Here is a 57,671-nt window from a genome sequence, read left to right on the forward strand (position 1 = left end):
TTAATATAGGTATGCATAAAGGTGCGGTTCCTAAAATCGGTAATAACGTTTATATAGGGCCTGGAGCCAAAATATTCGGAGGAATAACAATAGGGAATAATGTATCTATAGGAGCTAATTCTGTTGTCACTAAGGATGTTCCGGACAATGTAACTGTTGTCGGCATTCCGGCTAAAATTATAGCTGAAAATACAAAATCTCAATCTAGAAGAGGCTATGACAACGTTAAAAAGAGACGTGCTGAGACAGCACAAGAGCCAAAAGGGTAATCGTGTAATAACAGATAATAGACATAAAAGCTGCTTTGTTAGTGCTAAAGAAAGTATAAATTTGCCCATCTAGGGGACTTTCATAAATGTACTGAAAGGAACTGATTCCTAATAATCCGCATTACAGGTGGAGTGTTAGGAATTAGTCTTTTTTACACCTTACGTATAAATTTTCAGCTTCGACGTAGTAGGACATTTTAAGAATAAAGTGTCAGTGCAACTACGCCTCTGTCTTCGTCCAAGGGCAGGCTCGCCAGTCGGCGAGTTTTCTTTATAATCGTGTCAGTTGCTCTGAGAAGGAATTTTTTAGAATATCAAACCAAATTTTATATCCAATATCATTAGGGTGTACCCCATCTGCAATGAGGGTCTGTTCTAGCGGCAGTTTTTTTGTATGTATTGCTTTTTCATACGCAGTATGGATATCGATATAATACCATCCTTTACTTGTAACATATGTTTTGGTGCTATCTAAATAGTCCTTGTATGTCAAACCAAGTTTATTTGCCTTAACCCTTGTAGTACTAGGGTTTGGTGATTGCAGTACAATTAGTGTCTCAGGAAATTGCTTATGGATTGTATTTACAATAGTCTTTATATCAGCATTTGTTTGTTCAAGTGATACAGATTTGCGTTGATTGTTGAGGAGACAAACTTCAAATATTACTATATCGGGCTGCTCTGCTATAACTTCATTAATCCGATTTTCTTTCAGTAGCTGGGACGTTGTGTGACCTGGGAATCCCTTATTCACAATCTTTACATGGCGGATACCCTTTACATTAGATCCAACATAATTTTGGAGCAATCCAACCCATGAGTGATTGAGATGATCATTCCCTTCAGGTGAAGCACCTACCCCGTAAGTAACACTATCCCCTAATGCGACTATTTTTGCACTTCCATTTTTATAGGATGTATATCGTAAGAAATCAATCATGCTTTTATGTGAACTTTGTTTCATTTCTGTAAGCATGTCTTGATAAATCTCTTCTGGGCTCTTCTTAGGCTCCTCGATATAGCGAGTAACAGTTTTTTCATCTTTCTTTTCAAAGAACAAATATAAGTTACAGGTAATGGATAAGATAAGCAAAGCAGTAACAGTAAAAATCCAGACTCTTTTCATTTGTTGAAACTCCTTACTTTTGTGAACTAACGAATCTATTATATACAACTTATCAATAGAGGGATAGGTGTAAAACTAGCAAAGTCTTTTCTTATGTATGTAGGGGCTTCTTTGTTAAACAATCAGAGTACATGCCCTCACTTGTAGCAGTTTGTTTATTTAAAAGGGATTATTTTTGTCTAATGTACAGGGAAAAGCATGATGAGCAATGTAAAGTGTATAGAGGATAATCAACCAATCCCCTAACATTCTTTTATTTAGATGTTTTTATTTAAGGGAAATTAATGTAATATTAAGTGAGCATATTGAGTAACGGGAAATAGACAATACTCTCTCGCTACTACCTTAGACTCATTAAGAGAACGCGGTTCCATATTTTCTGAAGCATTCTTTGAGAAGGTGAGTAACTGAAGTAAATACAAGAGTTAGGGAGGGTATTTCATAGAGAACATATTTTCTTGGATTTATTGGTCTGGATACTTATATTCTACAAGAAACGTGTTCTTTTTGTTGCGGTTTTTATGATGGTCTTCTCTGGTCAGTCAGCACGCCTGATCAATCGTATGAATGAATTTTAAGAAGTGAGGGTTGTGATTTGGGCGTTTGCGGGTGTATGTAGAAATTAACTGTAAACTTATGAATGGATATTGTAAACGGTATTATATGCGTTATAATATTTATTTGTGAACATATTTTACCAGGTTTATCGTGTGTATCCAATAGGATGACGGGAGAAACTGCTGTTATACATAGTATTTATAGTATATAAAACCCTTGTCATGCAAGGGAATAACAAGATATAAGTAAAGGTTTATTATTGATCTTACTTTGGATATTAAAAAGGAAAAGAAATGAAGAGGTGAGAAAATGCAAAAAAATATAGGAAAGAAACTAGCGTTCGATCGTATAATATGGGACGGGACAAGCTTACAGCTCACTTTTTCCAAAAACTTTTCCTATAGTGAAGATTTATGTAAGCTATTAATTCAGAATCGGAACGGAAATAAAAGAAAGTTATTGGAATATAAGTGCAAGGAATACCCAGAATCTTATAAGTTCATTATTCCTACAAAGCAAATGGAAGAGCTAGAAAAAGGAAGATGGGATTTCTTTGTGGAGCTAGCAAGTGGAAAGACGGCTAGCCAGAAGCGAATCGGTTTATATGATGTGCCCGTAACGTCAGAACCACTACGTTACCTTAATCCAATTAATAACAACGGTAAATATTCCTTTATCCCGTACCTTACAGAAAAAAATGGTCTGTCTATTCATTGTGGGAACCTGCTGCAATTGGAGGATAAAAGCTATGATGTGGTACAATTTCCGCGAAAAGTGAAGCGTATAGAAGAAACTGCAACAAAAGTAATGTTTTCTTTTAAAGAACCACTGTCTGGTGATGCAAAAGATATGCAACTGATTATGAAAAGCGGAGATGATGTTTGCCTAGTCCCGATGCGCCTTGACAGCAAACGAGAAGGTCTTGTCGTCGATAAAAAAGAGCTAAAGCCGCTTCATAAGAAACAGAAGTGGAACGTGTACTTGCAAGTGATAAAAGGCAATATATTAGAGCGTTACGAGTTAAATATTCAAGCAAAGACAAAGAATCAGATTGCCTTTGCTATTAAGAAACAAAATGAGGAGCCACAAAAAATTTCCCGCCAAACTATCAAAGGAAAAATGCTTGCGGAGAACTTGCGAATTCAGAATGGATATATCGTGTTTGATGTAGCGCCGAAGGAACTAAAATATGCTCATAAAATAGAATTTTACCTAAGGAAAAGAAAAGCAAAGGATAAAATAATATTGGATGTAAAACGATCCTTGCATAAAGGGAAGGAACAAATCAAGATGCCTCTTTCCCAATTACAAAACGAGATTGTTGCCACAGGAAGATGGGATTTGTCTGTCGAACTCCATCACGAGCATGTGAAAGAAGTAAGAAGAATCGGGCATTATAATGTTACATATAAAGCTGAAGCGGATAAGCATGTGGGTTATGTGAAGCTGCATGAAGAAATCGGTGTTGCACCTTACCTAACAGCAGATAATGAATTCTCCTTCTATTTCTGTACAGAAGAGCAATATGTGAACGCAAAGTATCCGGCTAACGCGGGGATCCTTGATTTGTCTATGAACAAAGCAGGCCTATTGCAGTTTACGGCTGGTGTGACAGTTAAGGAAACAAATGACTTTGCTGTAGATCACGTTGTTTTGCGACTTCGAAATGATAAGAGCAAAGTATTCCATATTCCTTGTACTGAAGAGAGTTTAAAGGATGGATACAGCAGAAAAATTAAGGCTGAATTCAATCTAAGTGAAGTAGAGCTAGAGCAATTCTATTGGGACTTCTTTATTTGTGTTACATTAAGAAATAAAGAGAAACGATTGATTCGACTTCGAAATGATAAGTATTCCATCAGATTGAAGCTAAAGCATCAAATGCTGAAGTATAGCATAACCAATCAAGATGGTTATATGGCATACCCATATACTACTGCAAATGATTGTCTTAGTATCACGTATCGTCAAACAGGAGAGTTTGAGTCTCTTAAGTATAAGGTCAATGAATATACTGCATATTTTTTATATAATCTGCTATTTTGGTATTTTAATTGGAAGCCGATTTGGCTGATTCATGAGAAGTATTCAGAAACAGCACAAGATAATAGTTTTTATTTCTTTAAGCACTGTTACGAAAACTATTATGGTAAAAAGGTTTATTATGTAATCAAGAAAGGTTCCGCGGATGAACAAAACTTGATTCCATATAAGAACCGAGTCGTTTATTTCATGAGTATCAAGCATCTTTTGTTGTTGCTTGCTTCTAGATTAATTGTTGCTTCAGAAACAAAAGGGCACGGATATGCATGGCGGGTTTCTAATGGCGTCATCCGTGATTTTGTAGATCAGAAAAAGTATGTTTTCCTACAGCATGGTGTATTAGGCCTAAAGCGGGTAGACAACACATTTAAGGTGAATTCATCAAATGGTGCAGAATTATTTGTAGTTTCCTCTGATTTTGAGAAGAAAATTGTAGAAGATTATTTCGGGTATAAGAAAGAGAATATTATTGTTACAGGCTTATCTAGATGGGATGTAGTGCAAGATCGCTCACAGGAGATGCCTAGGAAGGAAATTTTCCTAATGCCAACATGGAGAAACTGGCTTGAGGAGGTAGAAGAGGAGCAGTTTGTTCAGTCCGATTACTACCGCGAGTATAATGGTGTTCTTCAATCAGAAAAATTCCTTCGTGTACTCAAGGAAAATAATGTTGTGCTTAACTTCTATGTACACCCGAAATTTATGCCATATGTTTCAAACTTTACTAGTTCAAATGAGCACATCAATGTTATTCAATTTGGAGAAGAAAAAATCAATGACTTACTCATGCGTTCAAGCCTATTAATAACGGATTATTCTAGTGTAGCTTGGGAAATGTATTATCAGAAGAAGCCGATTCTGTTTTTCCACTTTGATTTAGAGCAATATGTAGAAAATCAAGGAAGCTATATGGATTTAAAACAGGAGCTATTCGGTGATGTATCATATAGTGCTTCTGAGTTAGTGGATAAGCTCAGCATGTATATAGAAAACGGATTCCAAGAAAAAGAAGAATTCAGCGCAATACGACATGACTACTTCAAATACGTCGATCATAACAATAGTGCTAGAATTTATCGTGAGATTATAAAGAGGGAAGATGAACTTACTCAGCCGGATTCTCTTCTCGTTCGCATGAAAAAGAATTATCTGATTAGATCTCTATGGAGAAAATCCAAAGAAATCCCCCTTGTTCATCGGATTAGCAGACGAATTTTGATGGTATTAGAATAAGAGAACTATATAAAAGTGAAGTTTCACGGCGAACGTATCTTACTGTATTACTAATATCATTTATCAAATAAAGGATATCCCAAAAGGCGATGCACAGTGCTAATGCTAACCTTTTAGGATATCCTTGTTTTTTACACCCTAAGTATAAATTTCTAACTAGAAGCCGATTCGACGTAATAGGAAGCTTTAGAAGCACAGTGCTTACTTAAAGGCTTGCCGATCAGCGAGTTTTTTTCTTATTTATATTTTTTGTCTGTCTCAATAAACACATTGCTTTCTACTTTAAATTGGGAAGTAATAAATTTGCCATTAGTTATATGGTGCTTGCCATCAACAGTATAATAAGAGCCGAATTTATCTATTCGAACTCCCATGGCACAATCGATGAAACGATTCCCCTTAACAAGAGTGTTTTCCCAGTTATGTCCTCGTACAGCAGCATAGGTCATTCCTTCGAAGGTATTATTTAAAATTTGTATGTTGGAGTAAGGATTAGCAAGAGCGGTAGAATGGCTCCCAACCCCTACTCCCCAAGGCTTCATGCCTTTTACATGGGAGTTTCCAAAGTAGTTATCTTCTATTCTTATATTTTTAGTAACAGTGAAATCAACCGTCCCAAATCTTCGAAAGGCCTTCTCTGAAATCATGCCATCAATTTGAATCGCTTCTATGTAAGAGTTATCTCCTGCCCCGTAAAAGCCAAGGAATTTGTTATTTTTAATGATAACATCCTTGTTTCCAGCAGAGTCAATCGCGTGTCCTCCTACTATATTTTTGATCACAGTATTTTGAATCAGAATATTCTGGCCGTGGGCGAATCCGAAAACAGAAGGTGTCCATACCTTATCTTTTCCTGCGGCATCCCAAATTCCCCCATCTACAATGATATTTGAATTTCCATCATAGCCCTTATATGAGACCTTAAAATCTCCATTTAGTAGCATAATTTCTTTATGTGTATTGGCTTTGCGGAAAACTGTGTTAGGAGAGGTGTAGAGCCATGTATTACTATAAATGTGCAATGCCTTCTTTAATGTATATGAGCCTTCTGGAATTATAACTTTAATAGGTATTTTTGAGTTCTTAGCAAGATTTAATGCCTTTTGGATTTGCTTGCTTGGATCACTTTTCTTTGGAAATGACACAGTGATGATTTTATAATCTTGTTCTAGCAGCTGTGATATTTCTTCAAAAGGTTTTTCAGCAGGTCCTTCTTTTTCTTGAACTTTTTCTGCAAGAGGTTTCCATTGTTGGAGCAGTACTACGAAGCATGCTGTGATAAGAAGGACAAATAATATTTTTTTCATGGATGCTCCTCCTTTATTCTCTAATGTTAATGGTGTAAAGATGTCCTTGTCCTGCCTTGTTTCCTCTAAGAGATAGCACCACAATTTTCTTATTCTACACCGTAAGAGCTATAAAGTACACGGATTGTATTATAAAACATACCCTTATACAAAAAATGTACATGGAAGTTTCACTTGCTTACTGGAACTGTTTACGGTTTAGCCGTTTGTAAATGTTTATTAATTGACTTAACGTCAGTATGTAGACAATCAAAAAAGGTGAGGAGATATCTCCCCGCCTTTTTTAGTTTTGGCTGCCCTTTTTCGTACTGGCATTCATATATAAAACAGAGTCAGTTTACTCCGTTCAACCACAGATTAATTTCATGTAGAAGAATTTGTTCAGTTTCTTCATGCTTCTCCCTAATGAAGGGACAGTTCCATGCATCCTCGGATGTATAAGTATTTTGAATGCGCAATTCTGCTCCTACATTATAGAGAACTGCATTGAGGATGACCAAGTCTTCTAAATCTGAAAAATCGTTATTGTCATTCCAACCTTGTATTCTATTTTCAAAATATGGAAGTCCCTCCGGAGTAATACCTGTTGTTAGGGTACTATTCCTTGTATATGACCAAGTTTTCATATAGGTTGCCTCCTTATTCTATATTGAAAATCAGGTATTATTGACATCCCATTTCAAAGACAAGTAGTCACAAAAGCTGCCTTGTTCTTGGCGATTAGGGGGCTGCATAGATGCTTTGTATTTCGAAATATCCCGATTGCCGTTTTCTCACTTTTTAATTGCAAACTACCCCTTATTACATTTGCTAATAGGTACTAGGAATACTATTATATTTTTTGTTAAATATAGGAATTTATTTTATGCATGTTCTATGCTGTATTGTTAGTATTTGAATTATAACAAACTTAAATCCCTGTTGGAAGCGTTTTCTTTTTGTGGTCGGGATAGCTATATTTGGGAAAGAGACAATATTTATACTGCTTTCTATCTCTTTAGGCGTATTGTACCTTATAAAAAATATATGATATAATTTTTTTGTTATTTTTTTGTAAATATATTATGAAGGATTTGTTTTTAATTTTATCTCAAGTACAGACAACCATTGACTTGATTAAGTACTCAATAAAAGCATGTAATAGTTTTTGGGGAGGAAAATAATGAAAAAGGTAATTACCTATGGTACGTTTGATTTACTGCATTGGGGACATATCAACTTACTGAAAAGAGCAAAAGATTTGGGAGATTATCTTATTGTAGCTGTTTCTACAGATGAGTTTAATAGCTTAAAGAACAAGAAGGCCTACCATAGCTATGAACATCGAAAGATGATTTTAGAAGCGATTCGTTATGTAGATGAGGTTATTCCGGAGGAAGATTGGGAGCAAAAGGTACAAGATGTCATAGAGCATGAAATAGATATTTTTGTTATGGGAGATGACTGGAAAGGGAAGTTTGACTATTTAAAGCAACACTGCAATGTCGTATACTTACCGCGTACAGTTGATATTTCTACTACAAAGATTAAGAAAGATTTAGTTGTAATTGCTAGATGATACACATTATGCACATTCTTCGGGAAGTTATCATTATCTCCTATTTATTTTTATTCCAATTGCTGTTCATGACATTCCGGATATTCCCGTTAAGAAATAAAGCCTCATTTATTATGTCTTATGGTGAAAATCATTTCTATATATATGAAGAAATGAAAAAACAGAATGTGGATTGTGAAGTAGTATTTTTGTATAAATCCACATTTAAATATGAGCTGGATCATTACCATAATGTTAAGGCTTATAAGTTTGAAACATTAAATATATTACATATGATTAAGTCTGTATATCACATAGCGACATCTAGATATGTCATGATCGATAACTATTTTGGGTTTTTATCAACTGTTAATTTCAGGGCAGGGGTTACATGTGTTCAGCTTTGGCACGCAGCAGGGGCAATTAAGCAATTTGGGTTATTAACTCCATCCTCCCAGAAGAGAAGCAGACGTGCCCAACAAAGGTTTGTAAGGGTATACAAAAATTTCCATAAGGTCGTTATCGGATCTGATGCTTTGGCAAATGTCTATATAGGAGCTTTTGGAATAGCTCCTGAACAAATGTTAAGAACAGGAATTCCGCGTACTGATTTGTTTTTTAATCAAACTCAAATAGAAGAAATTTCTTCTGGGATTTTGAAAGATAATCCGGGCATTATCGGTAAGAAAGTGATTCTATATACTCCTACCTTTAGAGATAAGGAACTTGCGGAATTTTCCTTACAGTTAGACATAGAGAAGATGTACCAAGAGCTAAAGGATGAATATGTGCTCTTTATTAAATTGCATCCAGCTATACGAAATCAAATTGATTTAAAGGATATGTATGCTGAATTTGTATATGACTACTCTTTTTACCCCAATGTAAATGACTTATTTTTAGTGACGGACATTTTAGTGACAGATTACTCTTCCACCTCTTTTGAATTTAGTCTTTTAAAGAAGCCGATGATATTTTTCCCTTATGACCTAGAAAGATACCGAGAAAAACGTGGAATTATAGAAGATTATCACTCTCTCGTTCCAGGACCGGTAGTGTATACTACAAAGGATTTAATTCAAATGATTCAAAAAGGTTCGTTTGATCCAGAACGAATTGAAGCATTTTGTGAGAAATGGAACCAATATTCTAGAGGGGCTTCAAGTAAAAATATTGTGGAGGCTCTATTTCATACAAGAAACAGCTAAATGCCTTTTGGGTAATCTGTGTTCATGTATGTAAATAATGAATGAACAAAAGGCCAAGTAAGAGCATTCACTTTTGTGGTACATAGCATCAAACCTTTCAAACAGAGGATACTGCGATTGCGTTCATGAAAGGAACTATGCTCAAATTTTTTTGCGGTTTCTACAAAATTTATCTAAAGGTGTATAATGTTATGAATGTTGTCAAAAGGATTAAAAGTCTCTACATTATTCAAATTTTATTCAAATGTTTGTTTAAAGCTTGCACTTGGCTTCCTCGTAAAAATAATCTCGTTATGTTTGAAAGTTATTTAGGGAAGCAATATAGCTGTAATCCAAGGGCGCTCTATGAGTATTTGCAGGAAAATCATTTTGGCTTCGAGCTTATTTGGAGTGTGGATAAACGGTATACAAAGCAATTTGAACAGCAGAACATTCCATATGTACAGCGTTTTTCTCTTCGTTGGTTTTGTTTAATGGCGCGTGCGTCTTACTGGATTACCAATAGCAGGATGCCTTTGTGGATTCCAAAGCCTAAACATACTATATATGTTCAAACGTGGCATGGAACCCCTCTAAAGAAACTTGCTGCAGATATGGAAGAGGTGCATATGCCTGGAACAACTACGGAAAAGTATAAAGAGAATTTCTATAAGGAATCAAGAAGTTGGGATTATCTTCTCTCCCCTAACTCATACTCTACCGCTATTTTCAAGAGAGCTTTTCAATTTGAAAAGGAAATGATTGAGTCTGGATATCCTCGAAATGATGTGTTGTATCAAAAAAATCATTCCCAGTATATCGACTCTTTAAAGGAGCAATATGGACTCCCTAAGGATAAAAAGGTGATCTTATATGCTCCTACATGGAGAGATGATCAGTTTTATGGAAAAGGGCAATATAAATTTGATTTGCAGCTTGATTTAGCTCTTCTGCAGAAAGAATTAGGGGATCAGTATATCATTTTACTGCGCATGCACTATTTGGTTGTCGAGCAAATGGATATTACAGGCTTTAAAGGGTTTGCTTTTGATTTCTCCCATGTTGCGGATATCAATGAAATTTACTTATTGTCGGATTTACTCATAACAGATTATTCTTCTGTTTTCTTTGATTATGCAAACCTAAAGAGACCTATTATCTTTTACGCATATGATATCGAATCCTACCGAGATAAACTGCGCGGATTCTACTTTGATTTAGAGAAGGAGGCACCTGGTCCTGTTATAGAAACAACAGAACAAGTATTAGAAGCAATAAGAGAGTATGAAAAGAACGGGCTGTGTGAATTTGAAGAAAAATACAAGCGCTTCTATAATGGTTATTGTTATTTAGAGGATGGTAACTCCTCCAAACGGGCTGCAGAGCAAATCTTTTTTAGAAAGGCATAAGATAGATGAATGCAACAATTACAGTACTCCGGGAACAAGTGAAGAGTTTTTATTTGATTCAGCGATTATCCTTGTACCAACTTAAAATTACAAATAACAATAATTATTTGGGAATGCTTTGGGAGATTATTAATCCCTTGATCCAATTGAGTATTTACTGGTTTGTTTTCGGATTTGGAATCCGAGGCGGAAAAGGTGTTGACGGTGTTCCGTTTGTATACTGGCTATCAGCAGGATTATTGGTATGGTTTTTCTTAAACGCTGCGATTCCACAATCATCGAAATCTATCTATACAAGACTAGGTATCATCTCAAAAATGAACTTTCCGATGAGCGTCATACCGAGCCATGTTATTTTGTCCCTTCTGTATCAACATCTTGCCCTGCTTGCTGTTATTACAATTGGGTTTTTGCTTACGGGTCAGGGAATTTCTCTTCATTATCTCCAACTGCCATATTATATATTTGCAGCAGTGATGTTTGTTTTCTCACTGTCATTAATCACTTCAACATTAACGACCGTTGTAAGGGATATACAGATGATTGTTCAATCTGTTATGAGAATGATGCTATACTTAACGCCTATTTTATGGACGCCTGAAAAATTCTCGCCGAAGCTGCAAATGCTCATGAAGCTTAACCCTATGTATTACATAGTGGAAGGGTATCGATATGCTTTGTTAGGGACAGGGTGGTTTTTTGAAGAAGGCACGTACACACTATATTTCTGGGCAGTTGTGCTAGTCATGTTGTGCATTGGCTCTGCGCTGCATATAAAGTTTAGAAGATACTTTGTAGACTATCTGTAATGAGGTTATAAATTATGGACTATTCAGTCAAACTCCAAGATGTAACAAAAAAGTTTAAAATGCATAGTACAAGTTCTGATAAACTAAAGGATCTCCTATATCCAGGAGGATACGGTGAGGATTTCTATGCTCTTCGGAACATCAATTTTGAAACAAAGCCGGGGGATGTAGTAGGGCTTATCGGTGTGAATGGTTCTGGAAAGTCAACCATATCTAATTTAATTTCCGGCATTACTATGCCGACATCGGGTACAATTGAAACTCAGGGCCAGGTCTCGCTTATTGCTATTGCAGCAGGTATGAATAATCAGCTCACAGGGCGTGAAAATATCGAACTGAAATGCTTAATGATGGGATTAAGCAAGGAACAAATTGATAAGATTAAACCTGATATTATTGAATTTGCGGATATCGGTAAATTTATTGATATGCCTGTTAAGAAGTACTCAAGCGGTATGAAATCCCGCTTAGGCTTTGCTATTTCAGTTAATATTAATCCAGATATTCTCGTCGTTGATGAAGCTCTCTCCGTCGGTGACCAAACCTTTGCGGATAAATGTTTAAAGAAAATGAACGAATTCAAGGAGCAGGGAAAGACAATCTTTTTTGTTAGCCATTCTCTAGCTCAGATAAAAAAGTTTTGTACAAAAGTATTATGGCTTGAATATGGAGAAGTGAGAGCATACGATACTGTGCAAGAAGTTCTTCCAAAATACGAGGCATTCCTCAAAGAGTACCGTGCCATGAGCAAGAAAGAGCAGCGAAAGTTTAAGGAAGAAGCAATGCGCAAGCAAGCGGGAGAGGCGATGCAGCTTGAGGAGCCGAAACAAACGATAAGACGGAAAAGAATAAAGTACATTATTCCGCTTTTGTTTATTACAGTTGCTCTTACCGCAGGTATGATCGTGTATGCGAAGAAGGACAATCTTGTAGCTCCCAAACAGGTGAATAAATCCCCACAAGAAAATGTTATGAATGGGGCTGAGAAAGAAGTTGTGAGGGATATCCCAATTCGATATGTCAATGTCCCGGTAGCTCGTGTACGAGAGACTCCAAATACGGAAGGCGAGCAAATAGACACACTACAGTTTGGACAATCATTTGTAGTAAGAGAGACAAAAAAAGATAAACAGAATGGTGTTTGGTACAAAATCCAATATGACGATGGTACAGAAGGATGGATTAGCGAAACCATAACCGAGACTATTCCTGCTGAGAATGTATTATCATATGAGGATACAGTAAAGGAATTAGGTGAAGCTACAGGTAAGGAGACAATCATCAATCAGGCAGCATCCATATTAGGGAACAACCGGAAAGATGTTGAGAAGCTGCTAGAGGAACCACTGAAGGTGGAGGAGCTCCCGGCAGGAACCCTCGTTCAGTATCCAAATCTATCCGTTCTATACAATAAGCAAGAAAAGGCAATTAGAAGTAATATCGAGGAATCCTCTCTTTCGGTGGACATGTTAAAGGAATGGAAGCCAGCGCAGTTGCAGAGTGATATCTTCCTAGCTTGGGTTGCTCGTTCGGATCAGTATAACCTTGTTGTTTCTGCCACAAAGGATTCTACCATGGAGCAAATCTCCATCAGTTTAATAGAGTAAAATGCAACCCCCTTATCTCAGTCTCAGGAGAAAGGGGCTTTGCTTTTTTATAGTAAAGAAAACTCGCCGATTGGCGAAGATGGAAGCGTAGTTACACTTAAACTTTATCCTTAAAGCGCAAAAAATAATTGAGTATGGGACTTCTTTACAAAAAACTCATAATAAGTTCAATTTCTCTTTACAAAATAAAACATCCACTTAACAAAAAAGAGGTAAGATTGTATTGGAGAAAAAGCCATAATCCATGTTTTAAATCTAAAGAGCGGCTGACCTTTGAGATAGGCAGAGGATGAGGAGGCAAATTGTATGAGAACCTGGAACTATACAAAAAATGGTGAACTTACAGCCGGTATTAATGAAGAAGGTTTTCCCTATTTTCAGTTTAAAATCCAAGGTTGGAATGATAACCATCACTTTTCAGATGTAGAGGATGTTGTTACTCTGAAGGCGGTTATCCAAAATGGAGGAGCTGAGCTGCTGCTTCAAAGTATTTATGCGTCTGAAGATGCACTAGCTTGTCCGTTTATACAAGAACGATGTGAAGAAACGGAGCAAATTCTCCTCCATGAAGCTCAGCTATGGTTACATGCAGCACAATAATTACGGATATACAACACAATATATGTGTCTAAATAAAAACAAGTAGCTCTCTTTACAAATTGCTGCTTGTTTTCTTTGCTTTAATTTCTCTCCACTCACGAAAGACATCTTTTACAAAGTCTATAAGAACGAGTTGGCGATGAAAACGTGATGGTTCCATACATAAACGATAGAACCATTCTAGATTAATGCGGCGAATCCATTTTGGAGCACGCTGTACTTCCCCAGCCCATACATCGAAGCTTCCCCCAACCCCCACAGCAACCTTCACCTGTAGTTGATCCTTATATGTCTGGATAAAAAACTCCTGCCTGGGAAAGCCAAGTGCAACAAGAAGAATATCAGGCTTAGCCTTTTGGATTTGCTCAACAATCTGAGCTGTGTCTTCCTTCTTGAAATAGCCATGATGGCAGCCAGCTAGTGTTATATTCGGGTGTTTAGAAGTGATTGTTCGGCCTGCTTTCTCTGCTACATGCTGTCTAGCACCAAGTAGAAAAACAGAAACAGTAGTTTCTTGCTCTGAAAGATGGGTGAACCAATTATTCATCATATCAAACCCTGTCACTCGTTCTGCGATGGGCTTTCCTAATAGTTTGCTAGCTTTAATTAATCCAACTCCATCCGGTGTAATTAAATCTGCTTTCTTCACTGCCGTCTTAAAGCGCAGATCTCTCTTTGTGTACATCACAATCTCAGGATTTGCTGTCACGATATGAAAGACATCCTGACGATCGTGTAGCTGCTTTGTTATGTATATGATAGTCTCTTCCATCGTCATAGAAGAAAACGGGATATCAAATATAGTAGTGGTCTGTAGCCTCATATTGATAAATCTCCTTTTGTTTAACGTAACAGGCAGGGCTATAGAATTGTTCTCTATATCCTTATAACAGAATTTTATCATAGTATGAACTATATATGGATAGTGAATCGAAGCATATAACTATTTAATTCTGGTAAATTTAGTAGAATATTGATAGAATTGAAGGGCGTCTGTATATGTTACATTGTTTAATCATACTTCCTCTGTAGCAGAAATACAAATGCCTCTTTATGTTGAAAACTAATTTTAGTGTAAACTCCTATTGTAGCTGCGATATAATTTGTTTTTGACTTGGTTGTAAAAGCCAGGTTGTCGCAATTAGAATGGAAAGTTATTGTTGCAATTGGGAATCATAAGGTTATGAACTTATTGGGTTAATTGGGGAGAGTATATGGGTAAAAGAATTAAAGTTATGACAATTTTTGGGACGAGACCAGAAGCTATTAAACTGGCACCCCTTCTTCTTGAACTGCAGAAGAATTCAAATAAAATTGAGTCGATTGTGGCAGTCACAGCCCAACATCGCCAAATGCTTGATCAGGTTTTGGATACCTTTCATATTATTCCCGACTATGATCTTAACATTATGAAGGCTCGACAAACCTTACTTGATGTAACAACAAGAGGATTAGAAGGTTTAGATCAAGTAATGAAAGAAGCGAAGCCGGATCTTGTTCTTGTTCACGGTGACACAACCACAACCTTTACTGCCAGCCTTGCTGCATTCTATAATCAAATTCCTGTGGGGCATGTGGAAGCCGGTTTACGTACATGGAACAAGCAATCCCCCCATCCGGAAGAAATGAATCGGCAGCTTACAGGTGTACTTGCAGATTTGCACTTTGCTCCAACCTCTAAATCTGCAGCAAACTTGCTGCATGAAGGAAAGCGAGAAGACTGTATTTATATTACCGGAAATACGGCAATTGATGCTTTACGAACCACTGTGAAAGAAGGGTATTCCCATCCCATTCTTAATAGGGTAGGGAATAATCGCTTTATTTTAATGACGGTACACCGCCGGGAAAACTTAGGTGAGCCGATGAAAAATATATTCCGTGCTGTTAAGCGCTTACTAGATACACACGAGGATGTCCAAGTGATTTATCCCGTACATATGAATCCTGTTATTAGAGAGATTGCAAATGAGGTTCTTAGTGATCATCAAAGAATTCATTTAATTGAACCATTGGATGTGATCGATTTCCATAACTTTGCTGCCCGTTCTCACCTCATCTTAACTGATTCTGGCGGCGTGCAGGAAGAGGCCCCTTCTTTAGGTATACCTGTATTAGTTCTTCGTGATACGACGGAGCGCCCAGAAGGAATTGAATCGGGGACTTTAAAACTTGCAGGAACAGACGAAGAAAATATAGTCTATTTAGTCAATGAACTACTTACCAATATAGATGAGTACAACAGGATGGCAAAAGCATCAAATCCATATGGAGACGGTTATGCTGCCAAGCGTATCGTTCGAGCCATAATTTCGTACTTTTATGAGAAAAACAAAAAAGAATGTATAGCTCATTTTTTACAATATGAGAAGGTATGAATTTCCAGATGGAAGTAGTTTCAATGTAGTAGGAAACTTTAGAAATACAGTATAGGTTCAACTACGCCCCTGTTTTCGTCCAGGAGCAGGGCTGGCCAATCGGCGAGTTTTCTTTACTAATAGATACTTGTGATAAAGAAATGCTGTATAAAAGTTATATGGATAATATTGGGTTTTATGAAAATGAAAAGTTCTAGTATTTTATTTTAGTTAAGAAAACATAAATTTATATAAGGAGATTTTACGATGAGAGTAAAAAAAGCCATTATTCCCGCAGCTGGTTTGGGAACAAGATTTCTACCGGCAACAAAGGCGATGCCGAAAGAAATGCTACCAATCGTAGATAAACCAACTATTCAGTATATTGTAGAAGAGGCAATCGAATCAGGGATTGAAGATATCATCATTGTAACAGGCAAGGGGAAACGTTCTATCGAGGATCATTTTGACCATGCATTTGAGCTGGAGCAAAATCTATTAGAAAAGCAAAAGCTCGAACTACTAGAAAAGGTACAAGCCTCAGCTAAATTGGTAGACATCCACTATATCCGTCAGAAGGAACCGCAAGGATTAGGTCATGCAGTATGGTGTGCCCGGAAATTTATTGGCAACGAGCCATTTGCAGTACTTTTGGGAGACGACATTGTACAAGCTGAAACACCTTGCCTTCGCCAGCTAATCGATCAATATGAAGCAACACGCTCATCTGTTATTGGCGTCCAAACAGTACCAGATAATGAAGCTCATCGCTATGGGATTATTGACCCGTTGGACAGCAATGGCAGACGTTATCAAGTACGCAATTTTGTAGAAAAACCGAATCCAGGAACTGCACCATCTAATCTGGCAATCATGGGTCGCTACATCTTGACCCCAGAAATCTTCATGTTCCTCGAGCAACAGCAAATAGGAGCAGGCGGAGAAATCCAGTTGACAGATGCCATTCAGAAGCTCAATGAAATTCAAAAAGTATTTGCTTATGACTTTGAAGGAAAGCGCTACGATGTAGGAGAAAAGCTTGGTTTTATTGAAACAACAATTGAGTTTGCACTGCAACAAGAGGACTTAAAGGGCTCTCTTTTGAAATTTATGGAAGAAATAGTGAAAAGGGAATCTGTTGTACAAGAATAATATAGAAAACTTGCTGATTGGTGAGCCTTTAGGTGAAGACAAAGGCGTAGTTACACTTACACTTAAAAAAGAGGATGTCCAAAAGGTAGCGCATAGCGTTATCTTTTGAAGACATCCTCTTTTGTACATAAAAATAAGAAAATCCTTTATTTCTGAATATAATTTGGTCACCACAAGCAACACTCACAGAAAAGAAAGGATTCTCTTATAATTGTTGAGTATAACACAGAACAATTGGACTACTAATGGGGATATTGGCATCTTAATTCCAACGAAGCATTTGTGCCGCATCGTTGATATGGCGGTAGAAAATAGGACACTCACACTTTTGAATTCCCTTTATCCTGAAGGAGGTCATCCTCCTTATCATCCTAAAATGTCGTTTTAATGACCTTTTGGGACGACTTGATTTTTTAGAGAAATCAATTTTCTATCCTAATAAGTAAGACGGGAGGATTACGCAAGCAGCTTTTATTTCATGGTAGTTTTTTGACATACGCTGGATCTGAGAACTGAGTGGAAATTTAATTTTTTTATTGTTATTGTATAATTAGGTAAAAGAAAAATCTTTTGAGGGAAATAAATTTAAGAGGAGTGTAATAAATGAAACTTAACATTGAGCAAATCAAAGAGATTATTCCGCATCGCTATCCTTTTTTGCTTATAGATTCGATTGAGGAATTGGAGCCGGGAAAACGAGCTGTCGGGAAGAAGAATATTACAGCTAATGAAGAAGTTTTTAATGGTCATTTTCCTAATTATGCTGTATTCCCTGGCGTGCTAACTTTGGAAGCTTGCGCACAGACAGGGGCGGTTGCCCTTCTATCGATGCCGGAGTATGCCGGTAAAATCGCGTTCTTCGCTGGAGTTGAAAAATGTAGATGGAAGCGCCAAGTTCGACCTGGCGATACACTTATTATGGAAGTGGAATTAGTATCTATCCGCAGGGGTATTGGTAAAGGGAAGGTGCTTGCTACTGTAGACGGAGAAACCGCTATGGAAGCTGAGATTACGTTTGCTGTAGGACAATAAAAATCACCGGTAAGGAACGTCTAAGACGTTCCTTAGTCTTTCTATAAAGAGAAATTGTATGCGTTTTCTTCTATTATATAGTGCACAGGAATGAAAGTAGGATTAGTATCTATTTGCGGGGGATTAGAAAAGAGAAGGCGGTTGCTAGTGGAGATGGGAGATCGAAATAGAAGCTAAAGTTTATTTTCTTTAGGATAATAAAAATCACCGGTAAGGAACGTCTAAGACGTTCCTTAGTCTTTCTTTAAAAAGAAGTTTGTATGCGTTTTCTTCTATTATATAGTATAAAAAATAATTAAGAATGACTTCTCTGCGTTAATAAAATGTCAAGCTGAAACAGAAACACTTCGAATCATCAGAGCACAGATTATGTCCTAGTCCGATTTAACACAATCTGTGAACACATTGTCCGTTTGTATTCAAAACAATATGATGATTGATAAGCTTGGCTTTGCTGACTTCTTCCTCCGGCCACATTAAAGTAAGCCTTGAAACTTCTTGAAACAAGTTGACTTACAAGCATATAATCACGAAACAGACGGCATATGCTGTCTGTTTCGTTCATGTTGTTAAAAAATCCGATCTTAACTGATAAGTGGCTGATCCTACAAGTGAATGGTAATCTATTTCGTGATCAATTTATGATAAAAGCGTACTCATTACGGGCTGTTGTTACTTTGTCATGGGTGGTCTTCTGGTTTGAGGATTAGTGAATGTAAAATAGCGGAAATTTAATGTTTTAGGTTGTAGAAAAATTAGATAGGTTGTATTATTTTGTAGGTAAGCTTACAGCGAGAGCTTTTTTTTGTTTGAATACCCTGATGGAATAATTATATAAAGATTTATATAGTTTTTATTTCATTCATTTAGGTTTATTTCTATAATGTCTATAGAATTAGATACCATACTTATTCTCTTTATGGAACAAGAGAGTACAAAAGGTTACAAAAATGTGAAAAGTTTTACATTTTTCTCCTTGTAAGAAGTAGGGAATCTATGTATTATATTCTATGTGAGTAAGGTGGTACAAGTTCACTGTGATGCTGTAATAAGAAAATACTATATTTCACAGTAAATATTATTTAATTCACAAAACGTTCATAAAGTTTTGACAATATATTACAAGGAAACGGGAGGCCACCCATGGAAGAAACTATTAGCTTAAAAGAGTTATTTCAGATTTTGCGAAAACGATTGTTAATGATTCTAGCTGTTACCTTTACAGCAGTTTTAGCAAGCGCCATTGTAAGTTTTTATTTTATTACCCCTATCTACCAATCTTCTACACAGATTCTTGTAAATCAGAAGAAGGCAGATAACTCTATTGTTCAATATAATGAGGTTCAGACGAACCTTCAATTAGTTAATACGTACAGTGTTATTATTAAGAGTCCTGCTATTTTGGATCAAGTGAAAAAGCAATTGAATCTAGATATGTCTGTTCAGGAGCTTACTAACAAAATTAATGTAGCAAGTGCAACGGATTCTCAAGTGTTTTCTGTTACGGTGCAGGATGCAAAGCCTGAACTAGCGAGAGATATTGCCAACACAACAGCAGCAGTATTTAAAGAAGAGGTTGCAAAAATTATGAGTGTTGACAATGTTTCGGTTTTGTCAACGGCAGAAGTAACGAAAGACCAATCTCCTATTAAGCCTCAACCAATGTTAAATATTGTGATTGCGTTTGTAATAGGGTTAATGGTGTCTATAGGTTTGGCATTCTTATTGGAATACTTCGATAACACTATCAAACGAGAGCAAGATATAGAAAAAATTCTTGAATTACCAGTTCTTGGAGTTGTTACAAAAATGGAAGAAAAGAAGGCCGCTGCGGCAGCTATAGCGAAAGTGAGGGAGCAGACAATTGGGTCTTAAGAAAAAAATTCAACAAACAATCCGTCAATTAATTGCCCATAGCGAACCGAAATCCCCGATTTCTGAGCAATATAGAAACATTCGAACAAATATTCAGTTTGCATCAGTGGACACAGATGTACGTTCCTTCATCGTGACATCATCCAATCCGTCAGAAGGGAAAACAACAACAACAGCCAATCTTGCTGTAGTGTTTGCGCAGCAGGGAAAAAAAGTATTGCTAATTGATGCGGATATGCGTAAGCCATCTATGCACACGATGTTCCGTACAGAAAACACCCTTGGTTTAACAAGTGTATTATCTAAACAGAGTAAGCTTGAATCATGTGTACGTGAAACAGATGTAGAAAACCTAGACTTTTTGCCAGCTGGTGCTGTTCCACCGAATCCTGCGGAATTGTTAGGATCTATCAGGATGGAAGAATTAATTGAACAAGCATATGAGTCCTATGACCTAATTATCATTGATACACCGCCTGTATTAGCAGTTACGGATGCACAGGTGCTTGCAAATAAATGTGATGGAATTGTGCTTGTTGTGCGCAGCAATCATACAGAAAAAGAAGATGCACTAAAGGCAAAAGGGTTGCTAGCAAATGCAAAAGGAAAATTACTTGGTGTTGTCCTAAATGCAAAGCAACAAGAAGATAGTAACTATTATTACTATTACGGTACGAAATAAATTGAGAAAAAGGAGTGAGCTGCGATGATTGATTTGCACTGTCATATCTTGCCTGGAATTGATGATGGTCCAGAAACAATGGAAGAGAGCTTGCAGATGGCAAAGGAAGCTGCCCTTCAGGGGATTCATACAATCGTCGCAACTCCTCACCATCAAAATGGGAAATATTATAATGAGAGAAAAATTATTCTTCAGAAGGTAAATGAACTAAATGCAGTACTAAAAGAACAAGACATCTCCATCAAAATTTTACCCGGACAAGAAATTCGTTTATACGGTGAATTTATACAAGACTATGACTCTGGTACAATTCTCACAAAAAACGAAACTGGAAAGTATGTCCTAGTAGAATTTCCATCTAATCATGTACCACGATATGCAGAAGCTTTATTGTACGATATACAGCTTAAGGGTCTCGTCCCCATCATCGCACATCCAGAACGGAACTCAGAAATCATCGAACGACCACATCTTCTATATGATTTAATTAACAAGGGCGCACTGTCACAAGTAACGGCGGCCAGTCTAATAGGAGGATTTGGGAAGAAAATTAAAAAATTTTCCATGCAGCTGATTGAGCACAACCTTACTCATATGATTGCATCCGATGCCCATAATACGACGAATCGCTCTTTTAAGTTAAGAGAAGCGTACGATGTGTTGCAAAAGGAATTTGGAACAGATGTGCATTACCTATTTCAGGAAACAGTCTATTCCATTATTAGCGGAAAATCTATTTACAAGCTAGATCCTGAGCGTGTTCGTAGAAAGAAGCTGTTTGGAATTTTCTGATTGTAGCGAATGGTGATGTCTCTTTACCGCTATCAATGGAGGCACTTGGTCATACTGTGGGGAGCTTTTTGTAGATAAGCGGGCTTTAAGGGTAGGGTGTTATATTTTAAATGATTAGCTAAAAATTATGATACCTTATTAACTGTATTGATTAATTAGCAGAAATAGAAAAAGAGCACCCTTCTTGTAGAAAGTAAATGAGCAAACTAACAAATGCAAGGATGGGGCTTTGTGTGAGATAACCTAAAATATTCTTATATTTTTTAACATATACTATTTTACTATCTTTTTATAATTAACAAAAACTAGTACATTTTGGTAACTGCAAGCTAATTGTTTAATTTCTATTATTTATATAAAAATGTGCAATTTATCAAAAAATATTTCAAATTAATGAGCGATAAAAAGAAGGTAATTTTACTTATATAAAAATACATTAGAAGAGGTGAATTAAAATGAAAGTCACAGTAGTTGGTACTGGCTATGTTGGTTTAGTTACAGGTACATGTTTATCTGAGATTGGACATACAGTAACTTGTATTGATATTGATCAAAGTAAAGTAAATAAAATGCGTGCTGGTGTGTCTCCTATATATGAACCGGGTCTTGATGAGTTAATGAAAAGAAATATTGAGGAAAACCGTTTATTTTTTACAACTGATTATAAAGAAGGATTTGCTGGTTCAGATGTTATCTATATAGCTGTTGGTACACCAGAAAAAGAAGATGGTTCAGCCAATCTTTCATTTATCGAGCAAGTAGCGAAGGATATTGCTACTCATATTGAAAGAGATGTGGTTGTAGTCACTAAAAGTACTGTTCCTGTAGGAACGAACGACTGGATTAAAGGAGTCATTCAAAATAATCTTGTTAACAAAGTGGATGTTGACATTGTATCAAACCCTGAGTTTTTACGTGAGGGCGCTGCAATATATGATACTTTTCATGGAGACAGAATAGTAGTTGGAGCAGATAATGAACATGCGGCTAATATAATAGAAGAAATCAATAAACCGTTTGGTCTCCCTGTATTTAAAACAGATATTCGTAGTGCTGAAATGATTAAATACGCTGCAAATGCATTTCTTGCAACTAAAATTAGTTTCATTAATGAAATTTCAAATATTTGTGAAAAAGTTGGAGCGAATGTAGAAGATGTTGCAAATGGTATGGGACAAGATAGTAGAATTGGTTCACGATTCTTAAATGCCGGGATTGGTTATGGTGGTTCTTGTTTCCCTAAAGATACAAAGGCACTTGTACAAATTGCAGGTAACGTAGAATATGATTTTGAATTATTAAAAGGCGTTATTCGTGTTAATCAAAAGCAACAAGAAATGCTACTAAATAAATTAGATGAACGATTTGAAGGTTTAGCAGGGAAGAAGGTTGCTATTTTAGGATTAGCATTTAAGCCGAATACAGATGACATGAGAGAAGCAGCTTCAATTGTGATTACAAAGCATTTAGTTAACAATGGAGCAAACGTGGTTGCGTATGATCCAGTTGCAATGGAAAATGCTAAAAAAATAATAGATTCACAAGTTAATTATGCATCGAATGCAATTGATGCTTTAAAAGATGCGGACGTTGCATTGATTTTAACAGAATGGGATGAATTTAAAGAGTTAGACCTACAATCTTTTGAAGACAATATGAAACAACCAGTCATATTCGATGGTCGGAATTGTTACGATATTAAAACGGTCGAAAATTATAATTTAGAATATCATTCTATGGGAAGACCATCAGTTAAAAATATTAAATTACTTAATGTTAAATAAATTGGGGGACTTAAATTGAAAAAGGTAAAAAAAGCCATTATTCCGGCGGCAGGATTAGGAACACGTTTTTTACCAGCAACAAAAGCAATGCCAAAAGAAATGCTACCAATTGTGGATAAACCAACGATTCAATATATTATTGAAGAAGCAATTCAATCGGGAATTGAAGATATTATTATCGTAACAGGTAAAGGTAAACGTGCGATAGAGGATCACTTTGATCATAACTTTGAACTTGAACAGAACTTGATTGAAAAAGGGAAGTATGATCTTTTAGAAAAAGTAAAACAGTCATCAAAAATTAATCTTCATTACATTCGTCAGAAGGAACCAAAAGGACTTGGTCATGCAATTTGGTGTGCGAGAAAGTTCATTGGAGATGAGCCTTTTGCGGTATTACTTGGTGATGATATTGTAGAAGCTGAAACACCTTGTTTAAAACAGCTTACTAATGAGTATGAGAAAACAGGAGTGTCAGTTATTGGTGTACAAACCGTTGCAGATGATCAGACACACCGATATGGAATAATAGAACCTTTGGAGAAAGATGGGAATCTATATAAAGTAAATCGTTTTGTAGAAAAGCCCGCTAAAGGAACTGCGCCATCTAATCTAGCAATTATGGGGAGATATGTATTAACTCCAGAAATCTTTGAAATTTTGGAAAATCAAGAAACAGGTGCTGGTGGAGAAATTCAGTTAACTGATGCGATTCAGCATTTAAATAAAAAACAATCAGTATATGCCTATGATTTTGAGGGAACTCGCTATGATGTAGGTGAGAAGTTCGGATTTATTCAGACTACGATTGAATTTGCATTAAGGCATGAAGATCTGAAGGAACCACTATTTGAGCTAATGGAAAAATTAATAGAACATAAGAAAATTAGCTTATAGAGGAGAGGAGCGTACTTGGAATGTCTGACTTCGCAAAATCTAATGCAATAACTGCTCCTACAGAAGAAATAGCAATTACAGTTGAAAAGAGGGCACTATATAGTATTTCAAAGAGAACTTTAGATATTTTAGGTGTCTTAGTTGGTTTAGTTGCCTTAAGCATCCTATTTTTCATTGTAGCGCTTTTAATCAAACTTGAGGATCCTAAAGGACCGGTCTTTTTTTCACAAAAAAGGGTTGGGAAAAATGGAAAAGAATTTAAAATGTATAAGTTTCGTTCTATGGTGACTGATGCTGAGGCAAAGCTCGAAGAACTACTAAAGTATAATGAAGTAGACGGTGCCATGTTTAAAATGAAGGATGATCCACGAATTACAAAGGTTGGAAAGTTTATTCGGAAGACAAGCATCGATGAACTTCCGCAGTTATTCAATGTGCTAAAAGGAGATATGAGTTTAGTTGGACCAAGACCACCTCTACCACGCGAGGTTAAAGAATATACAAACTATCATATGCAAAGGTTATTGGTTACTCCTGGATGTACAGGTATTTGGCAAGCAAGTGCGAGGAATAGTGTTGGTTTTGAAGAAATGGTTGAAATGGACTTAGAATATATTCGGAAACGAAGTTTCTCGTTTGATTTAAAAATCATCTTCAAAACTTTTACAGTGTTACTTGGCTCAAAAAATGCTTTTTAGGATAGAAGTAATGAGACAGGATTAGTGTTTAGGTTTATTGGGCTTATATTTACACATCATAGGGATTTGGTAGAGTGTTAGATTAATAAAATGCTTGAAGAGAAAGACTTAATAATATTTATTTACGAATCCATAAAAAACTATATAAGTCCAACTTAAAAATTTGATATACCTAATCCTGCAACCTAATGAATACCTGAATTAATCTGCTTTAAACATGTGGGGAAATTAAAATATACTTATATAGATATACTTGATCATGACAAAGATTTAACAAATTAATTCTTTAAGATTGAAAAAACAGGGAGTATCTATTTCCAACTACAGCAAGAGATGAAGAGATTTTTGTGAATAATGAATATATCACATGTTTTGCTCTAGATACTCTATCAACTCAAAGAAAGCTTTATTCATCATAAAATTTAAAGAGAGTGGTTAAAATCTAATATGAAAAATATTTTTATAATAGGGAGCAAGGGAATACCTTCTAAGTATGGTGGATTTGAAACATTTGTAGAAAAGTTAACAGAATATAAAGTAAGCGATAGTATCAAATATCATGTTTCCTGTTTATCAGAACACGATAATAAGGAATATGAACATAATAATGCAAGATGCTTTACTGTGAAAGTACCTAATGTTGGTCCAGCAAAAGCAGTAATTTATGACCTTATGTCATTGCAACGGGTTTACGAATACATTAAAGAAAATCGTATTGAAAATGCGATTGTATATATTTTAGCTTGTAGAATCGGACCATTCATGAAGTTCTATAAGAATAGATTTGAACAGCTAAACGTGCCTGTGTATGTAAATCCAGATGGTCATGAGTGGAAAAGAGCTAAATGGAGCTGGGCAATTCGTCGGTATTGGAAGTTATCAGAAAGACTGATGATTAAAAATATAGACTTAGCAATTTGTGATTCAGTTGCAATCGAAAAATATATTAAAGAAGAATATAGTTCATATCGCCCTAAAACAACTTTTATCGCTTATGGAGCTACAGTAAATAAACCAGAAAATCTTAATGAAGATAAATATAACCAATGGTTAAAGCAGTGGGATTTAAAAGGAAAAGACTATTATCTAATTGTAGGACGTTTTGTAGCGGAAAATAATTATGAGCTTATTATTCGTGAGTTTATGAACTCGAAATCGGAAAAGTCTCTTGTCATTGTTACTAATGTTGAGAAGAATAAGTTTTATAATGAGTTAAAGAATCGAACAAAATTTGATAATGATAAAAGAATAAAGTTTGTTGGAACAATCTACGAACAAGATCTATTATATCAAGTTAGAAACGGTGCTTTTGGATATTTTCATGGTCACGAAGTTGGAGGGACAAATCCGTCACTACTTGAGGCAATGGCAACTACTTCATTAAATTTACTTTTAGATGTGAATTTTAATAGAGAAGTTGGACAAGATGCCGCACTTTATTTTAATAAAAAAGTAGGAAATTTAGCTGAGCTTATTGAATCTGCTGATTTATTGTCGGATACGGAAATAAAAATCAATGAAGAAAAGGCTAAGAGGCGCATTCAAGACTCGTATTCATGGGAGTTGATTGTAAATCAGTATGAGAATTGTTTTCTCAAGGAAAAGGTTTAAGAGAAGAAATAGTTTTTGAAATAGCAAAATGTCAACCAATGAGGATCTTAGATTAATTTCTTAGAAGAAGGAATTTGTATGAAAAAAATATTGTTTTTACATTCTAGTTCAGAGTTATATGGATCAGATAGATCATTATTAAATCTAATCAAAAATATAGATAGAAATCGTTTTGGAATTACTGTTATTTTGCCAGAGTATGGACCTCTAGTTGATGAATTGAAAAAAATTGATAATATTGAGGTTCTTATTAAAGATATTGCGACACTAAGACGGAAGCATTTATCTGTCAAAGGGCTTATAGAGTATACCACTAACTTTCTAAATTCTTTATTTTATTTAATAAATATTATAAGAAAGAAAAAAATAGATGTGGTATATACAAATACTTCTGTTGTTTTTCCAGGGGGAATAGCAGCTAAGCTGTTAGGACGAAAAAGTATTTGGCATATAAGAGAAATTGTAGCGAATAAATTTGAAGCAACAGTTGTATCTAGAATTGTTAATTTATTTTCAGATATTATAATAGCTAACAGTAAAGCGACAGCATCAGCAATTAGCCAAAATGAAGATAAGCTTAAAGTAGTGTACAATGCTATTGAAAGTACACAAAAGAAAATTGTAAACAATAGGCTAACTGCTAAAGATGAAATAGTGATTGGAATGGCCGGAAGAATTAATAGATGGAAAGGTCAAAAACTTTTTGTAGATATGGCTGAAAAAGTATTAAGGGAGAATAAAACAGTCCAATTTGTTATTGCTGGAGATGTCTATAAAGGGGAAGATCACATATTAGATGATCTAAAGACCTATATTAAAAACAAAAACTTAGAGTCAAAGATAAAATTGTTAGGTCAAGTTCAGGATATGGATTCATTCTATAATAATATAGATATTTTTATACTACCTTCCATTCAGCCTGAACCATTTGGTTTAGTAGTGTTAGAGGCTATGGAAAGAGGGATACCCGTTATTGCTACAAATCACGGAGGACCGGTTGAGATCATTGAGAATAATGTAGATGGCTTCTTAGTGGATTATGTTGAGGCTTCGGAAATGAGTAACGTTGCTTTAAGGTTAACTTCTGATAGTGATTTAAGAAAGAATGTTGGTCAAAAGGGAAAAGAGAAAAGAAATAATGTTTTTAACTTGGAGAATTATGTTAAAAATATTTCAGAAATTATAACTGAATTATAGGGGAAGATCAATGCATATATCATTTGTTATATTACATTATCTAACAGAACAGGATACTATAGAGTGTATTGAGTCTATTTTAAATAATGTAGATTATAAAGATTATTCTATTTTAGTTGTAGATAATGGTTCTCCGAATAATTCAGGAGAGAGCCTGAAACTACGATATCAATATAATAGCAAGGTAGATATTATATTATCTGATAAAAACCTAGGTTTTGCTAAAGGAAATAATGTAGGTTTTTTAAAGGCTAAATATGAGTATCAGGCTGATTTTATTATTTTAATGAATAATGATACGATTATAGAGCAACAAGATTTTTTAGATCAAGTAGTTAGTAAATACAATTCTACTAAATATGCTGTTATGGGACCAAATATTATATCAACCGTAGACAATAATCATCAGAATCCGCAGCCTTTTAAGATTATAACTAAAAAAGATACATGGTATCAGTTAATAAGACATTTAGCGTTGCTTCTATTAAACTATTTAAATCTAGAACCTGCAATGAAAAATATTCTTAAAAAGTTTAAACCAGAAAAAGTACTTGTTACTAGACATAAAGAAGAATTGACTGATGTTCAATTACATGGTAGCTGTTTAATCTTTTCACCAATGTATATCCAAAAGTTTGATGGACTATACGACAAAACCTTTATGTATTTTGAAGAAGCTATATTATTTCATTTGTGCAGAACAAATAGTTTGAAAACATTTTATAGCCCGGATTTGGTAATCTTCCATAAAGAAGATTCTGCAACAGATGCGTATTTAAAGAATAGCCTACAAAAAAATAGATTTGTATATAAGCATTCTGTAAGATCAATTCTCCATTTATTAAAATTAATGAACTAATATTATTAAAGTAGTAATCTACTGAAAAAATTTGAAGCAGAAGAAGTAGGTATTAAAATAAAATTAGTTTCAACGCCAGAGTAACTAATTAGGATAAAGAGTCATTAAATGCTTGATTATCGAAAATGGTGCTCGATAAAATTTGTTTAATGATTACTTAGGTGGAGAGATGTTTTGACCAGGAAATTAAAAGAGAAAAAGTTTTTATTCCAAGGACTACAATTCAGTATGATGTGGTAATGACGAGGGATGAGTATTGAATACTAAGGCAATTACGTTTATTAAGAATTTTTCATATTCGCTAACCTCACAGTTAATATCAATGATTATATCAACAATAGTGATATTGATTGTGCCGAAGTTGATAGGTGTGGAGGAATATGGATATTGGCAGTTATACTTGTTTTATGCTTCTTATGTAGGATTTCTGCATCTAGGTTGGAATGATGGGGTATATCTGAGGTACGGGGGGAAAGAATACAAGGAACTAGATAAGGATTTATTTTTTTCTCAGTTCTGGATGTTGGTTATTTTCCAGATAATAGTAGGTATGGGTATCTTAGTTGCTTCAACAGCCTTTACCTCAGATATCAATAAGTTATTTATATTCAAAATGATTGCACTATGTACATTGATAGTAAATGTTAGATACATGTTAATTTATGTTTTACAGGCAACTAATAAAATTAAAGAGTATGCACAAATAACGATGATGGAAAAAGTGCTTTATTGTTGCTTAATTCTATTATTGCTATTTAGGACTAGGGAGTATAATTTATTGATAGCTGCAGACATAATAGGAAAAGTTGTGTCTTTAGTCTACGCTGCATACTGCTGTAGAGATATTGTTTTTAAAAAAATATCCGTATTTTATTTTGATATGAGAGAAACGCTTGAAAATATCAGTGCTGGGATAAAATTGATGTTTTCTAACATAGCTAGCATTTTGATTATAGGAATTGTTCGGTTTGGTATTGAGCGAGCCTGGAGTGTTTCAACTTTTGGAAAAGTATCACTAGTAATCAGTATTTCTAATCTTATAATGATATTTATCAATGCTATAGGGATAATAATGTTCCCTTTTCTAAGAAGAACAAATGAAGAAGACTTGCCAAGGATTTATACAGTTTCGAGAACTTTTTTAATGGTTCCTTTGCTCGGTATACTCATAGCATTTTATCCGTTAAAGTTTATTTTATCAGTATGGTTACCGCAATACGCAGAGAGTCTCATGTTTATGGCGCTAATTTTTCCGATGTGTGTCTATGAAGGGAAAATGGCCTTATTGATAAATACTTATTTAAAGACTTTGCGTAAAGAAAAGTTGATGCTGTTTATAAACTTGGTGTCGGTCGTCTTGAGCATTATATTTACAATTTTGTTTACTATAGTGTTTAAGAATCTAACATTAGCGATTGTATCGATTGTTGTGCTTTTAGCCTTCAGATGTGCTTTTGCGGAGATACTTTTATCAAAAATACTCAACATATCTGTGTATAAAGATATATTACTTGAGATTGTAATGTCGCTTATATTTATACTGATAGGTTGGTTTGTTACTTCATTAAACGGAGCATTAATCTATTTAGCTGCATATGGATTGTATGTGTTAATTAAGAAAAGAGACATTACAATCACATTAAAAGAAGTAAAACAACTTGTTAAGAAATAGAAGTATGTGGAAGTTATGGCTCTCTGGGTTTGATGAGCACTTCGTCCTAACCTTTGTGTGGGATAACTCGTATCAGGATGACAGCTTTGATAAGAAGTACCAAATGCTGAAATATATACGTCCCAAGGAGTAAGAGACTTGTCTATTTGCTCATGACTCTCCCTACCAAAAAGGTTTATAAAACCAAAAGTAAGAACATATATTTGATAACGTGATTCCTTGGGTCACGGAAGTGAGCCGAATCAATCGATAAATGAACAAAAGAAATCGAACTACTTAATATTTTTAAAAGATTTGATCGGAAATTTTATCAGTGCAACTTAAGAAAAGAAGTAATTATGAAATTGATTTAATTATTAAAAGATGTATTAGTATATAAAGAACAGAATTTATTAAAATTAAAAGTTTTTTCAAAAGGAGAGGAATGTAAAATGAAAGGTATCATTTTAGCAGGGGGTTCCGGAACTAGATTATACCCATTAACAATGGTGACAAGTAAACAATTACTTCCTATATATGACAAACCAATGATCTATTATCCTTTATCCACATTAATGTTAGCAGGAATTCGAGAAATATTAATAATATCAACACCTGAAGACACAAAAAGATTTGAAAACTTACTTGGTGATGGATCACAATTTGGCATATCACTGCAGTATAAGGTGCAACCTAGTCCTGATGGTTTAGCCCAAGCTTTTATACTAGGTGAGGAATTTATTGGAAATGACTCAGTTGCTATGGTTTTAGGAGATAATATTTATTATGGAAGTGGAATGCGGAAAATATTGCAACGAGCAGCTAATAAAGAGCATGGGGCTACAGTATTTGGTTACCATGTTCAAGATCCAGAGCGTTTTGGTGTAGTAGAGTTTGATGATAATGGCAAGGTGTTAAGTGTAGAGGAAAAGCCAAAGGTACCAAAATCTAATTATGCTATCACAGGTCTATATTTCTATGATAACCGTGTTATTGAGATTGCAAAAAATGTACAACCATCTCCGCGTGGCGAGTTAGAGATAACATCTATAAATGAGACGTATTTAAAGCTAGGGGAATTAGATGTTGAACTTTTAGGTCGTGGGTTTACTTGGCTAGATACTGGTACACATGAAAGTTTAGTAGAAGCAACTAATTTCGTTAAAACAATAGAAGAGCATCAGGGAATTAAAATTGCAGCTCCGGAGGAGATTGCCTATATTAACGAATGGATTACTAAAGACCAGTTATGGAATTGTGGAGAAAAGTTAAGTAAAACGGGATATGGTCAGTATTTAATGAAAGTAGCAAATGGTGAAATCCGATACTAATAAATGGAAGTGTGGAGAAAATGAAGATTACAAAAACTAATTTAGAAGATGTAGTTATTATTGAACCTTCTCTTTTCGGTGACCACCGTGGTTGGTTTATGGAAACGTATAGTGAAACAAGGTTTAAAGAAGCTGGGATTGCTCTTAATTTTGTTCAGGATAATCAATCATTTTCAGCAACAAAAGGTACATTACGAGGTCTTCATTATCAATTGAATCCAAAAGCACAAACTAAGTTAGTACGTTGCACAAGAGGAGCCATTTATGATGTTGCTGTTGATATACGAAAAGGGAGTCCTTCATACGGTAAATGGTTTGGAATTGAACTAACTGCAGAGAATAAAAAACAACTTTTAATTCCTCAGGGTTTTGCTCATGGATTTATGACTTTAACAGATGATGTTGAAGTTCAATATAAAGTAGACGAGTTGTATGCTCCAGAATGTGATCGAGGTATTACTTGGAATGACTCTAGCATAGGCATTGTTTGGCCAATTGACATTGTTCCTATATTATCAGCAAAAGATGAAAAGGCACCTCTTTTAAAAGATGCAGAAAATAATTTTGTCTATGGAGAGTCATAAGATGAAAGTTTTAGTAACAGGCTATACTGGACAACTGGGTTATGATGTTGTTTGTGAAGGTACAAATCGCGGATTTAAGATGATTGGAGTAGGATCTAAGGATTTAGATGTTACAAATGAACAGGATGTTTATCATTATGTTAAAGAGGTTAATCCGGATGCAATTATTCATTGTGCAGCATACACAGCAGTGGACAAAGCTGAAGATGATAAACAAAATTGCTGGAACGTCAATGTAGAAGGTACAAGACATTTAGCAACTGCAGCTAAGGAAGTAGGTGCTAAATTCATCTATATTAGTACGGACTATGTATTTGATGGAGAAGGAGAAAAGCCTTTTTTAGAGACTGATACACCTAATCCAGTTGGGTATTATGGTTTAACTAAACATGAAGGTGAGAAGGTTGTACAGGTTACATTAGATGAGTGGTTTATTGTAAGAATTTCATGGGTATTCGGTATCAATGGAAATAACTTTATTAAAACCATGCTCCGTCTGTCGGAAAGCCGTAATGAATTAAATGTAGTGGGGGATCAATTTGGGTCTCCTACATATACGTTCGATTTAGCCCCCTTGTTAATTGATATGATTCAAGGGGATAAGTATGGAATCTACCATGCTTCCAATGAAGGATTTTGTAGTTGGGCTGAATTTGCGAAAGAAATTTTTAAACAGGCTAACAAAGATGTGAAGGTAAATTCTATTACAACAGAAGAATATCCAACGCGTGCAGTACGTCCGAAAAATTCACGTATGTCTAAGAAACAACTTGTTATAAATGGATTTAAACCATTGCCAAAATGGGAAGATGCTTTGCAACACTACTTAAACAAATTATTTCAAGAGGTGTAAGATATGACCAGAAAAAAATTACTTGTAACAGGTGGGGCTGGATTTATTGGTGGTAACTTTGTTCAATATATGGTAAACAAGTATCCTCAATATGATATATATAACTTAGATTTGCTAACATATGCTGGAGATCTTACAAAGCATAAAGAGATTCAAGAAAAAGATAATTACTTTTTTGTAAAAGCAGACATTGCAGATCGTGAAACAATTCTTAATTTATTTGAAAAAGAACAATTCGACTATGTCATTCATTTTGCAGCAGAAAGCCATGTAGACCGCTCTATTACAGATCCAGAGGTATTTGTACGTACAAATGTAATGGGGACACAGGTTCTATTGGATGCTGCGAGACTTAATAATATTACAAAGTTTGTTCATGTTTCTACAGATGAAGTATATGGAGAATTAGATTTTAATCCAACAACATTCTTTACTGAAGAAACCCCATTACAACCAAATAGTCCATATAGTGCGAGTAAGGCATCCTCAGATCTTTTAGTTCGTGCATATCATGAAACATTTGGTTTACCGGTTAATATTACCCGATGCTCAAATAACTATGGGCCTTATCATTTTCCTGAAAAATTAATTCCTTTAACTATTTCTCGAGTATTAAATGATGAAAAGGTACCTGTATATGGCGATGGAAAGAATATTCGTGATTGGTTACACGTTTTAGATCACTGTGCAGCTATTGATTTGGTAATGCATGAGGGTATAAATGGAGAGGTTTATAATGTAGGTGGACATAATGAGCGAACTAACTTAGAAGTTGTTAAAACAATTATTAGTACTCTAGGTAAATCAGAAGATTTAATTGAGTTTGTGAAAGATCGTCTAGGCCATGATAAGCGATATGCTATTGATCCTACAAAATTGGAAAATTTGGGATGGAAACCAACTTATACGTTTGAAACAGGAATAGCTCAAACTATACAGTGGTATCTTGATAATAAAGAATGGTGGGAACAAATTATTAGTGGTGAATACCAGAATTACTTCCAAAACCAGTATTCCCTAAAATAATTACTGAACTTCATAACTTATTTAGTTTTAAAGCCTTAGCCCTGTAAACAGTACTCATGCTACAGGGCTAAGGCTTTTTGGTATTATTGAGTTTAGCATCATATTTTTTAACTATATAAGTCGAATTAAATAATCACCTTCCCTCTCCCTGTGTTACAATAAGGAAAAACAGGAACGAAATAGGGAGAGACGTAAAATGAAAACACAAGCAGCTGAATTAAAAACTGTCCAACAAGCCATGAAACAAACGAAAGATAAGCGAATGCATGAGCGTTATCAAGCGGTCTCTCTCTTTTTACAAGGCTACACGTATGCGCAAATTACTAAGATTGTTGGTCGAAACGAAAAGACAGTGGGTGAATATGTGAGAGCGTATCGTAAGAACGGTCTCGAAGGGCTCATCAGACGAGCTTCTCCGGGTGCGCCACATAAACTGACATCAGAACAAGAGAAAGAACTGATCGAAACGGTAGTACATTCTCTTCCGATTGATGTTGGATTTGCCGCTCGTCATAATTGGAAATTAGCGCTGATCGTATCATTTGTAGAACAGAAGTGGCAGAAGAAGTACACCCTCCGTGGGATGTCTCGTCTTTTGAGCAGTCTAGGTCTTAGCTACTCAAAGGCCACTTACACCTTAGCGCAAGGAGATGCCGTCAAACAGGCTGCTTTTCATGAAGAAACATTTCCTGCTTTAAAAAAAGATTGATTGACGAAAACATTGATCACCTGTTGTTTCAAGATGAATGCATGATTCGAGACTACCAAGCAGTTCAGTATACTTGGTTTTTGCGCGGAAAACAGCGTAAGATTCCAACGTACGGCAAACACCATGGAGTGAAACTCATTGGCATCCTCAATTATGAAACAGGAAAAGTTCACTGCACAGAAGAAGAACGGTACGATGCAGAAGCATTTCTACGTTTTCTTCAGTATGTCCTGAAGCAATATCCAATCGGCAAAATTGTCATGGTGCTAGACAATGCAAGGATTCACCATGCCAGTCTCATTCATCCTTTTCTAGAGGAACATAAAAACCGATTAGAATTTGTATTTCTACCACCGTACAGCCCCGAAATGAACTTGATTGAAGGGCTGTGGAAGTGGCTGAAAAGTGCCGTTATTTACAATGTGTTTCATGCTTCTGTAAGAGAAATTCGAAAACATGTGCAAGCATTCATTTCTTCTATTAACAAAACACCAGAAGAAGTCATTAATAGACTTTGTATCAGGATGTAAAAATTAAATTCAACTTATATAGCAGTAGTTCAGTTAATATTTCCTATATAGTTCCTTAATTGTCACTGCAGTTGGAGAATCCAAGAACTGAAACGGAGAGTTTACATGCCAGATGTATACTCCTTCTACTTCATTCATTTGGAGAAATATAGGTAATACAATTCTGACCCATAGATTTTGATCAACATGATCCAATGGCTTGGTGGTATCTAGATTTATTGGACGAATATAATTTTTTGATGTATCGGATCTTGGCGTAGCCCCTGTCTCTGTAATCAATATCTCCTTATGGAAATACTTGTTCGCTTTCTGGATACTCTCGACAAACCCATATGAACCAGGGATTTTTGCAAAAAGATTATCATTAACTTCTACTTTGTTATTTTTGTTCAGTCTGTTCACTATTGGATAGGCATTTAAAGAAATATAATCAAGTGATGTACTTATACTGTTTAATCCATTCTCATGATTTCTTATCTCTCTATCCAATTCATTCTTTTGAAAGGCCATAGTTAATTTTAATTCAGGATATTTTGATCTAACCTCATCTATTATTTTTTTCCACTGTGGGATGTATGTATTTTGAGTTAAGATTAATGTTTCACAAGTTATGCTTAGAATAGGAACATCATTTTTGGCACTAACAGAGGCATAATATAAAATAATATCTCTCCATTGATTAAAAAATAAATTAATATCCTTAGGAGCATACGTGCCTCTATCAAAACTATCCCTAAAATCAGGTAGCATAATATGAGGTTTTATTAAGGTAACTTTCACTCCATATTGTTTGCTTTTTGAAAATAGTCGCTCAAATTTACTCCGAATTTTTGGATCGTTTAGAGGGCTAGAATCATTTTTATCCTGTACTGTCACAGCTGTAACAACTTGTAATTCCCCACCTATATCCTTTATTTTTGGAAGGTTTTGATCATACCAATCATCAGTATCAATTGAATCAGATAAAGTTATTGCAATCCCTTTATGTTTTTTCTTAAATAACTTAGCACTGTTAAGTACTACCCCTCCTATTAGAACTATTACTGACAATAGAATTATCATATTCCGCCTCAAAATCTTACCTCCTGTACTAGTGTGTTTATATAGAAATAGGAATGTAATTGTAAAAGGTTATTATTAGTTTAGCATTATATGTTTTGATTAACTAGAAAAAACCAAAAAATGTACAAAAAGGAGCATGCTTCTTGCAGGGTGTTGACCATGCCTTTGACATGTTGATTTCACGTAACATCAGTTTAGACTTTGTTATCTTTGTCATGGATTAACCCTAAGAATTTGAGCACATTCTTAATAAAATCATACTTATTTTCTAAATATCTATAAACTACTTAATATTCATTTTGCAAAGGTAATTAGATACAAAATTTCAAACGCGAACTTCAGCTGTTTGTGGCAAACTAATTATGTAATTTTTAGCAGTCAATTCATGTATCCCGTTTGGGCATAAAAAAGCCACTTGCCAACATCGTTTTATTAATATATGCTCCTTGTTGGGTATTAAGACGACGGGAGGATATGAGTTTAGGAGATGTTAGCAGTGGCAGAAATTAATTATACCAGATACGAAGCAAATATAAAAGGTAGTTCAGTTCTTATAATAGTATTGCAAAGAAAATGCAATGAGATCCAAGAGCTATAAAGAAGTATGTAAAGATGGAGGACCTCAGTCTGTTTGTGACAAACAAAAAATGCATCGTTTGGCAATTAGTAGGGGTATGCATAAAAATGTGTATGATTGCAACTTGATATGGAAAGATAGTTATGATAGGCTCATGTGGCTGAAAAACTATAAGGCTTGTTCTTTTGCCTAAAATTATGACCATAGAGGCTCCTTGTCAAGTTTCTCAGAGTATGCATAAACATTTCATATTTCGGATAGGACTAAAATTACTATCTCCTACATTTTTTGATTGCCAAATACACTCAGTCCCCAAGAGAAGTTCCAACAGACATCACCTGCAAAAGTAATGGATCCTGTAAAAACCATTCTAGACAAATGGATTCAAGGGGATCTTCAGGAGAAAAAGAAGTTTCGGAGAACAGCTAAACGTATGTATGATCTATTTGTAGATGAGTATAATTTTACGGAATCGGACCGTTCTGTTTATCAGTGTGTTTCTCACCAAAGAAAAAATTAGTAGAAGAAGCTGAGTCAGCAGCATTACCATTAGAATCAAAAGCAGGAACAGCGCAAGTAGACTTTGGAGTAAGGCCGAGAAAGAGGGAGATTGAAAACTTTATCAAAAATGTGAATTCATTGCCAATCCCTATTTAGCAGATAAGGATAAATTCTTACAACTGCTTGCCACAGAATTCTCATAAGTGAGATATGAGGGGGCTAAAGCTGACAAATACGGTTACATATGCTTAGACAATAAGCTTTATTTGCCTTCTCCTCGCTTTGTCAAATAAAAGGTTTTGGGAAATATTTTATACTCCCCGCTAGAACTACTGACACAAGAATACAAACTCGTTGCTTGGCATGCACGTTTGTATGGAGAACAGCAGAAATCTACACAATGGTGATCGTTATCTATCTCTCATGAGCAAAAGCTTTATGACAATCAAATATGCAGGTGTTTCTATGAACAACTACCTGTAGAGCAGCAGGCTTATTTTGAACGATGTACCGTACTAGAAAAACAATAATCTCTTCAATTAATTACTATGGGTACTTCTAAAAGGGCATGATTTCAATATCCCTACTTGAAACCCTGCGTATGGCATCGGAACATAGCATCCTTCGATATTAACTCTATTAAGCCAGTATTTTTATCAAATCTTAAATAGAAGAGGACAACGACAAGGGATTAAGATAAGAAGTGTAGTTCTTAATGTTCAATTCGCTACACGAGATTCGAAACATTATGATACTTTGTTTGATACAACAGGTGATGTGACATCATGAATCAGTCGATTGATTCAAAAATATCCCGAATGCCTCACCTCAAACTAAGTTGAATTTGGGAATGCTACATGGAAATACAAGTACCTAATAATGAAGAATACATACTAGGGGTATTAGGGAAGGAAGTTCAACAAAGGGGAGTAAGGAAAATCAATTTATTACTTCAGCAAGCAACTTTACTAAAGGTAACAGATAACCTATTTCAATTGGAAAGAATTAGATTAGCACAAGGACTAACAAGAGATTATACCTAACACGAAGACTTTATAAAGCAGCAGGACATTCCCATTTCCTGCATTTTGCAGTTGCTAAATACAACAGTAGACATAAAAACACCAACAGCGGGCGGGTACTGGACTATGCGTGTGTAGCTATTTAACTAATTGGAAAGGATATCGAGCGATACAAAATTAATACACAGTTAGATCAGCATATTAAAACCGACTCAAGCAAGAGTCGGTTTATCGTTTTTATTTTTAAATGAAATAAATGTTGAGCATACAGCTAACATGATCCAAAAATATTGCATTGTGTATAATTCTCCAACCATAGTTAGTTCAAAGAGATAACCGCTGAAAGATACTAATAATATTGTATTAAAAAAACTAGCCTTCCTATGTTTGATTATAAATAACAATGCCGAGATTAAGAACAATAACGTCGTAGTAAAGCCAATCCAACCTAATTCTAGTTTGACATTAATATAATAATTGTCTACTGAGGTAGATATTGTTGGTCCGTAAGGATTTAATTCAGGGATATTAAAAACTAAGGGTTCTGTTCTAATGAATCCAATTCCCTTACCAAAGATATCTTCAAAACTTTCTTGTTCGTTAAAAGCAAAATTGATTAATTCGTTTCTGTAAGTAAATGGTTCTGAATTCTTACCAAAGTCCTGGACTAAATGAGTTCCAAAAAATGCGTCTGAAAGAGCCTTTGTGTTACCTCCGATAGTCGAGATGACAGGAATATCATCCGCTACAGGTGTTAAACTAAGTGCCAAAATAGGAATAAAAAGGAATACTGCGGAGCAAAAAATAACAATTTTTCTTTTTAAATTAGAAAATACAAAAAATACAACAAATGAAACAGCTAGTAAACTAACTAAAGTAGATCGAGAATAAGTTAGTAGTACACTCGTAAGAAGTAATATAAATAAAATAGAATAAAAGAAATATCGATTTTTGTTCTTGTTTTTATACATGTTAGCTTGATAATAAGCGATTGGAATCATCAATAAAAGGTAAAGACCGTAACCTAACGAATGCAAAAAACTAGCACTTATACGTAAATTACCTTGCCTAATATAGGTGCTTGAGCTAGAAGAAATCCCATCTACGGGTGATATTTCCAAAAGATGAAATACATTGAATTTGGTGATATATTCTACAATTCCACAAATAGACACTATAAAAGCACTAAGGCAAAGGGTGTGCAAAATCTTATCTAAAACAATTTTGCCATTATCCTTTTTTAATTCGAATCTTACATTCATCACAACTAAATAATATAGTAAAACTTTTTCAATTAGTATTGCAGAAGATCCAATAAACGCTGTTGTATCATTTTGTGATACCAATTGAATAAAACCAGGGATCATTACACCTAAAGAATAGAGAAAAATAATAGGTGTTAATCTATCTTTTCTTATTGTATATAACAAGTCGGGTAACCGTTTTTTTATTAATAACTGGTCAATAATAAAAAGTATTAGTATAGCTCGGAAAGCTGTCACCACAGGGAGAGAGCCAAGCTGTACTGCGAAATAAGGTGGGAGAAAAGGAATAACTAATAGAAAATGCCAAAAAGTTTTCTTAATATTAAATGCATAATAAATGAAAAATATAGAAGCACAAGCTATTGCAACAGAAACCATATTAGAATTAGTTGCTCCCAAATAGCTTAAAAGTCCTACAAAAGTAATAGTAAAAAATATTAAATAAAATTCCCTTATGTTTAATGTACTTTTCAATTTCATCCCCTACTTATCAAGTTTTAAAAACACAATGCAATTTCTATTATAACAGAAATTGTATTGCTTGAAAATGAATTCTTTTTAAAAAGGTAAGAATACGTTCTAACTTAGGTTCAAAGTTGCATTAGCAGTTAATTCGAAGAGTCAGTATAATTCTCAATCTTTAATGTCTTCTGTAGTTTGAACGATGGAAAAGCAGTCATTCTTTTATTAATAAGGAATACAAGAACGGCTTGTTTTATTGATTATTAACTATAATACGTTGAATGTGAACTACGGTTACGAAGTGATTTACACATAACTTCTTTGTATGAAGTTCAAAGTGACTATTACTTATACTAGGCAAGTTGATTATTACTTATACTAAGCAAGTTGATTATTACCTATACTAAGCAAAGGAGAATTCTTTGGCTTTGCTCGGCATTTCGCTCTGAATTGTGTACGGAAGTATTCATATTAGTGTGGCAGTTTCGATAAGAAGCACTAAACACTGAAATACATATGTCTAAGGAATGGTACCCATGCTCCTCTTTATCAAAAGGTTTGTAGAAGCAAAATAGAAAATCGGTATTCAGAAATCTAGTGCTCTGTATGGGGAGCGGAAGCATAGGAAAACTCCATCATTATATAAACCCAAGGAAGGCGGTGGAACCAATAGAGCCTGATTAAAAGATTTTTTGATTGAAAAATGTTAGATGTCGAACAGGAAAACGTACAAGGGCTTATTTTGGTCTAGTAGTATTTGCTTATAATGTCTCAAAATTAATAGTGGACAGAATTAACAGAAAAACGAGCAAAACAAATCAAGCTAATTGATATCAAAAAAGCTTATTAGGGAATAATGTAAGTTAAAATAAAAAAAGAAACAATTATGAAGGCCATTCAATTATGGTATAATTTTAAAAAATCTTTGGGGGGCTTAAAAATTGATAAAAATTACAAATAAGATAATTTCAAAAATGAAAAATGAAAAATATGTTTTAGATGAAAATATTACTTTCTTTGATTTGTGCTCTATTGTTTTGACTAGGATACTAATGCTTACTAGAGGTTTTCTAAAAAGAGTTTTATTTAAATCGTGTGGCAAAAATCTTTTTATTGGTAAAAAAACTACAATAAGGCATAAAAGTCATATCAAATTAGGGAAATCAGTCACTATAAATGATTACGTTGAAATGATTGCTTTATCCCAAAATGGCATAACTATAGGTGATAATGCATCTATAGGTAAATACAGCATCATAAGATGTACAGGTAGTTTAAAAAATCTTGGTAAAGGCATAAGAATTGGTGATAACTTCGGTTGTGGGGATTGGTGCTTTTTTGGGTGTTCAGGTGGTATTGAGATTGGGAACAATGTAATTATGGGACAGAATATTAGATTTCATGCACAAAATCACAATTTTGATAGGATAGATATTCCAATTAAAAACCAAGGTACAACTAGTAAAGGAATAGTTGTAGAAGATGATTGCTGGATTGGTGCTGGAGTTGTAATTTTAGATGGAGTAACTATTGGTAAAGGCTCAGTAATCGGATCGAATACTCTAGTAAATAAAGATATTGAACCATATAGTGTCGCTGTGGGAAATCCTGTTAAAATAGTAAAAAAACGGGCGGGTCATCAGGTGATTTAAAGAGCAGTAAACTATACAGTAGGATGGTAATTCGTAATAAAGTAAATTACAATAAAATGTGGCTTTTGTAGTGGTAGAGAGGGGCAGAAATGCTCCTCTTTTTATATACAGGAGGGGATATAATATGACTCTCCAAAAGATCATTTAGCAAATTAATGAAGATATTGATACATGCTTGAAAATCTCAACAATTGCTTAATCTTGATGCAGGACTCTTATGATATTAAGATAATACCCTTTATAGATGCACACATAATGGAACTTGTAGCTTTTGAACATATGAAAACAGGTTGATTTTTCATGGGTAGCCTGTGCATCATACAAACTACTGCGGAGAGTTAAACTGGAAATAAAATCTGTGATTCTAATCGGAGTTCCATCCATATTTTTTACGGATTTATAGCATGAGTAAATAGAAAATAAGAATGAGTCGTATGATTGGGATATTTCGGTTAACTAGTGTTTATTATAGTGGGACGAAGCTTAATGAGAAAATAGTGATATATTAGCAGGAATTTTTACGTTTTTAGGACAGATTTTCTTAAGGTAGAGGTTAGAAAAACTAATCTTATAGAATTTTAGATAGTTTTTGTTGGGAACTATCATTATTTGGATTTTGATATTTTTCCAAGAGGAAATAGGGCAAATACTAGGGGAACTGCTGCATATGAAATGTGCTAAAGGGTTGTGCACTGATGATCATAGGTGTAAATAACCTTAGCAGTATGGATCAAACGTTTGTTTAGAACTAGAACGATTATTGATAATGCTCTGTAATTTATTTCTTCATCCCATCTTTATTAATCACTAGCTGATAATATTGAGGATGCGTAACTAGTTTAGAACTCTATTTATACATAAATAGGGAAAATTTACAAAAATATAAAGCTAATTGTCCTTGTTATACTATATAATGGAATCTAATATGATAGGCAGAACATAAGCTGGGAGACAATTGACAGGGCATGTTCTGCTTTTTAGGTGTTTGCCAACACTCTATATTTTACATGAAGTACTATTTGAACAGGAGAGAATTGAATTATGGATTGGAAACAAATATATGAACGTTGGGTTAAATTCCCTCAATTAGATCAAGAGATTAAACAAACATTAGAAACAGTCAGCCAAAATGAGGAAGAACTAGAGGATTGCTTTTATAAAAATTTAGAGTTCGGAACAGGTGGTATGCGAGGCGAAATCGGACCAGGTACAAACCGTATGAATATCTATACAGTGCGTAAAGCATCTGAAGGATTGGCACGTTTTATTGAATCTTATGGAGAAACAGCGAAAAAGCGCGGTGTTGCGATTGCTTATGATTCTCGCCACAAGTCACCGTTATTTGCGATGGAAGCAGCAAAAACCCTAGCAAGCCACGGCATTCAAACGTATGTATTTGAGGAGCTTCGTCCGACTCCGGAATTATCTTTTGCGGTGCGTGAATTCAACGCATTCTCCGGTATTGTTATTACCGCAAGCCACAATCCACCTGAATATAATGGATATAAAGTGTATGGAGAAGACGGCGGACAGCTTCCGCCAAAAGAAGCTGATATGGTCGTTGAGCGAGTAAATGAAGTGGAAAACGAGCTTGAAATTGCTGTAGAAACAGAAGCTGTATTAAAGGCAAAAGGCCTTATCGTAATGATTGACGAAACGATGGATGAGAAGTATGTGGAGCAGCTAAAAACAATTTCTGTAAATCCCGAGCTTGTGGAAGAAATGGGAGATAAACTGAAAATTGTCTTTTCTCCACTGCACGGAACAGCGAATAAGCCAGTGCGTAAAGCTTTAGCGGCGCTTGGTTATACAAATGTAACAGTCGTAAAGGAACAAGAACTGCCAGATGCGAACTTCTCCACAGTAAAATCACCAAATCCGGAAGAGCATGAAGCATTTGAATTGGCAATCCAATATGGTAAAGAAATTGATGCTGATGTACTTGTTGCGACAGATCCAGATGCAGACCGTCTAGGTGTTGCGGTAAAGAATACAGAGGGTGAATACATTGTTTTAACTGGTAACCAAACAGGGGCGCTTATGCTGGAGTACTTATTGTCCCAGAAGAAAGAGAAGGGCGTACTTCCTGAAAACGGCATTGTATTAAAGACTATTGTAACGTCTGAAATTGGACGTGAAATCGCAAAAGCTTACGGCTTGGATACGGTAGATACACTTACGGGCTTTAAGTTTATCGGTGAAAGGATTAAGGAATATGAAACAACAGGAGAGTATATCTTCCAATTTGGTTATGAAGAAAGCTACGGCTATCTAATTGGAGACTTCGTTCGGGACAAGGATGCGGTACAAGCAACAATCTTTGCGATTGAAGTTGCTGCTTACTATAAGAAGCGAGGCATGACGTTGTATGAAGGATTGCTTGAGGTCTTCGCAAAATACGGATTCTACCGTGAAGGGTTAAAGTCGCTCACGTTAAAAGGAAAAGATGGTGCTGAGCAAATAGCGAATCTATTAACTTCTTTCCGTGCGGAAACACCAACAGAATTTGCAGGACTGAAGGTTATTACGGCAGAAGACTATAAAACAAGTGTAAAAACAAATATTACAGATGGTTCAACTGAAGACATTCATTTACCGAAATCTAACGTGTTAAAGTACTATCTAGAGGATGGCTCTTGGATATGCTTACGTCCATCTGGTACGGAGCCAAAGGTGAAGTTCTACTTTGGTGTGAAAGGGATAAGTGTAGAGGACAGTGAAGCGAAGTTAAATAAAATTTCCACTGCATTTATGGAGAAGGTAAACAACAGCCTGATGCAGCAGGCATAACTATAGAGGGCAGGTATTCCTTAGGAAGCCTGCCCTATGTCTATTAATCAAACGTTTGTTTAAAACTACAATGATTATTGAAAATGCTCCGCAACTAACTTCTTCATTTCATCCTCATTAAGCACTAACTGATAATTATTATTTTTTAAAATGTCATCATACATTGTCTTTCCTTCACCACTCAGCTGATGGTACTGAAGTTGCGTAACTGGGTCTGAATCCTTAACAGCTAATCCTAGACTCAGCATGTCTGCTGTTGTCATGTTTGAGGCAACTAAAAGTTGCGGAATGGTTTGAACTAGCTTCGGCAAGTTTTTAATATTTGCCGGATCTAGTGCTGCATTTGCAATACCTACGAGGGCTTCCTTCTGTAATTGCTGACGGCCAAACTCCCCATTTTGCAGCGAGTAGCGCTCATGAACAACCTCTGTTACCATTTTGCCGTCTAAAAAGTGAGTTCCTTTTTGGATAACCTTATTACGGTTTTCAGGATACCACGAATGGGTGAGCTTTACATCAAACGGTATATTCATATCAATACCGCCAACTGCATCTGTCAGTGCTTGCAGGCCTTCATAGTTTGTTTCTAGATAATAATTGATTGTTACCCCAGTTAAGTCGCTGACAGCTTTGATCGCGGCTTCAACCCCTTGTTGTGTCCCTTCTGTTGCCTGTTTAATGTATTGGACACTCGTTAGCTTTGTATAGCCGTAGCCATCTAAGTGTACACGAGTATCACGTGGAATGCTCATTGCATGATATTCTTTTTTATTCAAGTCAACATGAACAATAATCATAGAATCGGAATGTCCGATGTTTTGTCCTTTTCTTTGGTCTGAACCAATTAAAAGAACGTTAAATACACTATTTTGGACCTTGGATTGCTGCTCACTTGTTTGGGAATCCTTTGTGTTATTGGAATTCACAACAGGAACGGTTTTAAAATGATTTTGCGGTTGCAACTGTTTATAAGTGTAGGCAATAGCACCAGCAGCGACGATAGCTATGGTTAGTAGACTATATCCTAGTATTTTTAGCTTTCTTCGTTTCAATATAGGAGCCTCCAATGCTTTTTGATGGCGGTCATTTATAATTTCTGTAAATAACCATAGCTTGATAATACCATTAATAGACCTAGTTTCCAATATCGAACTCTTTAAATATTACTAACAGGGGGAGGGTATGAAGAATTATATTCAGAAGGTTCGTTCTGGTGCAAAAAATCTAGGAGGTTTGGACATCTTTGCGCAAAATAGGATTGAAGCCATTCAGAAGTTATTTAAGTTAGCTGCTTAATCTCAGGGCTAATAGGATATTGCTGTTCTATGGTTCTAGTGAATTATTTTGGCACCAGAACCATTAGATATGTCAGAGGAATTCTTTTCAATCCAATTGTCTGGGATAATCCGTGGCGTTTAAATAAATATTTGATTAAATACTTATAATGAATCAATACAATACTGATAATGAATGTAAACGTTTCCTCATCCTAAAAATGTTAGTTTTTAATAGATATTTTATAATGTTTATTATTAACATAATATCTGGAATAATAAATTTTTCCTGTTATTATTTTGTTTATATAAAGAGATAAAGGGAGTAACTCCAATGAAATTATCAGCAATTATTTGTTTTTTTTTTAAATATCATAAGTATAGTTTTTACACTGACACCTGTGTTAGATGTGGTAGGAAACGGTAAAGAAATACATAACTCTTTAGAGGGCAAAAGATGCTCTCTTTTTTTATTTAAAATTAGGATTTCAAATAATGTAGACAAAGGGTTAGAAATAGCATTCTCGATTCCTTAGGATTAGAGATTATGTAAACCTAATATGCATAGGATATGCATTGCTCCTTGTTCAACTAAAAAGTAGGTTTGTTGAGGAAAAAAATCGAAACTTATCTAAATATCCTATAAGGAAAGATTTTAAAGATGTAGCATTAAAAAGCGAAGGGTATTTAATGGCGGGTTATATTATTCATAATGCAGAAAAAGATGTAGGCTTTCAAGTTCAGGTGTTGAACATGATCCGAATTTAAAAGAAGCGTTCTTTCGTGCAGGCAGGTACACTTTTGAAGATAGTCTTTTAGATGGAATTGGACAACATATCCTCACAGTGTATGTAATTGCAAGTGTAAAATGGATATGAGGGCCTAAAGGAATTGATGGATATGTTGGAGTAGGTTTATTAAAGGCTGGTGGTTTAGCTATAAAAATTGAAACAGCTGGAATTGCACATACAAAGGAAGGTTGGTATCAGCTTTTAGAGAATCAGGATTATTTTTCACTCTATTCTCACTTTGTCGTTCTTGTTAATGGTGAGGACAACTATTACTCGTGTGGGATGAAAGCCTGCGGACTACCTGATGTTGTTGTTTCTTCATGATAGTTCTCCCTTTAAATGCAGGGATATCTCCTGTAATAGATGAACATTCCGTGAAATCTGATGCAGTTATTGTTCCAAGCAAGCAGAGAGGATGGGAAAATACAAAAGGGAATTGAGCTGCAAAAGGCTGAATTTGGCTTGTTGGTCAGTTATACAGGAAACAAGCATAGACAGGTTCACTTGTTGACATCTGTCTATGCTGTTCTTACTTTTGCCCTATCCCTTGTTTAGGAGATATTATCGTCACATGTTAGACAGGCTTGCCATTTGGTATGAAACTCATTTAATTCGCCCTTTATTGGCGCGAACGACATATTGCTCATTTATGCACAAAGTATGAGATACAGCAACCCATATACAAAGGAAAATGCAGTTCTCTCTTAAAATACTTCGATATGAAAGTTTACTCTATCCGGCTTTTCCTATACGCTTTAAAGCTTGTCCCTGTTTCCTATAATAATATCTTCCCTCTTCTTGATCCTTAAAAATAGATATACCAAACCATTCCAATGGAGTCCAAATCTTTTTTAAGTATAAAGCTGGCATTTTTCATCACCACCAAATTGGAATATTTTAGAAGAATTGTAATCTTTCTATCATGTTAATAGATGTTACAACTTTGGTCAAGGATTTCAGTTACTATGTAACAATTTCTTGAGTGAATTGTCATATTTTTATTGATTTTATCATTTTTTTAATTTACCATAATATATTTACATTCGATGATAATAATGGTGACATAAATGTGTGGAAAATATAAGAAAACGACCATAGTTAGGTGGCTATTCCTAAAACAAAATGTACCCTATAGAGAAGATATGTAAAGAGAATCTGCTCTATAGGTTCTTTTATGTTTGGAGATACGGCCCGAAGGAGATGGCAGAGTCGCAGCGGACGTCATTTGGCATTACGATGTATCGGAGGAAATACGCCAGCAGCTTTCACAAAAGCCTTGTCAGCATCTAGAGCTGAAGTCATGTATACAATAGGCTTTGTGATCCTGTATGATATTGAACTGAAGTGGGAGATTCTATCTACATCTGCTCCTTTCTTGCATATAGTTAATTTTCCTCCATTTTGTGTTAATTATGAATGCTTGTATTATTTTTGGAATAAGACTGCAAATGTAATGAGATAAATAAATATAAAACGGAAGCGCATTTTGTTCATGGAATAGTGTAAATTCGCTAATAACTATTATAGAGGGGGACTATCCTCGTAAAGGAACAATAAGATTCTAGAAGAAACTTTTCTATTTTTATGATAAATTGTTTGAATATTTACGATAAAAATGTCGGATTTATAGAAATTCTTTGGGAATCATGTGTGTTCCTAAGGCACTTGCCCTTGTTTAAATCTTTAGCCGTTTCTATCCTTCTATTTTCATTTTCTTACAATTATTATATAATAATAAACATGTGTTTATAAGGTGAAGCGTTTTGATATTATACTTACTCTTAAATAAGAATGTTGGGTGAGAGCAAAGGGAGAGAACTTCATGAGGAAAAAAATCCTGTTGTGGATCCTAGGGATTGTTGGTGTTCTTGTTATTGGCGGCGGAATTTATGCGTATACATTATATTCAAAGGTTTCCAACACGTTAGAAGCTGTGCAGCAGCCTTTAAATCGAGAGAAATCAGAAAAGCGCGAAGATAACGTAGACCTGAAGAGTAAAACACCGATTTCGATTTTAATGTTAGGTGCAGATGAGAGAGCGGATGAGGTAGGCCGTTCCGATACTTTACTAGTTATTACACTAAATCCAAATACAAAGTCGATGAAAATGGTAAGTATTCCACGTGATACATATACAGAGATTGTCGGTAAAGGCAAGAAGGATAAAATTAACCACGCCTATGCATTTGGCGGCATTGATATGTCAGTGAATACAGTGGAGAATTTCTTGGATATTCCAATTGATTATTATATTGAAGTAAACATGGCAGGCTTTAAAGATATTGTAAATGCAGTTGGCGGTGTGGATGTTGTGAATGACCTTGATTTTACATATGAAGGTCATCATTTTGCAAAGGGTCCTCTTCACTTAAATGGAGAGGAAGCACTTGCGTATTCAAGAATGAGAAAGCTGGACCCACGTGGTGATTTTGGCCGTCAAATGAGACAGCGTCAGGTGATTAAAGCTGTTATTCAGAAGGGTGCAAAGTTTGATTCACTTGCAAACTTCGGCGATATTCTAGGAGCGATTCAGCGTAACGTGAAAACAAACCTTTCGCAGGACGATATGTTCCGTATTCAGCAGGATTATGCAGCAGCGCGCAATGAAACAGAGGAAATTCAAATTGAAGGAACCGGTGGCATAGCAGCTGATGGCATTTGGTATTACCATGTATCGGAGGAAACACGTCAGCAGCTTTCACAAAAACTCCGTCAGCATTTAGAGCTGAAGTAATATAATTCATCATAGTATAAATGTCAGCAATCAGACTTTAAAGCGTACATGTAATGGTTTATTATGACTGCCATTACATGTACGCTTTTTTTGTTTTTTGTTATTGTAGTATATCTTTTGGGCGCATCTTGTTGTTTATATAAGAGACTACGTTGAGTTAGATTCCGCTTTTCTTTTCTTGTCCTTAGCTTTTTTAAACGGTTACCAGTTATGTGAACAATTACCCTTAATAATGGAATAATCATGAGCAATAGGAAGGTAAAGAAAATAGGGTGCAATGTTACAGCCTTCTGCCCCGTGTTCTGTAGTATCTGGGGCTATTGCTGCTGACACAAAGATGAGAATTCCCTGATTAGTAAATTCTAAAAAGCAACAATAGCTTACGATGCCCTACTATTAGAATAGAAGAATCAACTTGCCAAAATTCAGCACATTAAAGTATTATCTACAAGGTAATTATTGACTATCTTAATTTTAGTCTAATATAGGAGCTTAAGGCGAAATTTAAACTGGATAAAAAGTGTAAAAATGGATTATATTGTGTGACTTCCATGATATTTTCCCTGGTTAGCAGTATAGTTATGCAATGCACAGAATACACTTGCCGTTTTCCTGCAGGAAACATTCTCTCATAGGGAGGATATTAACAAGTGATGAGATATATTTGGCAATCAAAAAATAGGCCTTCTGCAATTTTGATGAGACAGATAACTTGAAAGGAGCAACTAAGATGAAAAGGAAGCTATTATCTTGGATATCAGCAGTTATAGGGTTTGCTATACTTGGAGCAGGTATATACACCTACCAAGTGTACGCTAGCGTTTCCAAAACATTGAGTAAGGTGAATCAGCCATTAAAGCGCGATGCTTCATCGAAACAGTCTGAAGATATGAAGCAGGGTGCTCCTATTTCCATTTTGTTAATGGGGGCTGATCCCCGCAAAGAGGAACGAGGCCGTTCAGATTCATTAATGCTGATTACGTTAAACCGGACTAAGCAATCTATGAAAATTCTAAGTATTCCGCGTGATACATACACTGAGATTGTTGGAAAGGGAGTTAAGGATAAAATCAATCATTCCTATGCATTTGGAGGCGTTGATACAACAGTTGCGACTGTTGAGAAATTTTTAAATGTACCCGTGCAATATTATATCGAAGTGAATATGGAAGGATTTAAGGATATTGTAAATGCAGTAGGCGGTGTGGATGTGAACAATGATCTAGACTTTACGTACGAGGGCATACACTTTGAGAAAGACACTCTCCATTTGAACGGTGAGGAGGCTTTAGCATACTCCCGAATGAGGATGCTCGATTCCCGTGGTGATTTTGGCCGGCAAATGAGGCAGCGCCAAGTTATTCAGTCTGTGATCAAAAATGGTACAAATATAGAAATTCTTTCGAACTATGGAGCAATCCTAGACGCGATTCAAAAAAATGTGAAAACAAACCTAACGCAAGATGAGATGTTTAAGATTCAGCAAAATTATAAGGAGACCCGTAATAATATTGAGGAAATTGAGATTAGTGGTGAAGGTCAAATGATGGGAGATACTTGGTACTATATTGTCTCTGATGAGGTACGTCAGGAGCTATCCAAGAAACTTCGTGAGCAGTTAGAATTATCGGCACAGTAGCATGAATATGGGCCGAGTTAAAAGTATAATCGGACATTTTTTGAACCAAAATGGGAAATGGACTATTAAGGGAACCTGATGAAATGAATGGTTCCTATAATGGTCTATTTCCTATTTTCTCTTTAAATTTTTATAGTGTAGAAATCTTGGGGCAGTCTCCTTTTTGTATTGCTGGAATGCCTCAGTATAAACTGCTTGCTGACGTTCAATTGTAAAGGTACTTAACATTTATATTATGTCGGGTAATAAAAGTAATGCAAATTTAACCAATAGATGTATTTACTCCCTGAAATAACTTTGTTAGTCTAGTCTGTAGGTTAATAGCTAGGTTGTTCGCAGGTCATACAAAATAGTATTGATGATATATTTGGCTACGATAAAGGCAAACTTGTTGAAAAGCAAGGACGCAAAACTTCAGGTCTACGGTTCTGCTCAAGGACTATGGTGGCTGGGTTACCGAATAGTTCCTAAGGAAAGAGATATTCAATTTATAGATAGGGATAGGCTTTTGTGTTTTTATGCTTAGGACAGTTCAAAATTATGAAGGGAGGCTACTGTTATAATAGCCAATGTTTTGATATTCAACTCTATTTCCAACGTGATAACTTAGCTGAGAATACTGTAAAGTTAGGTGGCTGCATGGTTAAAATATTATCAAATGATATGTACAAAAGAATGAAGAATCTTTTGGGTCATGATCGACGTAAACAGACAATTTCAAACTATGAAACTGCTAATGGAAACTTTGTATTTGAAGATAGTTCAAGAAAAAGGAAGATTGTAATCTGGTGTTTTCTTTGTAGTTTGGCCGTTCTTGCTCTTATGATACTAATTATATCTGGTTTAAGTATATATCTTAGCCCTTTGCTGCCAAAGTGGGATACAAAGGAAGTAAACGAATTTTCAAATATTAGACCCTCGGGGAAAGCGACTGCTGATCCTCTTACACCCTTGCAGACTGATACTGATAAAAACAGTACCTTTCAACAAGAGGAAGATATACATATGGATGATACATATGCATTCTATGTGAATTGGGACCCAAATAGTGAACGATCATTAAGGCGTAATATAGATACGATAGATGTCCTCATTCCCCAATGGTTCCACGTGCAGCCTAACTTAGCATTAGGAGAAGATATTCAGAAGGATATAGGGAATCTAGCGAAAAGGCATAATGTTAAGGTAGTTCCCCTAATCAGCAATCTAATTGATAATGAGTGGAATCAAGAGGTAGTTCATAACCTATTGATTTCTCCTCCAGCAAGGTCAAAGCTCATACAGGATTTACATGGACAAATTAAAAAGTATGGCTATGACGGTATAAATATAGACTTTGAAAATATAAAGGCAGAAGATAAGGGATTGTTTACAAGCTTTATGCAGGAGCTATACAGCGTGTTTCATCCTGATGGACTTCTAGTGACAATCGATATGCCTCCAAATGACAACGCATTTGATTATAACGCATTAAATAATTATTCGGATAAAATGATTGTGATGCTGTATGATGAAAACTTTCAAACTCCGGGTCCTATAGCCTCATCCATATGGTATCAAGAAAACCTTGCGCGTATACCCAAGGATAAGCTTGTCGTTAGTTTGGGCAATTACGGTTATGATTGGGAATGGGAAAGCAGTGAGCCTGGGAAAGTGGTATCCTTTGAAAATGTTATGAGGATGGCAGATAAGGCAAACTTGCAGGTCCAATGGGATGACATGAGTAAAAGTCCCTACGTGAGGTATATGGATAAGGACAAGCTGCACGAACTATGGTTTTTAGATGGTGTCACATTCTATAACCAATTAAAAATGGCTTCAACAACTGGAGTCAAAGGAGTTGCGTTATGGAGATTGGGTACGGAAGATCCAGCGGTTTGGGATATTCTAGAGAATCGAGGAATTGATACACTGCGTCATATAAAGGATAGCGACAGCATCTATAGCTATGGGGAAGGCAATATTTTTCGAGCTGCATCATCTCAGGAACAGGGAAAGCGAGAGCTTATTTTAAATGATTCCGATCAAATTTCGGGTGAGGTTTATCAGTCTATGCCTAAATCATCTGAGATGGAGCGTTTAGGTAATGCGGAAAAGAAGAAAGTGGTGCTAACCTTTGATGATGGGCCTGATCCTGAGTATACGACACGTATATTAAACATTTTAAAACAGTATCACATAAAGGCAACATTCTTTGTTATTGGTAAAAATGCTATGCTCAATAAAGACATTGTGCAACGAATGTATAGCGAGGGACACGAAATTGGTAACCATACGTTTTCCCATCCACATACAAATAGCATATCATACGACCAATTAAAGTTAGAATTGAATGCGAGTGAACGTGTAATTCAAGGTATTACTGGACATTCTTCTTTACTGTATCGCCCTCCATACGGATATGTAGATACAAATACGGTGAATTCAGACTTTCAGAGGATGCTCTATACGACTGGAATGGGATATCTTACAGTTAATTATGATATCGATTCCAGGGACTGGGAAGCAAAAAGCAGTAAGGAAATTGTTGATAACGTTCTACAGCAGCTGCCTAATGGCAATGTGGTTTTATTTCATGATGGTGGAGGAGACAGAAGCAATACTGTTGAGGCGCTTCCTAGGATTATTGAGACCTTGCAAAATAAAGGCTATACATTTGTAACAGTTAGTGAGCTGATGAATACAGAGAGAAGTTCCATTATGCCTTCTGTTAAGGAAGTGGAAAGACCGTTAGTAGAGAGTTTCAAAATTATTATAGGGAATGTAACTAGTTTGAATGGAGTTATTTCTTTATTGCTTTATACTGTATTAGCCCTCTCTGTCCTTCGTGTTTTTATACTACTTTACTTTGCTTTACGGCATAAAAGGCAGGCCCAGCTGTCTAAGGCAGGTAATGATTCATTTCAGCCCCTCGTGAGTGTCATTATTGCTGCTTACAATGAAGAGAAGGTTATCAGCAGGACTGTACAGTCGATTCTAAAAAGTGATTATAAGCATTATGAAATTATTGTTGTAGATGATGGTTCTCAGGACCGGACCTCTACGATCGTATCTGAGAATTTCTCTAGTAATGAAAGGGTACATTTAATTCGTAAGAAAAACGGCGGGAAATCCTCAGCGCTAAATAGGGCAATTCAGAAGGCAAAAGGTGACATCATTATTGCTATTGATGCTGATACAATTATTTCTCATAAAGCTATGTCGTTACTTGTCCGCCATTTTATCGATAAAAAGGTTGCGGCTGTATCTGGCAATATGAGGGTTGGGAACATGCGTAATCTATTAACGATTTCCCAGCATATCGAATATGTGACAGGATTTAATCTAGAAAAACGCGCGTTTAGTTTTCTGAATTGTGTTACAGTTGTTCCTGGTGCAATTGGCGCTTGGCGTAAACAAGTGATCTTGGAATGCGGGGGATTTACGGACGACACGCTGGCAGAAGATACGGATATGACCTTAAGAATTTTATGCCAAGGCTATAGGGTTGCTATTGAAGAGAATGCGTATGCTTATACAGAGGCGCCGGAAGGTATACGAGGATTTTTCAAGCAGCGGTATAGATGGACCTACGGCACTTTGCAATGTCTATGGAAGCATAAGCATGCAGTGTTTTCTAGGGAGCAAAAATCATTGGGCTGCATTGCAATCCCTAATATGCTGCTGTTCCAATATGCATTGCCTTTGGTGGCTCCTGTTTTAGATGCTTTGGCCATCTTCGGGGCCCTTTCGGGAGATATAAAGAAGGCAGCATTATTTTATTTAGGTTTCTTTATCATTGATCTTGTTATTTGTTTATTTACCTTTAGGTTAGAGAAGTTGAGCCTTAAACCGCTTATTTCTCTTTTCTTACAACGGATGTTTTATCGTTACATTATGCCTTTAGTTGTTTGGAAATCTATTTATGCTGCCATAAAAGGGACACGGGTTGGTTGGAATAAATTGCAACGATCTGGAAACCTGGAAGTAAGTGAATCGGTCAAGAGAACCGGATGATTTCTCTTTTAATAATTTTTTCAAAAGTCCTTTCCCGCAAGAGGGAGTTCTACTGAGCTAAAGTGCACATGATGTTTGGATATACTTGGGCGTCTTCTTTCGTTTGAAAAATCTTGCTATTACCGAATGTATTGGTAATGGCAAGGTTTTTTTTCGTTTAGCACACAGGAATGTTTCTATTTAGCAAGCTTTATAGTTGATAAGTAACAGTCTGAAGCAGACCAATGTCTGCTTGTTTTTTTACACTGTAAGGGGGTATAAATTTCCATGTAAAAGCGAATTCAACATAGCCAGAAATTTTAAGGATACAGTATAAGTGCAACCACACCTCTGTCTTTGTTCAAGGGCAAGGCTCGCCAATCGTTGAGTTTTCTTAATCAAACGTTTGATTAAATAGGATATTGTGAGCAATTTAGACGTGAAAGGTGTGCATTTGACAGCTGTTGTAAGAATGTTGTCAAACAAGAGAGGGTGATTGCTTGATATTGAATCGGAGGCATATTTAGCCAAACACTAGTGCAAAGAAAGTCTGCCCTTGGGACGTGTTCTTATTTTCTCACACGGAATAAGCATATTGCTTTGACTCATATAGTTCCAGCAATTCTCGATCATCGAGCTCTAGGATTGCTGCTTCATGTAACGCGTCATCTAGTTCTAATACCCTTTTTTCATATGTTTCCCGTTCTACTTCATTTAAAAAATAATGTTTGATAATCATAGTTCATGTCTCTCCCTACCATTTCTTTTTTCTAGAAAGAATTATACGTCAGGCCATTCTGACAATCAAACGAGAGGGCTTTTTATAAAATATGATTTTCGGTTATTGAAAGGGAACTCGCTGATTGATGAACCACTAGGGGAGGACAGGGACTTATACTTTATTACTAAAACTTCCTACTGCATCGGAATTCACTTCCAGATGGTGAAAGTGCAAAAAAAAGTGCCGTCCTCTCGTAAGGACGGCTATTTTGTACTGATTAAGAAAAGGGGGTACTAGTATTGTATCCATCTCGGATTTTCTTCATACATAATTTTGTGTATAAAATTCAATCTATTTCCTATTGATGAATAATTTGTAAAATTATAAGGGATTCCATTGTTTATATATGGAATTAAAGATATAATTATATAATAGAAATGTGAGAAAGAAGGAGAGAAAAGCATGCAAACTAACGCGGCATTGGCTCCGAAGAAGCGGAAGAAAATATGGATCGTAATCGGAATAATTACGATTATTGGGGTGATGGCTGCTATTAATATAGCAGTTATGCAGAGTAAGAAGACGGGTAAAGCTGCAGATTTACAATTTGCAAATATAAAGGAACGAACATTGAGTAGCACAAAGCTTGTGGCAGGGCGTGTGACACCGGGCGGTACGGAGACATTTTACGTTGATGCAGCCAAGGGAAGTGTAAAGGATATTTTTGTAAATGAAGGCGATGAGGTAGCTAAAGGCCAAAAGCTATTTTCCTATGAAAATCCTGAGCTGGATTTGCAAATCAAACAGGCAGAGCTACAGGAAAAGAGAACATCCCTGCAATATGATCAAGTAAAGGAAAATGTTAAATCGTTAAATGAGGATATCCAAAAGGCGAAGGATGAGGGTGCGGATGCCACGGCGTTAAATTCTCAGCTAAAGGATCTGGAACTGCAGGAAAAAACAACAGAGATCGAAAAGGAACAAAATCAATTAGAGAAGCAGCAGCTAGAGAAAAAACAGGCAGAGCTTATTGTATATAGCACGATTAATGGGCGCGTACAAACGCTTGATAAGGATGCGGCGCAAACTTCCTCAGCAGCGGTCGGGCAGGCAAAGGTATTTATCCAGCTTGCATCAAAGGACCCATATCGTGTGGAAGGAACATTATCAGAGCTGCAAAAGGCACAGGTGCAGCCGGAGCAAGCAATTACTGTTACATCTAAAGCGGTAGCGAATAAAACATGGACTGGGAAAATCATTGAGGTAAGTGATTACCCAACAACGGATGCAACAGCTGAGGCGGCAGGTGGACAGGGAACACAAACCATTTCTTATTATCCATTTAAAGCTGTGCTTGATACACAGGATGGTCTCTCACCTGGCTACCATGTATCGCTTGAAATTAAATTGTCCTCTAATAAGATGATCGCAGCACCTCGCAGCAGCATTGTAGAGGAAGGAGACGAGAAGTTTCTCTACGTTGTAAAGGATGGCAAGCTGCAAAAGCAATCAGTTAAGACTGGTATGAGTGATGGTGAATGGATTGAAATTACCGAGGGTGCAGAAGCGGGACAGAAAGTGCTTAAAAATCCTTCTGAATCTCAAAATGTGAAGGATGGAATGGAAGTGACTTCAAAATGATTCGTTTGAAGCACGTCTATAAGACCTATCAGCAAGGCGCATTAAATGTACCCGTGCTACATGACATTGATGTGGAAATCGAAGGCGGTGAGTTCGTTTCCATTATGGGGCCATCGGGTTCAGGAAAATCAACCTTAATGAATATTATCGGTTGCTTGGACCGTCCGACAGAGGGAGAGTACATATTAAATGATGTAAACATTTTACAGGCTGATCAGAAGCAGCTTGCACTACTGCGTAATAAAAATATTGGCTTTGTG

The 57,671-nt window shown here is 35.7% G+C and carries 44 protein-coding genes and 1 riboswitch (2 of these 45 cut by a window edge); of the genes, 36 read left to right on the forward strand and 8 right to left on the reverse strand.

What is annotated here, in order from left to right; all coding sequences use genetic code 11:
• Positions 1 to 269, forward strand: partial view of a serine O-acetyltransferase gene (locus tag EP737_RS08545; protein ID WP_246040206.1) — the 3' end only. Its footprint begins 343 nt before the window's first position; 269 of the gene's 612 nt are visible here — the last part of the coding sequence; its start codon lies beyond the left edge, outside the window; its stop codon occupies positions 267 to 269.
• 271 nt (positions 270 to 540) lie between these two features.
• On the opposite strand, the gene EP737_RS08550 is transcribed toward EP737_RS08545, so the two are convergent.
• Positions 541 to 1,395: an SGNH/GDSL hydrolase family protein gene (locus EP737_RS08550; protein WP_129727548.1), complete on the reverse strand. Its 855-nt coding sequence runs from the start codon at positions 1,393 to 1,395 to the stop codon at positions 541 to 543.
• Between the two features lie 867 nt (positions 1,396 to 2,262).
• On the opposite strand from EP737_RS08550, the gene EP737_RS08555 reads away from it, so the two are divergent.
• Positions 2,263 to 5,229: a CDP-glycerol glycerophosphotransferase family protein gene (locus EP737_RS08555; protein ID WP_129727549.1), complete on the forward strand. Its 2,967-nt coding sequence runs from the start codon at positions 2,263 to 2,265 to the stop codon at positions 5,227 to 5,229.
• Between the two features lie 236 nt (positions 5,230 to 5,465).
• Here EP737_RS08555 and EP737_RS08560 read toward each other — a convergent pair whose 3' ends face one another.
• The gene (locus EP737_RS08560) at positions 5,466 to 6,536 is read right to left on the reverse strand and encodes a right-handed parallel beta-helix repeat-containing protein (RefSeq protein WP_129727550.1); all 1,071 of its coding nucleotides are present in this window, start codon (positions 6,534 to 6,536) and stop codon (positions 5,466 to 5,468) included.
• 332 nt (positions 6,537 to 6,868) lie between these two features.
• Positions 6,869 to 7,162: a hypothetical protein gene (locus tag EP737_RS08565; protein ID WP_129727551.1), complete on the reverse strand. Its 294-nt coding sequence runs from the start codon at positions 7,160 to 7,162 to the stop codon at positions 6,869 to 6,871.
• A gap of 536 nt (positions 7,163 to 7,698) precedes the next feature.
• Between EP737_RS08565 and tagD the strand changes: the two genes are divergently transcribed.
• From tagD to EP737_RS08595, 6 genes are all read left to right on the forward strand, one after another.
• The gene (tagD, locus tag EP737_RS08570; RefSeq protein ID WP_129727552.1) at positions 7,699 to 8,094 is read left to right on the forward strand and encodes a glycerol-3-phosphate cytidylyltransferase; all 396 of its coding nucleotides are present in this window, start codon (positions 7,699 to 7,701) and stop codon (positions 8,092 to 8,094) included.
• Positions 8,095 to 8,108: 14 nt separating this feature from the next.
• On the forward strand, positions 8,109 to 9,281 hold the full coding sequence (locus EP737_RS08575; RefSeq protein WP_165350731.1) for a CDP-glycerol glycerophosphotransferase family protein: 1,173 nt from the start codon (positions 8,109 to 8,111) through the stop codon (positions 9,279 to 9,281).
• Positions 9,282 to 9,472: 191 nt separating this feature from the next.
• Positions 9,473 to 10,669 carry a CDP-glycerol glycerophosphotransferase family protein gene (locus tag EP737_RS08580; RefSeq protein ID WP_129727554.1) on the forward strand — a complete coding sequence of 399 codons (1,197 nt, stop codon included), beginning with the start codon at positions 9,473 to 9,475 and terminating at the stop codon, positions 10,667 to 10,669.
• Positions 10,670 to 10,674: 5 nt separating this feature from the next.
• Entirely contained in the window at positions 10,675 to 11,478 is an 804-nt protein-coding gene (locus EP737_RS08585) for an ABC transporter permease (protein ID WP_129727555.1), read from the forward strand.
• A gap of 14 nt (positions 11,479 to 11,492) precedes the next feature.
• On the forward strand, positions 11,493 to 13,085 hold the full coding sequence (gene tagH / locus EP737_RS08590; RefSeq protein ID WP_129727556.1) for a teichoic acids export ABC transporter ATP-binding subunit TagH: 1,593 nt from the start codon (positions 11,493 to 11,495) through the stop codon (positions 13,083 to 13,085).
• Between the two features lie 306 nt (positions 13,086 to 13,391).
• The gene (locus tag EP737_RS08595; protein ID WP_129727557.1) at positions 13,392 to 13,685 is read left to right on the forward strand and encodes a hypothetical protein; all 294 of its coding nucleotides are present in this window, start codon (positions 13,392 to 13,394) and stop codon (positions 13,683 to 13,685) included.
• Between the two features lie 52 nt (positions 13,686 to 13,737).
• Here EP737_RS08595 and EP737_RS08600 read toward each other — a convergent pair whose 3' ends face one another.
• Positions 13,738 to 14,508: a WecB/TagA/CpsF family glycosyltransferase gene (locus tag EP737_RS08600; RefSeq protein ID WP_129727558.1), complete on the reverse strand. Its 771-nt coding sequence runs from the start codon at positions 14,506 to 14,508 to the stop codon at positions 13,738 to 13,740.
• 391 nt (positions 14,509 to 14,899) lie between these two features.
• Here EP737_RS08600 and wecB point away from each other — a divergent pair, with 391 nt between their 5' ends.
• The 19 genes from wecB to EP737_RS08690 all read left to right on the forward strand — a co-directional run bounded on the left by wecB (position 14,900) and on the right by EP737_RS08690 (position 35,305).
• Entirely contained in the window at positions 14,900 to 16,063 is a 1,164-nt protein-coding gene (wecB, locus tag EP737_RS08605; RefSeq protein ID WP_129727559.1) for a non-hydrolyzing UDP-N-acetylglucosamine 2-epimerase, read from the forward strand.
• Positions 16,064 to 16,309: 246 nt separating this feature from the next.
• Positions 16,310 to 17,194, forward strand: coding sequence for a UTP--glucose-1-phosphate uridylyltransferase GalU (gene galU / locus EP737_RS08610; protein WP_129727560.1), 885 nt, complete (start codon positions 16,310 to 16,312; stop codon positions 17,192 to 17,194).
• Between the two features lie 603 nt (positions 17,195 to 17,797).
• Positions 17,798 to 18,226: a 3-hydroxyacyl-ACP dehydratase FabZ gene (fabZ, locus tag EP737_RS08615; RefSeq protein WP_129727561.1), complete on the forward strand. Its 429-nt coding sequence runs from the start codon at positions 17,798 to 17,800 to the stop codon at positions 18,224 to 18,226.
• Between the two features lie 563 nt (positions 18,227 to 18,789).
• Entirely contained in the window at positions 18,790 to 18,936 is a 147-nt protein-coding gene (locus EP737_RS25980; RefSeq protein WP_205650904.1) for a hypothetical protein, read from the forward strand.
• A 433-nt stretch (positions 18,937 to 19,369) separates the two neighbouring features.
• Positions 19,370 to 20,101: a YveK family protein gene (locus EP737_RS08620; RefSeq protein WP_129727562.1), complete on the forward strand. Its 732-nt coding sequence runs from the start codon at positions 19,370 to 19,372 to the stop codon at positions 20,099 to 20,101.
• Positions 20,091 to 20,783 carry a CpsD/CapB family tyrosine-protein kinase gene (locus EP737_RS08625; RefSeq protein WP_129727563.1) on the forward strand — a complete coding sequence of 231 codons (693 nt, stop codon included), beginning with the start codon at positions 20,091 to 20,093 and terminating at the stop codon, positions 20,781 to 20,783. The genes EP737_RS08620 and EP737_RS08625 overlap by 11 nt, the downstream gene beginning before the upstream one ends.
• A gap of 24 nt (positions 20,784 to 20,807) precedes the next feature.
• Positions 20,808 to 21,575 (forward strand): tyrosine-protein phosphatase, encoded by a 768-nt coding sequence (locus tag EP737_RS08630; RefSeq protein ID WP_129727564.1) that lies wholly within the window; start codon positions 20,808 to 20,810, stop codon positions 21,573 to 21,575.
• Positions 21,576 to 22,030: 455 nt separating this feature from the next.
• Positions 22,031 to 23,359: a UDP-glucose dehydrogenase family protein gene (locus tag EP737_RS08635; protein WP_129727565.1), complete on the forward strand. Its 1,329-nt coding sequence runs from the start codon at positions 22,031 to 22,033 to the stop codon at positions 23,357 to 23,359.
• 15 nt (positions 23,360 to 23,374) lie between these two features.
• On the forward strand, positions 23,375 to 24,256 hold the full coding sequence (galU, locus tag EP737_RS08640) for a UTP--glucose-1-phosphate uridylyltransferase GalU (protein WP_129727566.1): 882 nt from the start codon (positions 23,375 to 23,377) through the stop codon (positions 24,254 to 24,256).
• A 20-nt stretch (positions 24,257 to 24,276) separates the two neighbouring features.
• Positions 24,277 to 24,954, forward strand: coding sequence for a sugar transferase (locus EP737_RS08645; RefSeq protein WP_129727567.1), 678 nt, complete (start codon positions 24,277 to 24,279; stop codon positions 24,952 to 24,954).
• 447 nt (positions 24,955 to 25,401) lie between these two features.
• On the forward strand, positions 25,402 to 26,565 hold the full coding sequence (cps2T, locus tag EP737_RS08650; RefSeq protein WP_129727568.1) for a beta 1-4 rhamnosyltransferase Cps2T: 1,164 nt from the start codon (positions 25,402 to 25,404) through the stop codon (positions 26,563 to 26,565).
• Between the two features lie 78 nt (positions 26,566 to 26,643).
• Complete coding sequence (locus EP737_RS08655; RefSeq protein ID WP_129727569.1) at positions 26,644 to 27,762, forward strand: glycosyltransferase family 4 protein; 1,119 nt, start codon at positions 26,644 to 26,646, stop codon at positions 27,760 to 27,762.
• Between the two features lie 10 nt (positions 27,763 to 27,772).
• Positions 27,773 to 28,621, forward strand: a complete 849-nt coding sequence (locus tag EP737_RS08660) for a glycosyltransferase (protein ID WP_129727570.1) — start codon at positions 27,773 to 27,775, stop codon at positions 28,619 to 28,621.
• A gap of 256 nt (positions 28,622 to 28,877) precedes the next feature.
• Entirely contained in the window at positions 28,878 to 30,293 is a 1,416-nt protein-coding gene (locus tag EP737_RS08665; protein ID WP_129727571.1) for an oligosaccharide flippase family protein, read from the forward strand.
• A 431-nt stretch (positions 30,294 to 30,724) separates the two neighbouring features.
• Positions 30,725 to 31,603, forward strand: a complete 879-nt coding sequence (gene rfbA, locus EP737_RS08670; RefSeq protein ID WP_129727572.1) for a glucose-1-phosphate thymidylyltransferase RfbA — start codon at positions 30,725 to 30,727, stop codon at positions 31,601 to 31,603.
• 20 nt (positions 31,604 to 31,623) lie between these two features.
• Positions 31,624 to 32,187 carry a dTDP-4-dehydrorhamnose 3,5-epimerase gene (gene rfbC, locus EP737_RS08675; protein ID WP_129727573.1) on the forward strand — a complete coding sequence of 188 codons (564 nt, stop codon included), beginning with the start codon at positions 31,624 to 31,626 and terminating at the stop codon, positions 32,185 to 32,187.
• A 1-nt stretch (position 32,188) separates the two neighbouring features.
• Positions 32,189 to 33,040 (forward strand): dTDP-4-dehydrorhamnose reductase, encoded by an 852-nt coding sequence (gene rfbD / locus EP737_RS08680; RefSeq protein ID WP_129727574.1) that lies wholly within the window; start codon positions 32,189 to 32,191, stop codon positions 33,038 to 33,040.
• 3 nt (positions 33,041 to 33,043) lie between these two features.
• Positions 33,044 to 34,066, forward strand: a complete 1,023-nt coding sequence (rfbB, locus tag EP737_RS08685) for a dTDP-glucose 4,6-dehydratase (protein ID WP_129727575.1) — start codon at positions 33,044 to 33,046, stop codon at positions 34,064 to 34,066.
• A gap of 196 nt (positions 34,067 to 34,262) precedes the next feature.
• A protein-coding gene (locus tag EP737_RS08690) for an IS630 family transposase (RefSeq protein ID WP_129727576.1) occupies positions 34,263 to 35,305 on the forward strand; the annotation gives its coding sequence in 2 pieces (ribosomal slippage) (positions 34,263 to 34,769 and positions 34,772 to 35,305; 1,041 coding nt in all).
• Positions 35,306 to 35,338: 33 nt separating this feature from the next.
• Here the strand turns inward: EP737_RS08690 and EP737_RS08695 are convergent.
• A complete protein-coding gene (locus tag EP737_RS08695; RefSeq protein ID WP_129727577.1) occupies positions 35,339 to 36,379 on the reverse strand; it encodes a glycoside hydrolase family 113 in 1,041 nt (346 codons plus the stop codon).
• 1,923 nt (positions 36,380 to 38,302) lie between these two features.
• Here EP737_RS08695 and EP737_RS08700 point away from each other — a divergent pair.
• Positions 38,303 to 38,488, forward strand: a complete 186-nt coding sequence (locus EP737_RS08700) for a hypothetical protein (RefSeq protein WP_129727578.1) — start codon at positions 38,303 to 38,305, stop codon at positions 38,486 to 38,488.
• 191 nt (positions 38,489 to 38,679) lie between these two features.
• On the opposite strand, the gene EP737_RS08705 is transcribed toward EP737_RS08700, so the two are convergent.
• A complete protein-coding gene (locus EP737_RS08705; protein WP_165350726.1) occupies positions 38,680 to 40,206 on the reverse strand; it encodes an O-antigen ligase family protein in 1,527 nt (508 codons plus the stop codon).
• A gap of 929 nt (positions 40,207 to 41,135) precedes the next feature.
• On the opposite strand from EP737_RS08705, the gene EP737_RS08710 reads away from it, so the two are divergent.
• Both EP737_RS08710 and EP737_RS08715 read left to right on the forward strand, forming a co-directional pair.
• A complete protein-coding gene (locus tag EP737_RS08710; RefSeq protein WP_129727580.1) occupies positions 41,136 to 41,846 on the forward strand; it encodes an acyltransferase in 711 nt (236 codons plus the stop codon).
• Positions 41,847 to 42,887: 1,041 nt separating this feature from the next.
• Positions 42,888 to 44,636, forward strand: a complete 1,749-nt coding sequence (locus EP737_RS08715; RefSeq protein WP_129727581.1) for a phospho-sugar mutase — start codon at positions 42,888 to 42,890, stop codon at positions 44,634 to 44,636.
• 74 nt (positions 44,637 to 44,710) lie between these two features.
• On the opposite strand, the gene EP737_RS08720 is transcribed toward EP737_RS08715, so the two are convergent.
• Positions 44,711 to 45,781, reverse strand: coding sequence for an LCP family protein (locus tag EP737_RS08720; protein WP_246040207.1), 1,071 nt, complete (start codon positions 45,779 to 45,781; stop codon positions 44,711 to 44,713).
• A gap of 1,304 nt (positions 45,782 to 47,085) precedes the next feature.
• Here EP737_RS08720 and EP737_RS25985 point away from each other — a divergent pair.
• The 4 genes from EP737_RS25985 (at position 47,086) to EP737_RS08735 (ending at position 55,070) form a co-directional block, all read left to right on the forward strand.
• The gene (locus tag EP737_RS25985; RefSeq protein WP_205650905.1) at positions 47,086 to 47,256 is read left to right on the forward strand and encodes a hypothetical protein; all 171 of its coding nucleotides are present in this window, start codon (positions 47,086 to 47,088) and stop codon (positions 47,254 to 47,256) included.
• Positions 47,257 to 48,523: 1,267 nt separating this feature from the next.
• Positions 48,524 to 49,435 carry a polyisoprenyl-teichoic acid--peptidoglycan teichoic acid transferase TagU gene (gene tagU / locus EP737_RS08725; protein ID WP_129727582.1) on the forward strand — a complete coding sequence of 304 codons (912 nt, stop codon included), beginning with the start codon at positions 48,524 to 48,526 and terminating at the stop codon, positions 49,433 to 49,435.
• Between the two features lie 730 nt (positions 49,436 to 50,165).
• On the forward strand, positions 50,166 to 51,074 hold the full coding sequence (gene tagU / locus EP737_RS08730; protein ID WP_129727583.1) for a polyisoprenyl-teichoic acid--peptidoglycan teichoic acid transferase TagU: 909 nt from the start codon (positions 50,166 to 50,168) through the stop codon (positions 51,072 to 51,074).
• Between the two features lie 371 nt (positions 51,075 to 51,445).
• Positions 51,446 to 51,535: riboswitch (cyclic di-GMP riboswitch) on the forward strand.
• A 361-nt stretch (positions 51,536 to 51,896) separates the two neighbouring features.
• Positions 51,897 to 55,070 carry a trifunctional glycoside hydrolase family 18/polysaccharide deacetylase/glycosyltransferase family 2 protein gene (locus EP737_RS08735; protein WP_205650906.1) on the forward strand — a complete coding sequence of 1,058 codons (3,174 nt, stop codon included), beginning with the start codon at positions 51,897 to 51,899 and terminating at the stop codon, positions 55,068 to 55,070.
• 556 nt (positions 55,071 to 55,626) lie between these two features.
• On the opposite strand, the gene EP737_RS25485 is transcribed toward EP737_RS08735, so the two are convergent.
• Positions 55,627 to 55,788, reverse strand: a complete 162-nt coding sequence (locus EP737_RS25485) for a hypothetical protein (protein ID WP_165350728.1) — start codon at positions 55,786 to 55,788, stop codon at positions 55,627 to 55,629.
• A gap of 444 nt (positions 55,789 to 56,232) precedes the next feature.
• On the opposite strand from EP737_RS25485, the gene EP737_RS08740 reads away from it, so the two are divergent.
• Together EP737_RS08740 and EP737_RS08745 are read left to right on the forward strand one after the other, a co-directional pair.
• Positions 56,233 to 57,411: an efflux RND transporter periplasmic adaptor subunit gene (locus EP737_RS08740; RefSeq protein ID WP_129727585.1), complete on the forward strand. Its 1,179-nt coding sequence runs from the start codon at positions 56,233 to 56,235 to the stop codon at positions 57,409 to 57,411.
• Positions 57,408 to 57,671 carry the 5' portion of an ABC transporter ATP-binding protein gene (locus EP737_RS08745; RefSeq protein ID WP_129727586.1) on the forward strand. Its footprint extends 429 nt past the window's final position, so only the first 264 of its 693 coding nucleotides appear in the window; it begins with the start codon at positions 57,408 to 57,410; its stop codon lies beyond the right edge, outside the window. Before EP737_RS08740 ends, EP737_RS08745 begins: the two co-directional genes overlap by 4 nt.

Source organism: Ectobacillus funiculus, from assembly GCF_004138295.1.
GTDB lineage: Bacteria > Bacillota > Bacilli > Bacillales > Bacillaceae_G > Ectobacillus > Ectobacillus funiculus.

Coding starts and splice junctions, on each gene's coding strand:
- EP737_RS08550 (WP_129727548.1), bottom strand. CDS start 1,395: ATGAAAAGAGTCTGGATTTTTACTGTTACTGCTTTGCTTATCTTATCC.
- EP737_RS08555 (WP_129727549.1), top strand. CDS start 2,263: ATGCAAAAAAATATAGGAAAGAAACTAGCGTTCGATCGTATAATATGG.
- EP737_RS08560 (WP_129727550.1), bottom strand. CDS start 6,536: ATGAAAAAAATATTATTTGTCCTTCTTATCACAGCATGCTTCGTAGTA.
- EP737_RS08565 (WP_129727551.1), bottom strand. CDS start 7,162: ATGAAAACTTGGTCATATACAAGGAATAGTACCCTAACAACAGGTATT.
- tagD (WP_129727552.1), top strand. CDS start 7,699: ATGAAAAAGGTAATTACCTATGGTACGTTTGATTTACTGCATTGGGGA.
- EP737_RS08580 (WP_129727554.1), top strand. CDS start 9,473: ATGAATGTTGTCAAAAGGATTAAAAGTCTCTACATTATTCAAATTTTA.
- EP737_RS08585 (WP_129727555.1), top strand. CDS start 10,675: ATGAATGCAACAATTACAGTACTCCGGGAACAAGTGAAGAGTTTTTAT.
- tagH (WP_129727556.1), top strand. CDS start 11,493: ATGGACTATTCAGTCAAACTCCAAGATGTAACAAAAAAGTTTAAAATG.
- EP737_RS08595 (WP_129727557.1), top strand. CDS start 13,392: ATGAGAACCTGGAACTATACAAAAAATGGTGAACTTACAGCCGGTATT.
- EP737_RS08600 (WP_129727558.1), bottom strand. CDS start 14,508: ATGAGGCTACAGACCACTACTATATTTGATATCCCGTTTTCTTCTATG.
- wecB (WP_129727559.1), top strand. CDS start 14,900: ATGGGTAAAAGAATTAAAGTTATGACAATTTTTGGGACGAGACCAGAA.
- galU (WP_129727560.1), top strand. CDS start 16,310: ATGAGAGTAAAAAAAGCCATTATTCCCGCAGCTGGTTTGGGAACAAGA.
- fabZ (WP_129727561.1), top strand. CDS start 17,798: ATGAAACTTAACATTGAGCAAATCAAAGAGATTATTCCGCATCGCTAT.
- EP737_RS25980 (WP_205650904.1), top strand. CDS start 18,790: ATGTTGTTAAAAAATCCGATCTTAACTGATAAGTGGCTGATCCTACAA.
- EP737_RS08620 (WP_129727562.1), top strand. CDS start 19,370: ATGGAAGAAACTATTAGCTTAAAAGAGTTATTTCAGATTTTGCGAAAA.
- EP737_RS08630 (WP_129727564.1), top strand. CDS start 20,808: ATGATTGATTTGCACTGTCATATCTTGCCTGGAATTGATGATGGTCCA.
- EP737_RS08635 (WP_129727565.1), top strand. CDS start 22,031: ATGAAAGTCACAGTAGTTGGTACTGGCTATGTTGGTTTAGTTACAGGT.
- EP737_RS08645 (WP_129727567.1), top strand. CDS start 24,277: ATGTCTGACTTCGCAAAATCTAATGCAATAACTGCTCCTACAGAAGAA.
- cps2T (WP_129727568.1), top strand. CDS start 25,402: ATGAAAAATATTTTTATAATAGGGAGCAAGGGAATACCTTCTAAGTAT.
- EP737_RS08655 (WP_129727569.1), top strand. CDS start 26,644: ATGAAAAAAATATTGTTTTTACATTCTAGTTCAGAGTTATATGGATCA.
- EP737_RS08660 (WP_129727570.1), top strand. CDS start 27,773: ATGCATATATCATTTGTTATATTACATTATCTAACAGAACAGGATACT.
- rfbA (WP_129727572.1), top strand. CDS start 30,725: ATGAAAGGTATCATTTTAGCAGGGGGTTCCGGAACTAGATTATACCCA.
- rfbC (WP_129727573.1), top strand. CDS start 31,624: ATGAAGATTACAAAAACTAATTTAGAAGATGTAGTTATTATTGAACCT.
- rfbD (WP_129727574.1), top strand. CDS start 32,189: ATGAAAGTTTTAGTAACAGGCTATACTGGACAACTGGGTTATGATGTT.
- rfbB (WP_129727575.1), top strand. CDS start 33,044: ATGACCAGAAAAAAATTACTTGTAACAGGTGGGGCTGGATTTATTGGT.
- EP737_RS08700 (WP_129727578.1), top strand. CDS start 38,303: ATGGAAATACAAGTACCTAATAATGAAGAATACATACTAGGGGTATTA.
- EP737_RS08715 (WP_129727581.1), top strand. CDS start 42,888: ATGGATTGGAAACAAATATATGAACGTTGGGTTAAATTCCCTCAATTA.
- EP737_RS25985 (WP_205650905.1), top strand. CDS start 47,086: ATGCAGTTATTGTTCCAAGCAAGCAGAGAGGATGGGAAAATACAAAAG.
- tagU (WP_129727582.1), top strand. CDS start 48,524: ATGAGGAAAAAAATCCTGTTGTGGATCCTAGGGATTGTTGGTGTTCTT.
- tagU (WP_129727583.1), top strand. CDS start 50,166: ATGAAAAGGAAGCTATTATCTTGGATATCAGCAGTTATAGGGTTTGCT.
- EP737_RS08735 (WP_205650906.1), top strand. CDS start 51,897: ATGATACTAATTATATCTGGTTTAAGTATATATCTTAGCCCTTTGCTG.
- EP737_RS25485 (WP_165350728.1), bottom strand. CDS start 55,788: ATGATTATCAAACATTATTTTTTAAATGAAGTAGAACGGGAAACATAT.
- EP737_RS08740 (WP_129727585.1), top strand. CDS start 56,233: ATGCAAACTAACGCGGCATTGGCTCCGAAGAAGCGGAAGAAAATATGG.